Source organism: Pseudomonas brassicacearum, from assembly GCF_003732225.1.
GTDB classification, from domain to species: Bacteria; Pseudomonadota; Gammaproteobacteria; order Pseudomonadales; family Pseudomonadaceae; genus Aquipseudomonas; species Aquipseudomonas brassicacearum_E.
The window spans coordinates 399798-455414 of sequence record NZ_MOBJ01000009.1; the positions used below are offsets into that span (position 1 = coordinate 399798).

Sequence of the window (55617 nt, forward strand, 5' to 3'; positions counted from 1 at the left end):
CTTCGCCTGCCGCTTACGACGAGCTGCCGGAGCCCAATCAAGGGCGCCCACTCGAAATAGGTAGACAAGACCTGCCAACAGAATTGCTATGAAAACGAGAGCTTCGACGAATCCGGTCCAGCCGCTTTCGCGGACGGACACAGACCAGGCAAAGAGAAATAGGGCTTCGATATCGAAGATCACGAAAAGCATCGCGACCAGATAGAATTTGGCTGAGAGCCGCAAGCGGGCGCCACCGGTAGGTAGCATGCCGGACTCGAACGGTTCGTTTTTGCTGCGGCCCCAGGCTTTTGACCCGAGGAGGCTGGAGACGCCGAGCATGAAGGCGCAAAGGCCGCCGACACCCAGAAGGAAAATGGCAAAGCCCCAGTTGTGGGCCATGAGTCCTGTCGCTTCGGGCATGCTGGTAATCCTTAACAGAGAGCAAAGGTCTCTGAGCTTGAAAAGAAACAAAGCAGTGACGATATGTCGCAGCAATCAATCGCGGTGATTTTATGGCTAAACACCGAGCAAGTAAATTTTCTGTGGCGAAATTATTTATAAGAATAAGGACATAGCGCACCTCCAAAACCCCGCAGCCCATACGTTGCGGGCATTAGCCGGGGTTTTGTCAATAATGTTTTGTGTGTGTTGCAACGAACATGCTTGTCGCTAAATGATAATCAATATTATTTGTAGCGGTTTTTAAACTGTTATTCGGGGTAGTGGCTGGAAAGTTGCGCTTACATCCCTGCTACTGCAAGTAACGCGCGGGGTCGTTTTACCCTGTTTTGCCGATCGAAATACCGCGCTGGATCAATGTTTTCTTTTGCCCGCCTTCGTCCATTGTGGGAGCGAGCTTGCTCGCGATGGCGGCCTTCCATTCGATACTGTGCTACCTGACATTCCGCTATCGCGAGCAAGCTCGCTCCCACAGGGTTCGGTGGTTCCTTTCAAATCGCGGGCAAAAAAACGCCCCGAACCAGTCGGGGCGTTAGATGTGCGGCATTCCGGTTAGCTTTTTACTCGGTCCGGAAGGGCCGTTTGCTCGTTCGAATCAGATCAGTGGAACTGTTCTTCTTCGGTGGAACCGGTCAGCGCGGTAACCGAAGACGAGCCGCCCTGAATCACGGTGGTCATGTCGTCGAAGTAGCCGGTGCCCACTTCCTGCTGGTGAGCCACGAAGGTGTAACCCTTGGAGGCGTCAGCGAACTCCTGCTCCTGCAGCTTCACGTAGGCAGTCATGTCGTTGCGGGCGTAGTCGTGCGCCAGGTTGAACATGCTGTGCCACATGTTGTGAATGCCGGCCAGGGTGATGAACTGGTGCTTGTAGCCCATGGCGGACAGTTCGCGCTGGAACTTGGCGATGGTCGCGTCGTCCAGGTTTTTCTTCCAGTTGAAGGAAGGCGAGCAGTTGTACGACAGCAGTTGGTCCGGGTATTCCTTTTTGATCGCTTCAGCGAAGCGACGGGCTTCGTCCAGATCCGGCTTGGCGGTTTCGCACCAGATCAGGTCGGCATACGGCGCGTAGGCCAGGCCGCGAGCGATAGCCTGGTCGAGGCCGGCGCGAACTTTGTAGAAGCCTTCCTGGGTGCGCTCGCCAGTCACGAATGGCTGGTCGTACGGGTCGCAGTCGGAAGTCAGCAGGTCAGCCGCGTTAGCGTCGGTACGAGCCAGGATGATGGTCGGAGTACCGGCAACGTCAGCCGCCAGACGGGCAGCGGTCAGCTTCTGTACGGCTTCCTGGGTAGGAACCAGTACCTTGCCGCCCATGTGGCCGCATTTTTTCACGGACGCCAGTTGGTCTTCGAAGTGAACGCCGGCAGCGCCTGCTTCGATCATGCTCTTCATCAGTTCGTAGGCGTTCAGAACGCCACCGAAACCGGCTTCAGCGTCGGCAACGATCGGTGCGAAGTAGTCGATGTAACCTTCGTCGCCCGGGTTCTTGCCGGCTTTCCACTGGATCTGGTCAGCACGACGGAACGAGTTGTTGATGCGCTTGACCACGGTCGGTACGGAGTCGACCGGGTACAGCGACTGGTCCGGGTACATCGATTCTGCAGAGTTATTGTCTGCAGCAACCTGCCAGCCCGACAGGTAGATCGCCTGGATACCGGCTTTAACTTGTTGTACTGCCTGGCCGCCGGTCAGGGCGCCCATGCAGTTGACGAAATCTTTCTCGGGGCGGAAAGCAGGCTTGGCACCCTGGGTAACCAGGTTCCAGAGCTTCTCGGCGCCCATTTTTGCAAAAGTGTGCTCAGGTTGAACCGAGCCACGCAGACGGACGACGTCAGCAGCGGAGTAAGTGCGTGTCACGCCTTTCCAGCGCGGGTTTTCAGCCCAGTCTTTTTCAAGGGCTGCAATTTGCTGTTCGCGTGTCAGTGCCATGGAGATAAACCTCGTCGCGTCTTTTGTGGAAAGTGGTTCTTGGTGGAAAATTCCAGTTGCCAATACGCACATTCAAATGGGGCGTAGATGGCTGCTCGCTGACCAGAAGCTTAGGCGGTCAAGTCGGGTCTGGCGGGGAAGGCGACGGGATGAACGATGGGCTCGAGGATGAAAGCTGAGCAGGTAAGGGCGAACTGGCGGGCGCATTCGGGCGTCGTGGGCCTTTATACGATCATCAGTGTGTTGCCGGGCTACCTATTACGCTTCCGTCCCTCGGGACAACTTCGTTCCAGTCGCAACCTCGTCAAACACACCTTGTGGGCGGTACAGACACGAATCGGCTCAGGTCGGTAAGGTTAGAGCGCGATTCGAAGGCCCTTGCCGGGGCCTCTGATTAGCGGGAGCGAGGCCATCATGCCTTTGCTTTTTTGGCTCGTCAAACATTTTGTAGTGCTTTTTTTCAAGCACTACATCTTTGGTCTAATACGACTAATCAGTCAGTTTTCGGTGTGTTAGTCCAGGGCGTCGACTTTCACTCGCAAGGTCATGTCATCCCGGCCCTGAGTCGAGTAGCTGCGGCTCAGGCGCTGTTTGTCGGCTTGCGTCTGGCGGTTGACGCCGGCCAGAGTGATCCACTCGCCCAGGCGACCGCTGACGGTTGTGTCGGTACTTTGCACGTTCACTACATCGGGACGCTCCTGGCTCATACGGTCACGGTTGGTACTGATCGCCAGGTGAACGATGTCGCCGGTGACGCTGGCGGTGACGTAGAAGCCCTGGGTGACGTTGCGGTATTGGGTCTGGCTTTGCAGGTGAGCGTAGTTGTTGGGCAGGTTTTGCGGCTGGCCGGAGGTGTTGCTCTGGTTTGGCAGCGCAGCGTAGGCATCGGTCTGGGTGGTGGTCAGCGGCACGCTTTGGCCGACCTGGATCAGAGCCGGTGTGCCTTCGCTGGTCTGGACCTGCTGGATGCCGCCTTCGCGGCTGTCGGTGCTGTAGGTGATGATCTGTGTCTGCTGATCGGCGTTGTTTTGCTGGTTGTTTTCGTTGGTGTCGACGGTGATCAGCAGGCGTTTTGGCACGGTGTCGAGCTGTGCGATCAGGGTCTTGAGTTCGTCGATCTTGTCGGGTTCGGCGTTGACGATCAGTTGGTTGCCATAGGCGCTGACCTTGCCGTCCCTGCCGATAAAATTCTGCGCAACCGGCAGCAGGTCGGCGCTGGTGCGATTGTTGAGCTGCACCACCTCGGTAGCGGCGATGACCGAAAAACTGCAGGTCAGCAGCAGCGTGGTGAGCAGGGTGCGTAGGGACATGTCCGTTATCTCCGCGATCAAAGGCTTGATATTGCCAGTTTGTCGGCCTGCGGTGGGGCAAGTTGAATTCTAGACAGCAAAACGCCCCGCTATCTGAGGATGGCGAGGCGTTTTTGTGGTGTTCCTGAAATTGCCATCGCGAGCAAGCTCGCTCCCACAGTGGATTGATGGTGTTGCTGCAATCTGTGGCAGCTCACAAATCTAATGTGGGAGCGAGCTTGCTCGCGATGGCCGCGCCGCGGTCTCAAGCCGAATGACGCACCATGTCCACATGCGGAATCCCGGCTTCCAGGAACTCCTCACTGACAATGCTGAAGCCCAAACGCTCATAGAACGCTGTTGCCTGCACCTGAGCACTCAGCATCTGCTGTTTGAGCCCGCGCTTCTCGGCTTCACCAATCACTGCTTGCATCAGCTTGTCGCCGACTTTCAGGCCGCGCCAGTCCTTGAGTACCGACACCCGGCCGATGTGACCATCGGGCAGCAGGCGGGCGGTGCCAATCGGAAAGTCGCCTTCGAAGGCGAGGAAATGCACGGCGCTCGCGTCGTCGGCATCCCATTCCAGTTCAGGTGGAACGGATTGCTCGGCGATGAACACCGCTTCACGAATGCGCCGGATCTCGGCGATATCCTTTTGCCAGTCTGCGACACGTACGCGAATTTTATTCATCGGCAAATCCCAGGCTACCTTGCTTGACCAGTTCGCACAGCAGGTTGCGGCCGTCTTCATCGCTCAGCCATTGGCCAAGGTTGTCGACGTGCAGCGCATCGGCGGCGCAAATCATTTTCAGCAGTTCGCGCAGCTTGCCCGGCAGGTAACGGCTCTGGCCGCTGGCGAACAGCAGCAGGTCATCGTCGACTTCGGACCAGGCCAGGCGTGCGCTTGGGTTGCGAATCAGTACGGCGCCTTGCTCAAGGCTGCTCAGCAGGTCGTCTTCTTCCAGCTCCGGACCCACTACCAGTTCCGGGTAGCGCGGCTCGGTCATGAACTGGCCGAACCAGGTCAGCAGCAGGCGCTCGTCGCTCATGTGCTCGGCCAGCAGGCTTTTCAGGCGGTCGAGTGCGTCATGCTGGATCTGGTGCGGGTCGATCGCTGGCTGTGCGTCGGCATCGGTGTAGCGCTCTTCATCAGGCAGGAACTGGCTGAGGAAGTCGGTGAAGTGGGTCAGTACTTCAGCGGCGCTTGGCGCGCGGAAACCGACCGAGTAGGTCATGCAATCGTCAACGGCCACGCCGCAGTGGGCCAGGCGCGGCGGCAGGTAAAGCATGTCGCCCGGTTCCAGGGTCCACTCGTCGGTGGCTTCGAAGTCGGCGAGGATGCGCAGGTCGGCATGTTGCAGCAGCGGGCTGTCGGAATCGCACATCTGGCCGATTTTCCAGTTGCGCTTGCCGTGGCCTTGCAGCAGGAACACGTCGTAGTTATCGAAGTGCGGGCCGACGCTGCCACCGGGGGCGGCGAAGCTGATCATCACGTCGTCGATGCGCCAGCTCGGCAGGAAGCGGAAGTGCTCCAGCAGTTCGCTGACTTCCGGCACGAACTGGTCGACAGCCTGCACCAGCAGGGTCCACTCGCGCTCTGGCAGCTTGCTGAATTCGTCTTCGGCAAACGGGCCGCGACGCAGTTCCCAAGGGCGCTCGCCGTGCTCGATGACCAGGCGCGATTCGACTTCTTCTTCCAGCGCCAGACCGGCCAGTTCGTCGGCGTCGATCGGGCTTTCGAAGTCAGGGATCGCCTGGCGGATCAGCAACGGTTTTTTCTGCCAGTAGTCGCGCAGGAATTCCCGTGCCGTGATGCCGCCCAGAAGTTGAAGAGGAATATCAGGATTCATGTGTAACCTATTGAAAAAAAGCACTTTTCAGACGGGAATAAAAACGCCCGGCGCTGCCGGGCGTCTCAAAGGGTCAAGCGGTCGATCAGATGCGTTTGGCTTGTGCCACGGCGTTGCCGATGTAGTTGGCCGGGGTGAGCTTTTTCAGCTCGGCCTTTGCTTCGGCAGGCATGTCCAGCGCATTGATGAAAGTCTGCAGCGCTTCAGGGCTGATACCCTTGCCGCGCGTCAGTTCTTTCAGCTTTTCGTACGGGTTTTCAATGTTGTAGCGACGCATCACGGTCTGGATTGGCTCGGCCAGGACTTCCCAGCACGCGTCCAGGTCCGCAGCAATCTTCTGAGCATTGAGCTCTAACTTGCTGATTCCCTTGAGACTTGCTTCGTACGCGATCACGCTGTGGGCGAAGCCGACACCGAGGTTGCGCAGTACGGTGGAGTCGGTCAGGTCGCGCTGCCAGCGGGAAATCGGCAGTTTGCTCGCCAGGTGCTGGAACAGTGCGTTGGCGATACCCAGGTTGCCTTCGGAGTTTTCGAAGTCGATCGGGTTGACCTTGTGCGGCATGGTCGAGGAACCGATTTCGCCGGCAATGGTGCGCTGCTTGAAGTAGCCCAGGGAGATGTAGCCCCAGATATCGCGATCGAAGTCGATCAGGATGGTGTTGAAGCGCGCGATCGCGTCGAACAGCTCGGCGATGTAGTCGTGCGGTTCGATCTGCGTGGTGTACGGGTTGAAGCCCAGACCCAGTTCGTCTTCGATGAAGGCGCGGGCGTTGGCTTCCCAGTCGATTTCCGGGTAGGCCGAAATGTGTGCGTTGTAGTTGCCGACAGCGCCGTTGATCTTGCCCAGCAGCGGTACGGCAGCGACTTGAGCGATCTGACGCTCCAGACGGTAAACCACGTTCGCCAGTTCTTTACCCAGGGTGGTCGGCGACGCCGGCTGACCGTGGGTGCGCGACAGCATCGGCACGTCGGCGAAGCGGATTGCCAGCTCACGGATAGCCTCGGCGGTCTGACGCATCAGCGGCAGCATCACGTCATCACGGCCTTCGCGCAGCATCAGCGCGTGGGACAGGTTGTTGATGTCCTCGCTGGTGCAGGCAAAGTGGATGAACTCACTGACGTTGGCCAGTTCAGGCAGCTTGGCAGCCTGCTCCTTGAGCAGGTACTCAATGGCTTTAACGTCGTGATTGGTGGTGCGCTCGATCTCTTTGACACGCTCGGCGTGCTCCAGAGAGAAGTTTTCCGCCAGGGTGTTCAGCACTGCGTTGGCTTCGGCGGAGAACGCCGGCACTTCGCTGATGGCAGGGTGGGCGGCCAGGCGCTGGAGCCAGCGCACTTCAACCAGGACGCGAGCACGGATCAGACCGTATTCGCTGAAAATTGGGCGCAGGGCCTGGGTTTTGCCGGCGTAGCGGCCGTCAACAGGGGAAACCGCAGTGAGCGAAGAGAGCTGCATGGGGTGTTCTCGGACAGTCGGGCAACGAAATGGGGCGCGTATCATACATGAAAAAATCCGCTGGTCCGTTGCCAACTGACCAGCGTCTTACGCGTTACAGGCTAAAAAACAGTATTACGGGCGCAGTTCAGCTGCTGCGCATCAGCGGATAAAGCTCTTTGAGCAGTTTGCGGCGGCTGATCACCAACTGCCAGCGATGACCGCCCAACTGCCGCCACAGGCGTGCCGAACGGATGCCGGCCAGCAACAGGGCGCGGATCTTCGAGGCGTTGCTCGGCTGTTGCAGGTTGCGCATGTCGCCGTGCACCTGAATACGTTGGCGCAGGTTGCTCAAGGTGTCCTGATACAGTGCGCCACAGGCGGCGATCACGTTTTCGTGGGCCGGGCCGAAATGCTCGACCTGGGACTGAATCTGCGGCAAGCGCTTGCCGATCACTTCGAGCATGTCGCCGCGTTTGGCCAGTTGTCGCTCAAGACCGAGCATCGACAGTGCATAGCGCAGTGGCTCGCGCTGCAAGGTGCTCGGGTCGCGCTCGAGGGCGCCGATCAATGCGCGATAACCTTCGCGCAGATTGATGTCGTCGCCACCGTAGACCTCCAGCGTGTCCTTGGGGTCGATGATCAACAAGCTGCCGAGCATGCAGGTCAGGCCGGCTTCAGTGACCTGGCCAGTCTTGGCGATCTTGTCGACCAGAACAGCAGCGAGAAACACGCCGCCGAGCGCCGTCAGTTGCTCCTGAGTCGGGCTCATGCGCGCGAATCCTTGCTGCTCCAGGGTTCGGCGACTTCGATGACGCCGCCACCGAGGCAGATTTCACCGTCGTAAAACACTACGGATTGACCTGGGGTGACCGCGCGCTGCGGGTCATCGAAGGTGGCGCGGTAGCCGTTGGCGGTTTTTTCCAGGGTGCAAGGCTGGTCGCTCTGGCGATAGCGGACTTTCGCCGTGAGTTTGCGTGGCGAACTCAGGTCGACCGGGTTGACCCAATAGATGTCCGAGGCGAGCAGCGCGCGCGAGAACAGGTAGGGGTGGTCATTGCCCTGGCCAACGATCAGCTCGTTGTGTTCCAGGTCTTTGATCAGCACGTACCACGGCTCGTCGCCGGCGTCTTTCAAACCGCCGATGCCCAGGCCCTGACGCTGACCGATGGTGTGGTACATCAGGCCATGGTGGCGGCCGATCACTTCACCTTCGGTGGTTTTGATTTCGCCTGGCTGCGCCGGCAGGTATTGCTTGAGGAAGTCGCTGAAGCGTCGCTCACCGATAAAGCAGATACCGGTGGAGTCTTTCTTCTTCGCAGTGGCCAGGTCGTGTTTCTCGGCAATCGCGCGAACTTCGGGTTTTTCCAGTTCGCCGACCGGGAACAGGGTCTTGGCGATCTGTTCGCCACCTACGGCGTGCAGGAAATAGCTCTGGTCCTTGTTCGGGTCCAGGCCTTTGAGCAATTCGGTACGGCCGTCGATGTCGCGGCGGCGCACGTAATGGCCGGTGGCGATCAGGTCGGCGCCGAGCATCATGGCGTAGTCGAGGAACGCCTTGAACTTGATTTCACGGTTGCACAGGATGTCCGGGTTCGGCGTGCGGCCGGCCTTGTATTCGGCCAGGAAGTGCTCGAACACGTTATCCCAGTACTCGGCGGCGAAGTTGGCGGTGTGCAGCTTGATGCCAATCTTGTCGCACACGGCCTGGGCGTCGGCCAAGTCGTCCATGGCGGTGCAGTAGTCCGTTCCGTCGTCCTCTTCCCAGTTCTTCATGAACAGGCCTTCCACCTGATAACCCTGCTCGATCAGCAGTAGGGCAGAAACGGAAGAGTCCACGCCGCCGGACATGCCGACAATGACGCGCTTCTTTTGTGTGTCAGAAGGGGCTGGATCACGCATAGGGATTTAATGAGTGTCTTGAAAAAGGACGCGATTCTATCAGGCCCGAGCCTGCAAGGCTAAAGAGAAGGGCGGATCAGTTCGAGACTAAAGAGTTTACCGCTCAGATAATCGTCGATACAGCGAATAATCAGCTCGCTGCGCCAGTGATCGCGCTGCGCCAGGAGTTCGTCGCGGGTCAGCCATTTTGCGCCGACGATGCCGTCGTCGAGTTGATAGTCGGGGTGGTGCTTCAAGGCTTTGGCGGCAAAACACACGCGCTGGTAAGTCACGCCGTTGCTCGGGGCGGTGTAGAGGTAGATGCCCACCACGCCAGTGGCTTCGACGTCCCAGCCGGTTTCTTCGAGGGTTTCGCGCACAGCCGCTTCGGTCAGGGTTTCATTTGGGTCCAGGTGGCCTGCCGGTTGATTGAGTACCGCGCGTCCGCCCTTGAGTTCTTCGACCATCAGGAATCGGCCGTTGTCTTCGACGATGGTGGCGACGGTGATGTGGGGTAGCCAATCCATAATGCGTCCTCGATTTTAATGTTGAAACACGGTCAGTGTGGGAGCGAGCCTGCTCGCGATTGCGGCGGATCAGTCAATATCAATGTTGAATGATAAACCGCTATCGCGAGCAGGCTCGCTCCCACATTGGTCCGGTGTTCACATTGGAATTGTGTAAAGGCCACAAACACAAACCCCGGCACGAGGCCGGGGCTTGTGATGTTCCCTTACAACCTTAAACCAGCGCAGCAATCGCCGCGTTGAAGGTATTGCTTGGGCGCATGGCCTTGCTGATCAGCTCGGCGTCGGCGTGGTAGTAACCGCCGATGTCCACTGGCTTGCCCTGAACGGCGTTGAGCTCGGCAACGATGGTCGCCTCGTTCTCGGTCAGGGTTTTCGCCAGTTGGCTGAACTGCGCTTGCAGCGCTGCGTCTTCAGTCTGGGCAGCCAGGGCCTGAGCCCAGTACAGCGCCAGGTAGAAGTGGCTGCCGCGGTTGTCGATGTTGCCGACTTTGCGCGATGGCGACTTGTTGTTGTCCAGGAACTGGCCGGTGGCCTGGTCCAGGGTCTTGGCCAGCACCAGCGCTTTAGGGTTGTTGTACGTCACACCCAGATGCTCAAGGGAGGCGGCCAGGGCCAGGAACTCGCCCAGGGAATCCCAGCGCAGGAAGTTTTCTTCCAGCAACTGCTGAACGTGCTTCGGCGCCGAACCGCCGGCGCCGGTTTCGAACAGACCACCGCCGTTCATCAGCGGAACGATCGACAGCATCTTGGCGCTGGTGCCCAGTTCCATGATCGGGAACAGGTCGGTCAGGTAGTCGCGCAGGACGTTGCCGGTCACCGAGATGGTGTCCTTGCCTTCGCGAGTGCGAGCCAGGGTGAAGGCCATCGCGTCGACTGGCGACATGATGCGGATGTCCAGGCCGGAAGTGTCGTGGTCCTTCAGGTAAGCCTGAACCTTCTCGATCACTACGCCGTCGTGAGCGCGCATTGGGTCGAGCCAGAAGATCGCTGGCGTTGCGCTTGCGCGAGCACGGTTGACGGCCAGTTTGACCCAGTCCTGGATCGGCGCGTCTTTGGTCTGGCACATGCGGAAGATGTCGCCGGCTTCAACCGACTGCTCCAGCAGGGTGCGACCAGCGCTGTCGGAAACGCGAACCACGCCGTCAGCCTTGATCTGGAAGGTCTTGTCGTGGGAGCCGTACTCTTCGGCTTTTTTCGCCATCAGGCCAACGTTTGGCACGCTGCCCATGGTGGTTGGATCGAAAGCACCGTGCAGCTTGCAGTCTTCGATCACCGCCTGGTAGATGGTCGCGTAGCAGCGATCCGGGATCACCGCCTTGGTGTCGTGCAACTGGCCATCGGTGCCCCACATCTTGCCGGAGTCACGGATCATGGCCGGCATCGAGGCGTCGACGATGACGTCGCTCGGCACGTGCAGGTTGGTGATGCCTTTGTCGGAGTTGACCATCGCCAGCGACGGACGAGCGGCGTAGACCGCCTGGATATCGGCTTCGATCTGGGCTTGCTGCTCGGCAGGCAAAGCCTTGATGCGGGCATACAGGTCGCCGATGCCGTTGTTCAGGTTGAAGCCGATCTGTGCCAGCACGTCAGCGTGCTTGGCCAGGGCGTCTTTATAGAACTCGGCAACGATCTGGCCGAACATGATCGGGTCGGAGACCTTCATCATGGTGGCTTTCAAGTGAACCGACAGCAGCACGCCTTTTTGCTTGGCGTCTTCGATTTCAGCAGCGATGAAGCTGCGCAGGGCATTTTTGCTCATCACGGCGCAATCGAGGATCTCACCGGCTTGTACGGTGGTTTTTTCTTTCAGGACGGTGGTGCTGCCATCCCGAGCGATCAGTTCGATTTTGACGGCGTCAGCGGCGTCGATCAGGGCGGCTTTTTCGCTGCCGTAGAAATCGCCGGTGCTCATGTGAGCGACGTGAGACTTGGAGTCTTTTGCCCAGGCGCCCATTTTGTGCGGGTGCTTGCGAGCGTAGTTCTTGACCGACAGCGGTGCGCGACGATCGGAGTTGCCTTCACGCAGAACCGGGTTTACCGCGCTGCCCTTGATCTTGTCGTAACGGGACTTGGCGTCCTTGTCAGCGTCGCTGGTCACGGTTTCCGGGTAGTCCGGCAATGCATAGCCCTGGGCTTGCAGTTCTTTGATCGCGGCCTGCAGTTGCGGAACCGAAGCGCTGATGTTCGGCAGCTTGATAATGTTCGCTTCCGGCGTGACGGCCAGGGCGCCCAGTTCGGCGAGGTGGTCGGCTACGGCTTTGTCACCCAATTGCTCGGGGAAGCTGGCCAGAATGCGCCCTGCAAGAGAGATATCGCGAGTTTCCACGGCGATATCAGCGGAGGCGGTGAAGGCCTCTACGATAGGCAACAGTGAATAGGTGGCGAGGGCTGGGGCTTCGTCGGTGAAGGTATAGATGATCTTCGAGCGGGTGGGCATATTCGGATTAACTCTCTCTTCTTTGCTAAAGCGTGCGCAGAAACTCGAGGGGCGCCGGGTAAGCGCGTTCGTTCAAAGTCATCCATGAGCCGAATGTCGAGGTTTCTTCGCGGTGATGTTGGGTGCATCAGTAGAGCGTCAAGCGGTCGGGCTGCGGTAACAGCTCGGCTTATCGGGCGGAAAGTCTCGCAATAGAGCGCTCAGCCGTCGTGACCCTGTGGTCAGCGGCGGCATTATACATAGGTAGCTGGCAATCTGCCGATGGTTCATATGCAACCTATGTCGTCCATTGGTCTAAAGGTCGCAGGGGGGTGTGGGGCGTAGAGTCTTGCACCGTGCTTGAGTTTGGCGCTTTTCCCTTTGCTTTCAGACTTGTACGTCGCGAACTGCGCAGCTTTGCGGCAGATGGATGGAACATAGGGTTTGCGTGCCGATTTAACTGGGGTACGCTCGGACGAAGCCAGATGTTCAATCCAAACAATGGAGTTCAGCATGGGATACAAGAAGATTCAGGTTCCAGCAGTCGGCGACAAAATCACCGTCAATGCAGACCATTCTCTCAATGTTCCTAACAACCCGATCATCCCTTTCATTGAAGGTGATGGTATTGGCGTTGATATCAGCCCGGTCATGATCAAGGTTGTCGATGCTGCTGTTAAGAAGGCTTACGGCGGCGAGCGCAAAATTTCCTGGATGGAAGTCTACGCCGGGGAAAAAGCGACTCAGGTTTACGATCAGGACACCTGGCTGCCTCAGGAAACTCTGGATGCAGTCAAGGATTACGTGGTTTCCATCAAGGGGCCGCTGACCACGCCGGTCGGTGGCGGTATCCGTTCCCTCAACGTTGCTCTGCGTCAGCAACTCGACCTTTATGTGTGCCTGCGTCCTGTGCGCTGGTTCGAAGGCGTGCCTAGCCCGGTCAAAAAACCTGGCGACGTCGACATGACGATCTTCCGCGAGAACTCGGAAGACATCTACGCCGGTATCGAGTGGAAGGCCGGTTCGCCGGAAGCGACCAAGGTCATCAAGTTCCTTAAAGAAGAAATGGGCGTCACCAAGATCCGTTTCGACCAGAACTGCGGTATCGGCGTCAAGCCGGTTTCCCTGGAAGGCACCAAGCGTCTGGCACGCAAGGCTCTGCAATACGTTGTCGACAATGATCGCGATTCGCTGACCATCGTCCACAAGGGCAACATCATGAAGTTCACCGAAGGTGCCTTCAAGGAGTGGGCCTACGAAGTGGCGGCCGAAGAGTTCGGCGCAACCCTGCTCGACGGCGGCCCGTGGATGCAGTTCAAGAACCCGAAAACCGGCAAGAACGTTATCGTCAAGGATGCCATCGCCGACGCCATGCTCCAGCAGATCCTGTTGCGCCCGGCTGAATACGATGTGATCGCGACCCTGAACCTCAACGGCGACTACCTGTCCGACGCCCTGGCGGCTGAAGTGGGTGGTATCGGTATCGCGCCAGGTGCCAACCTGTCCGACACCGTGGCCATGTTCGAAGCCACCCACGGCACCGCACCGAAGTACGCCGGCAAGGACCAGGTAAACCCGGGTTCGCTGATTCTGTCGGCTGAAATGATGCTGCGCCACATGGGCTGGACCGAAGCGGCCGACCTGATCATCAAGGGCACCAACGGCGCCATCTCGGCCAAGACCGTGACCTATGACTTCGAACGTCTGATGGAAGGCGCCAAACTGCTGTCTTCTTCCGCGTTCGGCGATGCGCTGATCTCGCACATGTAAGCGACCAGTGGCCACACAGGCCACTATGCGTTAAATAAAAAAACCGGCCGACTCAAATGATTGAGTCGGCCGGTTTTTTATGTCTGGAAGTTTGCTGGTATCAGCTCAACGCAGGCTCGTGCTGGACGGTCATTGCCGGCGCGGGCGCATTGGCCTTTACTGTAGCTGAGTCGATGTTGATCGCGTGCAGACCTTTGGGACCCTGGATGATCTCGAAGCTCACGGGTTGGCCTGCTTTCAAGGTCTTGTAACCGTCCATTTTAATGGCCGAGTAGTGGGCGAAGAGATCTTCTTCCTTGCCGTCCTCGTTGATGAAGCCATATCCCTTGGCATTGTTGAACCATTTGACCTTACCGCTAGCCATGCTCATATCCCTCTGCAACAGACTCCATCACTGGAGTATCATCCAGTTAATCCGCATCAACCCTGAATTGGGGTTGACGCCGCGGACCTTTTTTACCCACTGTGGGCTCTATTGGTTGTAACACTGATTTGCCGATAGTCAAGGTGACCAAGCAGTCGGAGTTGAAAAGCTCTGGGGCCGCCCCCACCACTGTATTCAGCTCAACTAACGAACCTTTCTTTCCATGCATGCAATCAGCCAGATTCGACTAACATTCAATCAGGATCGCCCGACTCTCCAGAAAGATCACCCGGAGGTACACGACGACGATTCAGCAGGCATTGCTGTACAGGAGGCTAAGCCTGCGTTACAGGCGCCGCCGATGTACAAGGTGGTTTTGTTCAATGATGACTACACACCGATGGATTTCGTCGTCGAAGTGCTCGAGGTGTTTTTTAACCTGAATCGCGAGCTGGCGACCAAGGTCATGCTGGCCGTTCACACAGAAGGACGGGCAGTATGTGGAGTGTTTACCCGCGACATCGCCGAGACCAAGGCCATGCAGGTCAACCAGTACGCCAGGGAAAGCCAGCATCCGCTACTCTGTGAAATCGAGAAGGACGGTTAACGCCGACCACTTGGGTATGAGGTGAAGCTATGTTAAACCGCGAGCTCGAAGTCACCCTCAATCTCGCCTTCAAGGAGGCGCGTTCGAAACGTCATGAGTTCATGACCGTCGAACACCTCCTGTTGGCTCTATTGGATAATGAGGCTGCCGCCACCGTTTTGCGTGCCTGCGGCGCAAACCTCGACAAACTCAAGCATGATCTGCAGGAGTTCATCGACTCCACCACGCCTTTGATCCCCCTTCATGACGAGGATCGCGAAACCCAGCCAACCCTGGGCTTCCAGCGTGTACTGCAACGTGCTGTCTTTCATGTACAGAGCTCGGGCAAACGCGAAGTGACTGGCGCCAACGTGCTGGTCGCAATCTTCAGTGAGCAAGAGAGTCAAGCAGTGTTCCTGCTGAAACAGCAGAGCGTTGCACGCATAGATGTCGTCAATTACATCGCTCATGGCATTTCGAAAGTGCCAGGGCATGGCGAACACTCTGAAGGTGAGCAAGATATGCAGGACGACGAGGGCGGTGAGTCTTCTTCTTCTGGCAATCCTCTGGATGCTTATGCCAGCAACCTCAACGAACTTGCACGCCAGGGCCGTATCGACCCGTTGGTAGGGCGTGAAATGGAAGTTGAGCGTGTCGCGCAGATTCTGGCGCGCCGGCGTAAAAACAATCCGTTGCTGGTTGGCGAGGCAGGCGTGGGTAAAACCGCGATTGCCGAAGGTCTGGCCAAGCGCATTGTCGACAATCAGGTGCCTGATCTGTTGGCCAACAGTGTGGTTTATTCGCTCGATCTGGGCGCGTTGCTCGCTGGGACCAAGTACCGCGGCGATTTCGAGAAGCGCTTCAAGGCGTTGCTCAATGAGCTGAAAAAACGTCCACAGGCGATCCTGTTCATCGACGAGATCCACACCATTATTGGTGCGGGGGCTGCGTCCGGTGGTGTCATGGATGCTTCGAACCTGCTCAAGCCGCTGCTGTCGTCGGGTGATATCCGTTGCATCGGTTCGACCACGTTCCAGGAATTCCGTGGAATCTTCGAGAAAGACCGTGCCCTGGCTCGGCGCTTCCAGAAGGTCGACGTGTCGGAGCCTTCGGTCGAAGACACCATTGGTATCCTGCGCGGTCTCAAGGGGCGTTTCGAACTCCATCACAACATCGAATACAGTGATGAAGCCCTGCGTGCCGCTGCCGAACTGGCCTCACGCTACATCAATGATCGGCACATGCCGGACAAGGCCATCGACGTCATCGACGAGGCGGGCGCCTATCAACGTCTGCAGCCAATCGAGAAGCGTGTGAAACGCATCGAGGTGCCTCAGGTCGAGGACATTGTGGCGAAGATCGCGCGGATTCCGCCAAAACACGTCACCAGCTCCGACAAAGAGCTGCTGCGTAACCTTGAGCGCGATCTGAAGTTGACGGTGTTTGGCCAGGATGCGGCGATCGACTCCTTGTCGACCGCGATCAAGCTGTCCCGTGCTGGCCTGAAGTCGCCTGACAAGCCTGTCGGTTCGTTCCTGTTTGCCGGCCCTACCGGTGTCGGTAAAACCGAAGCGGCTCGGCAACTGGCCAAGGCGCTGGGGATCGAGCTGGTTCGCTTCGACATGTCCGAATACATGGAGCGCCACACCGTTTCGCGTTTGATCGGTGCACCTCCAGGCTACGTCGGATTCGATCAGGGCGGCCTGCTGACTGAAGCGATCACCAAGCAGCCTCACTGCGTGCTGTTGCTCGATGAAATCGAGAAGGCGCATCCGGAAGTCTTCAACCTGCTGTTGCAGGTCATGGACCACGGTACGCTCACCGATAACAACGGGCGCAAGGCGGATTTCCGTAACGTGATCGTCATCATGACGACCAACGCCGGTGCCGAAACCGCAGCTCGGGCTTCTATCGGCTTCACGCATCAGGATCACTCTTCCGACGCGATGGAAGTGATCAAGAAGAGCTTCACGCCGGAGTTCCGTAACCGTCTGGACACCATTATCCAGTTTGGTCGCCTCAGCCATGAGGTCATCAAAAGCGTGGTGGACAAGTTCCTTACCGAACTGCAGGCGCAACTGGAAGACAAGCGTGTTCTGCTCGAGGTCACCGACGCTGCGCGCAGTTGGCTGGCGGCGGGTGGTTACGATGCGACCATGGGTGCACGACCAATGGCGCGTTTGATCCAGGACAAGATCAAGCGTCCGCTGGCGGAGGAGATTCTCTTTGGCGAACTGGCCGAACATGGCGGTGTGGTACACATCGACATCAAGGATGGCGAGTTGACCTTTGACTTCGAGACCACTGCGGAAATGGCCTGACGGTTGTTGCTGTTGCTTTAAAGCAGAAGGCGCCTGATGGCGCCTTTTTGCTGTCTGCGGGTTGGTCTGGATTGGGGTGTATATCCGTTGCTGCGGTAACGGCGGCTTAGGGTTTCGCCCTTACGGCGAGTCACTTTTGACAAGCGCCTCAAAAGTAACCAAAAAGTCTCGCCCCGAGCGTACGGCACCTCGCTTAGGCTCGGCGTTCCCTCGCTCCGGTGTCCATCAGGAGGCATCGCCTACGGTCTGCTTCGCGACGACCTCCTCTCGATGTGTCCGGCTACGCCGTACGGCGCTGCGCGCCAACCTCCTGATGAACACCTCCACTCGGCCTCCCGAGGGGGCGGGTGGATCAAGATCAACAGCAATAGCACGGCGACCTACCGGTCGGCCTGAGTGGTAGGGGTGTGTTTGGCTTTGGATGCTACGCAGAGCGTTGGGGGTGATCGAGTAACTGTAGGAGCAAGGCTTGCCCGCGATGGCGACCTGACTGTTGATCAGTTTCTGGTGGGTGTACTCGAATTATATTGGGGCTACGGAACGCTTTGGCTTTGGCTTTTGATCTTGATCTGCTTCTGATCTCTCGCCCCTTCGGCAGGCCGAGCGTAGGTGTTCATCAGGGGGTAGGCGCGTAGCGCCGTTCGACGAAGTCGAACACATCGAGAGGAGGTCGTAGCGAAGCAGACCGTAGGCGATGCCCCCTGATGGGCACCGTAGCGAGGGAACGCCGAGCCTAAGCGAGGTGCCGTACGCTCGGGGCGAAGCCTTTTGCTTACTTTTCGGCGTTTGGAAAAGTGAGTCGCTGTAAGAGCGAAACCCTAAGCCGCCATCACCGCAGCAACGGATATGTCCCCAACCGACGGCCCAACCAATGCCCTAAACAAATCCCAGACAAACAAAAACGCCCGGCAGAGCCGGGCGTTTTGTATTGACTTGATTAACGAGCGCGGTAAGTGATCCGCCCTTTGCTCAAGTCATAGGGCGTCAGCTCGACGCGCACTTTGTCACCGGTAAGAATACGAATGTAATTCTTGCGCATCTTGCCGGAAATATGCGCGGTTACGACGTGCCCATTTTCCAACTCCACACGAAACATGGTGTTGGGCAGGGTGTCGACGACAGTGCCTTCCATTTCGAAGCTGTCTTCTTTCGACATGCAGTAAAGCCCTCGGTATCCAATGAATGGCCCGGTGCAACTGCGCCAGGCAAAAGCGGCGTGCATTGTGCCCGAAAAATGGGGTTTAAGCCAAGGGCTTCTAGTTTAGAACCACCCAGCGTTGATTAATCAGCAGCTCGATGGGGCGATACTGGGTCTTGTAGTTCATTTTTTTGCAGTTTTTGATCCAGTATCCGAGGTAGACCGCATCCAGCCCCAGTCGCCGGGCTTCGTTGATTTGCCAGAGAATCGCGTAACGCCCCAGGCTGCGACGATCTTCTTCGGGCTCATAGAAGGTGTAAACCGCCGACAAACCGTTGGGCAGCAGGTCGGTCACGGCGATCGCCAGCAGGCGACCTTCGAGGCGGAACTCATAGAATCGCGAAAACGGCAGATCACGGACCAGAAAGGTCGAAAATTGATCGCGGCTGGGGGGGTACATGTCGCCATCGGCGTGACGCTGTTCGATATAGCGCTGGTAAAGGTCGAAATATTCTTCGCTGTAACCCGGTTTGGCGGGGCGAACCTGCAGGTCGGCATTGCGTTTGAAAATACGTTTCTGCTGACGGTTAGGCGAAAATTGCGCAACGGGAATGCGCGCAGGCACACACGCATTGCAATTTTGGCAATGCGGCCGGTACAGGTGATCGCCACTGCGACGAAAACCCATTTCCGACAGGTCTGCATAGACATGCACATCCATGGGCTGGCTAGGGTCGAGGAACAGCGTAGTGGCCTGTTCGTCGGGCAGATAGCTGCAAGAGTGGGGTTGAGTGGCATAAAACTTGAGGCGCGCCAACTCGGTCATGAATCAACCCTCGGGAATAGCTGTTCAATTAAGTGTAAGCCACGGCTGCAAAAGTCGCTCAGCAAACCCATGTGGCACGGCTGGGTTGATCAAGATGTTGCTGAAGATAACCAGCAAACTCGCGACGAGGGATCGCCCGGGCACCCAGGCTGTGCAGATGATCGGTCGGCATCTGGCAGTCGATCAGCACAAAACCGGCGTCCTTCAGGTGATTGACCAGCGTGGCGAAGCCGAACTTGGAGGCATTGTCGGCGCGGCTGAACATCGACTCACCAAAAAACAGCTGACCCATTGCCAAGCCATAGAGCCCGCCCACCAGCACCCCTTGATCCCAGACTTCAACCGAATGGGCGTACCCACGAGCATGCAGCTCCGTATAGGCGGCTTGCATAGCGTCGGTGATCCAGGTGCCGTCGGCGTACTCCCGTGGCGCGGCGCAGGCGTTGATGACGGCGGCGAAGTCCTGGTCGAACGTCACTTCGTAGCGTTTTTGCCGCAGCAGTTTGCCAAGGCTGCGAGAAATATGCAGTTCGTCGGGAAACAATACGGTGCGTGGATCGGGTGACCACCAGAGGATCGGCTGACCCTCCGAGAACCACGGGAAGCAGCCGTGGCGATAAGCCCGGATCAGCCGATCAGCACTAAGGTCGCCGCCAGCGGCAAGCAAGCCGTTAGGGTCACGCATGGCTTTTTCCAGCGGCGGGAAGTTCAGGGAGTCGCGTTGTAACCAGGTCAGCATGGCATCCGGGCTTACAGAAGGGGAGGGCAGCGGCAGGTCGAGGCCCGCCGCAATGAATGTCTTATCAGTTGTCGTCGAGGTATTTTTCAGCGTCCAGTGCTGCCATGCAACCGGCACCGGCGGAAGTCACCGCCTGGCGGTAGACGTGGTCGGCTACGTCGCCCGCTGCAAACACGCCTTCGATCTCGGTGGCGGTGGCGTTGCCTTCGCTGCCGCCCCGGACGCGCAGATAGCCGTTATGCATCTCCAGCTGGCCCTGGAACAGGTCGGTGTTGGGCTTGTGGCCAATGGCAATGAACACACCGGTCAGCTCCAGGTCTTTCATCTCGCCGGTCAGGCTGTCGCGCAGGCGTGCGCCGGTCACGCCGCTGGCATCGCCGAGAACCTCGTCAAGGTTCTGGTTCCAGTGCAGGCGGATATTGCCGTTTTTAGCGCGTTCGAACAGTTTGTCCTGAAGAATCTTCTCTGAGCGCAGCTTGTCGCGGCGATGGATCAGGTGGACCTCCTTGGCGATGTTGCCCAGGTACAGCGCTTCTTCAACGGCGGTGTTGCCGCCGCCAATCACCGCGACCACCTGATTGCGGTAGAAAAAACCATCGCAGGTGGCGCAGGCAGAAACGCCTTTGCCGGCGAAGGTTTCTTCAGAGGGCAATCCCAGGTACTGCGCCGAGGCGCCGGTCGCGATAATCAGTGCGTCGCAGGTGTAAGTGCCGCTGTCGCCGGTGAGTCTGAACGGTCGTTGCTGCAACTCTGCGGTGTGAATGTGGTCGTAGACGATCTCTGTGTCGAAACGCTCTGCGTGTTTTTGCATGCGCTCCATCAACACTGGACCGGTCAGGCCTTCGACATCGCCTGGCCAGTTGTCGACTTCAACGGTGGTGGTCAACTGACCGCCGGCTTGCAGGCCCGTGATAACGGTCGGCTTGAGGTTGGCACGAGCGGCATAAACGGCAGCGCTGTAACCGGCAGGGCCGGAACCCAGAATGATCAGGCGTGAATGCTTAGCTTCGCTCATAAAAACACCTCATAAGCCTTTGTCACAAAAGAGAATGCATGCTCAAATTGAAGCGCGCGCAACGTACTTTTGGCTATGCTACACCTTAGCTGCTCTAGCGTGGCATCGTGCGGGCAAACCCGTACAATGCCGGTCTGTATCGGGATGTTCCGAAATCTTTGTTATAAAAGATCGTCCGAACGCGGCCCGAGCCTTCGGCAGCTCCTACGATTTCATACGGTTTTAGATTTCGATGTCAGAGTGTTAAAAGTAGTCTCTGTTGTGCTCGTTAACTTTGTTACCTGCCCGGATTGGGCAGTTTTTTGTAGTCAATCAACAGTTGGACGCGCTACAGGCGCAGGAAAATACGCGTTTTGAAGAAATCCACCGCAGCACCTAAAACAGTAGTTCCACTCTGGCGTCAGCATTTGCACTACCGGCTCAAGGAAGGTGCACTGATCGCCATCGGTGCCTTGTGCCTGTTCCTGATGATGGCCTTGCTGACCTATGGCAAGGACGATCCGGGCTGGAGCCATAACAGCAAAATCGACGATGTACAGAACTTCGGTGGGCCGGCCGGCTCGTACAGCGCTGATATTCTGTTCATGGTGCTGGGTTATTTCGCTTACATCTTCCCGCTGTTGCTGGCGATCAAGACCTACCAGATATTCCGTCAACGCCACGAGCCGTGGCAGTGGAGTGGCTGGCTGTTTTCCTGGCGCTTGATCGGCCTGGTGTTTCTGGTGCTGTCGGGCGCGGCCCTGGCGCATATCCATTTCCATGCGCCAACCGGTTTGCCGGCCGGCGCCGGTGGTGCGCTGGGCGAAAGCCTCGGCGATCTGGCGAAGAACGCGCTGAATATCCAGGGCAGCACCCTGATGTTCATCGCGCTGTTCCTGTTTGGCCTGACCGTGTTCACCGACCTTTCGTGGTTCAAGGTGATGGACGTCACCGGCAAGATCACCCTCGACCTGTTCGAGCTGTTTCAGGGCGCCGCCAATCGCTGGTGGGCGGCGCGCACCGAGCGCAAGCAACTGGTTGCTCAACTGCGTGAAGTCGACGAGCGGGTGCACGACGTCGTGGCGCCGACCGTGACCGATAAACGCGAGCAAGCCAAGGTCAAGGAGCGCCTGATCGAGCGCGAGCAGGCCCTGAGCAAGCACATGTCCGAGCGCGAGAAGCAGGTCCCGCCGGTGATTGCCCCGGCGCCTGCCAAAGCGCCGCCTCCAAGCAAGCGTGTCGAGAAAGAGAAACAGGCGCCGCTGTTCGTTGACAGTGCGGTGGAAGGCACCTTGCCGCCGATCTCGATTCTCGACCCGGCAGAAAAGAAACAGCTCAACTATTCGCCTGAATCGCTGGCAGCGGTCGGCCACTTGCTGGAAATCAAACTCAAGGAATTCGGCGTTGAAGTCTCGGTGGATTCGATACACCCGGGCCCGGTGATTACCCGTTACGAGATTCAACCGGCGGCCGGGGTAAAAGTCAGTCGTATTTCCAACCTGGCCAAAGACCTTGCGCGTTCGCTGGCAGTGACCAGTGTGCGGGTGGTGGAAGTGATTCCCGGCAAGACCACGGTCGGCATCGAGATTCCCAACGAAGACCGGCAGATCGTGCGCTTCTCCGAAGTGTTGTCGACGCCGGAATACGATGACGCCAAGTCCCCGGTCACCTTGGCCCTGGGCCACGACATCGGCGGTAAGCCGATCATCGTCGACCTGGCAAAAATGCCTCACCTGTTGGTGGCCGGTACCACCGGTTCCGGTAAGTCGGTGGGCGTGAACGCAATGATTCTGTCGATTCTGTTCAAGTCGGGCCCGGAAGACGCCAAGCTGATCATGATCGACCCGAAAATGCTTGAGTTGTCGATCTACGAAGGCATTCCGCACCTGCTCTGTCCGGTGGTCACCGACATGAAGGACGCCGCCAACGCGCTGCGCTGGAGCGTGGCCGAGATGGAGCGTCGCTACAAGCTGATGGCGAAGATGGGCGTGCGTAACCTGTCGGGCTTCAACCAGAAGGTCAGAGAGGCGCAGGAGGCGGGTACACCGCTGACAGATCCGTTGTACAACCGCGAAAGCATCCACGACGAAGCGCCGCTGTTGACCAAGTTGCCGACCATCGTGGTGGTGGTCGACGAATTCGCCGACATGATGATGATCGTCGGCAAGAAGGTTGAAGAACTGATCGCCCGGATCGCCCAGAAAGCCCGTGCGGCCGGTATTCACTTGATCCTTGCAACCCAGCGTCCGTCGGTGGACGTGATCACCGGTCTGATCAAGGCCAACATTCCGACCCGTATGGCGTTCCAGGTATCGAGCAAAATCGACTCGCGAACCATCATTGACCAGGGTGGCGCCGAGCAATTGCTGGGTCACGGTGACATGCTCTACATGCCGCCGGGCACCAGTTTGCCGATTCGGGTTCACGGTGCGTTTGTTTCCGATGATGAAGTTCACCGGGTAGTTGAAGCCTGGAAACTGCGCGGCGCACCGGAGTACAACGATGACATCCTCAACGGTGTCGAAGAGGCAGGTAGCGGCTTTGAAGGCGGCAGCGGCGGTGGCGACGATGACAGCGAAACCGACGCGCTTTACGACGAAGCGGTGCAGTTCGTGCTGGAAAGTCGCCGCGCCTCGATCTCTGCGGTTCAGCGCAAGCTGAAGATTGGTTATAACCGCGCTGCGCGCATGATCGAGGCCATGGAAATGGCCGGGGTCGTGACCTCCATGAATACCAACGGCTCGCGCGAAGTGCTTGCACCAGGCCCAATGCGTGACTGACCGGTGCCGCGTGATAACACGCGGCACGCCATTCAAACGAATATCAAAGAGGACTCCCATGCGTCTTATCCGCATGTTGCTGCTGCCGGTACTGGCTTTAACCACGCTCTCGGCCCATGCCGATGACAAGGACGTGGCGCGTCTGACCCAACTGCTCGAAAAGTCGCAGACCCTGACCGCACGTTTCTCTCAGCTGACCCTCGACGGCAGCGGCACTCAGTTGCAGGAAACCGCTGGCGAGATGTCGTTGCAGCGTCCGGGCCTGTTCTATTGGCACACCGATGCGCCACAAGAGCAGCTTATGGTGTCCGACGGCAAGAAGGTTTCCCTGTGGGACCCTGATCTGCAACAAGTCACCATCAAGAACCTCGATCAGCGCCTGACCCAGACTCCGGCCTTGCTGCTGTCCGGTGATGTGTCGAAAATCAGCCAGAGCTTCGCCATCACGTCCAAGGAAGCCGGCGGCGTGATCGATTTCACGCTCAAGCCCAAGACCAAAGACACGCTGTTCGACAGCCTGCGTCTGTCGTTCCGCAACGGCATGGTCAATGACATGCAGATGATCGACAGCGTCGGCCAGCGCACGAATATCCTGTTCACCGGGGTCAAGGCCAACGAGCCGATTCCGGCCTCCAAGTTCAAGTTCGTCATCCCCAAAGGGGCGGACGTGATTCAAGAGTAAGACGCCGGACCAGTGTGGGAGCGAGCTTGCTCGCGATGGCGTCGTATCAGTCAATATGGATGTTGAATGTAATACCGCCATCGTCGGATCGCCGCCCGGAGCAAGCTCGCTCCCACAAGGACTGCGTCGCCCAGATTCGTAACTGATCGGCATCAGGACCCAGTAGAGGTTTCATAAGTAGTGATGGACCTGTTTCGCAGTGCTCCGATAGCTCAGCCCTTGGCCGCCCGTTTACGGGCCGCCAATCTGGACGAGTATGTCGGTCAGGAACACCTGTTGGCTCGCGGCAAGCCGCTGCGCGAGGCGCTGGAGCAGGGTGCCTTGCACTCGATGATTTTCTGGGGGCCACCGGGCGTGGGTAAAACCACCCTGGCGCGGCTGCTGGCGGAAGTCTCGGATGCGCACTTCGAAACCGTCTCGGCAGTGCTGGCCGGGGTCAAGGAAATCCGCCAGGCGGTGGAAGTCGCCAAGCAGCAGGCCGGACAATATGGCCGTCGAACCATTCTGTTCGTCGACGAAGTCCATCGCTTCAACAAATCGCAACAAGATGCCTTTCTGCCGTATGTCGAAGACGGCACGCTGATTTTCATCGGTGCGACCACCGAAAACCCGTCCTTTGAACTGAACAACGCACTGTTGTCCCGTGCGCGTGTTTACGTGCTCAAGAGCCTCGACGAAACCGCACTGCACAAACTGGTACAGCGAGCGTTGACTGAAGAGCGCGGCCTGGGCAAGCGTCAGCTGAGCCTTGGCGATGACGGCTTCAAGATGCTGCTCAGCGCCGCTGACGGTGACGGCCGACGTTTGTTGAACCTGTTGGAAAACGCTTCCGACCTGGCCGAAGACGGCACGGAAATCGGCGTCGAGCTGCTGCAAAGCCTGCTTGGCGACACCCGGCGACGGTTCGACAAGGGCGGCGAAGCGTTTTACGACCAGATATCCGCGCTGCACAAATCGGTACGCGGTTCCAACCCGGACGGTGCGCTGTACTGGTTTGCGCGCATGCTCGACGGTGGTTGCGATCCGTTGTACCTGGCCCGGCGTGTGGTGCGCATGGCCAGCGAAGACATCGGCAATGCCGACCCGCGCGCCTTGAGCCTGTGCCTGGCGGCGTGGGATGTGCAGGAGCGGCTTGGCAGCCCCGAGGGCGAGTTGGCGGTCGCGCAGGCGATTACCTATCTGGCCTGTGCGCCGAAAAGCAACGCCGTTTACATGGGCTTCAAAGCTGCCATGCGCAGCGCTGCCGAGCACGGCTCGCTGGAAGTCCCGCTGCATTTGCGCAATGCCCCGACCAAGTTGATGAAGCAGCTCGGTTATGGCGACGAATACCGTTATGCCCACGATGAGCCGGACGCTTATGCCGCCGGTGAAGACTATTTCCCGGAAGAGCTGGAACCGCAGTCGTTCTACCGACCGGTTCCGCGTGGTCTGGAATTGAAGATTGGCGAGAAGCTCAATCACCTTGCACAACTCGACCGTCTTAGCCCGAAACAGCGGAGAAAGTAGTGATTCGAACTATTCTTGCGGTGTCCGTGGCCGGCATCGCTGGTACATTACTGCGTTTCGCAGCCGGCAATTGGGTCAACGCCAATTGGCCGCGGCATTTTTATGCGGCGACCCTGGCCGTCAATCTGGTGGGCTGTCTGATCATCGGTTTGCTTTACGGGCTATTTCTGATGCGCCCCGAAGTGCCGATTGAAATTCGCGCTGGCCTGATCGTCGGTTTTGTAGGCGGTCTGACGACCTTTTCATCCTTTTCACTGGATACGCTGCGCTTGCTGGAAAGCGGGCAGGCACCGATAGCCTTCGGTTATCTGGCCATCAGTGTATTCGGCGGGCTGCTCGCAACCTGGGCTGGCCTATCCTTGACCAAACTTTGATAAACGAGAGACCGACATGCTCGATTCCAAACTGTTACGTAGCAACCTTCAGGACGTAGCGGACCGCCTGGCATCCCGTGGCTATGCCTTGGATGTTGCGCGCATCGAAGCGCTGGAAGAACAGCGCAAGACCGTCCAGACCCGCACCGAAGCACTGCAGGCCGAACGTAATGCGCGCTCCAAATCCATCGGTCAGGCCAAACAGCGCGGGGAAGACATCGCGCCGTTGATGGCGGATGTCGAGCGCATGGCGAACGAGCTCGGTGTCGGCAAGTTCGATCTGGACGCGATCCAGACCGAGCTGGACTCGATTGTGCTGGGCATTCCTAACCTGCCACACGAGTCGGTGCCGATTGGTTCCGACGAAGACGGCAACGTCGAAGTGCGCCGTTGGGGCACGCCGACCGCCTTCGATTTCGAGGTCAAGGACCACGTTGCGCTGGGCGAGAAGTTCGGCTGGCTGGATTTTGAAACCGCCGCCAAGCTGTCTGGCGCCCGTTTCGCCTTGCTGCGCGGGCCGATCGCTCGTCTGCACCGCGCCCTCGCGCAGTTCATGATCAACCTGCACACCAGCGAGCACGGCTATGAAGAGGCCTACACGCCTTATCTGGTCCAGGCGCCGGCCTTGCAGGGCACCGGTCAACTGCCGAAGTTCGAGGAAGACCTGTTCAAGATCAGCCGCGAAGGCGAAGCCGATCTGTACCTGATTCCGACCGCTGAAGTGTCGCTGACCAACATCGTGGCTGGCGAAATCATTGACCCGAAACTGCTGCCGATCAAGTTTGTGGCTCACACGCCGTGCTTCCGCAGTGAAGCCGGTGCATCGGGTCGTGACACGCGCGGGATGATTCGTCAGCACCAGTTCGACAAAGTCGAAATGGTCCAGATCGTTGAACCATCGACTTCGATGGAAGCGCTGGAAGGCCTGACCGCCAACGCCGAGAAAGTCTTGCAACTGCTGGAACTGCCTTACCGCACCATCGCGCTGTGCACCGGCGACATGGGCTTTAGCGCGGTCAAGACCTACGACCTGGAAGTGTGGATTCCGAGCCAGGACAAATACCGTGAAATTTCGTCGTGCTCCAACTGCGGCGATTTCCAGGCACGTCGCATGCAAGCGCGTTTCCGTAACCCGGAAACCGGCAAGCCTGAGCTGGTTCACACCCTGAACGGTTCCGGCCTGGCGGTCGGTCGTACCCTGGTGGCGGTGCTGGAGAACTATCAGCAGGCCGACGGTTCGATCCGCGTGCCGGCCGTGCTCAAGCCGTACATGGGCGGCCTCGAGGTCATCGGCTAAATGGAATTTCTGCCGCTGTTTCACAACCTGCGCGGCAGTCGTGTGTTGGTCGTCGGTGGAGGGGAGATTGCCTTGCGCAAATCCCGTCTGCTGGCCGATGCCGGTGCGCTGCTGCGGGTCGTTGCACCCGAGATCGAAACCCAGCTACGCGAACTGGTGCAGAACAGTGGCGGCGAGCTGGTGTTGCGCGGCTATCGTGAGTCGGACCTCGACGGTTGCGGGCTGATCATTGCCGCCACCGACGATGAACCGCTGAATGCGCAAGTCTCCCAGGATGCTCATCGGCGCTGCGTGCCGGTCAACGTGGTGGACGCGCCGGCCTTGTGCAGCGTGATTTTCCCGGCGATCGTCGACCGTTCGCCGTTGGTGATTGCGGTTTCCAGCGGCGGCGATGCGCCGGTGCTGGCGCGGTTGATCCGCGCCAAACTGGAAACCTGGATTCCCTCGACCTACGGCCAACTGGCCGGGTTGGCGGCGCGTTTTCGCCATCAGGTCAAAGGTCTGTTCCCGGACGTGCAGCAGCGCCGGGCATTCTGGGAAGAGGTTTTCCAGGGGCCGATCGCTGATCGTCAATTGGCCGGGCAGGGCGCTGAAGCCGAGCGCTTGTTGCTGGCGAAAATCAACGGCGAATCCCCCAATGCTCCGGGTGAGGTGTATCTGGTAGGCGCAGGGCCGGGTGACCCCGATTTGCTGACCTTCCGCGCCTTGCGACTGATGCAGCAAGCCGATGTGGTGCTATATGACCGTCTGGTGGCACCGGCGATTCTTGAGCTGTGCCGTCGCGATGCCGAGCGGATTTATGTCGGCAAGCGACGTGCCGACCATGCTGTGCCTCAGGACCAGATCAACCAGCAATTGGTCGACCTGGCGAAGCAGGGCAAGCGTGTCGTGCGGTTGAAGGGCGGTGATCCGTTCATCTTCGGCCGTGGTGGCGAAGAGATCGAAGAGCTGGCGGCCCACGGCATCCCGTTCCAGGTCGTGCCGGGCATTACCGCTGCCAGCGGTTGCGCAGCCTACGCCGGGATTCCGCTGACCCACCGTGATTACGCGCAGTCGGTGCGCTTTATCACCGGCCACCTGAAGGACGGCACCTCGGATCTGCCATGGAGCGATCTGGTCGCGCCAGCGCAAACCCTGGTGTTTTACATGGGGCTGGTGGGGTTGCCGATCATCTGCGAGCAGTTGATCAAGCATGGTCGTTCGGCGGATACGCCGGCGGCGTTGATTCAGCAGGGCACGACGCCCAATCAGCGCGTCTTCACCGGCACGCTGGCTGACCTTCCACAGCTGGTGGCGGAGCATGAGGTTCATGCACCGACATTGGTAATCGTGGGAGAAGTGGTGCAGCTTCGCGAGAAACTCGCGTGGTTTGAAGGCGCCCAGTCTCAAGTCTGAGAACCGCGTCGCCTCCATCGCGAGCAAGCTCGCTCCCACAGGTTTTGCGCAATCCTTGTGGGAGCGAGCTTGCTCGCGATGAGGCCCTCAAAACCTGCATAAACCTCAGGCCTTGTGCCAAACCCCTTTCCCGCTCAACCGCTCCCGATCATGCGCGGCGGTGAAGTCTTGCGCCGGCCCCTTCGGCACAATGCCAGTTGGATTGATCGTGCGATGGCTGGCGTAGTAGTGCCCTTTGATGTGGGTAAAGTCCACGGTTTCGCTGATCCCCGGCCACTGATACACCTCGCGTAGCCAGTTCGACAGGTTCGGGTAATCGGCGATCCGCCGCAGGTTGCATTTGAAGTGGCTGTAATACACCGCATCAAAGCGAATCAGCGTGGTGAACAGGCGAATGTCCGCCTCGGTCAGGTATTCGCCCGCCAGATAACGTTGCTCGCCCAGGCGCTTTTCCAGCCAGTCGAGTTCGCGGAACAGCTCATCAAACGCCTCTTCATAGGCCGTTTGCGACGTGGCAAACCCTGCGCGATACACGCCGTTGTTCACCGCCGGATAAATCCGCGCATTCAGCTCATCGATTTCAGCGCGCAAAGGTTGCGGGTAGAAGTCCAGGCCGTTGCCGGTCAGACCGTCGAAGGCGCTGTTGAACATGCGGATTATTTCCGCCGATTCATTGCTGACGATGCGTTTTTGCAGGTTATCCCACAGCACTGGCACCGTTACGCGGCCGGTGTAGTTGGCGGCATCTGCGGTGTAGCGCTGGTGCATGAAGTCTAAGTGATCGAGTTTGTCGCCAGTGGAGCCGAAGGCCTTGTCGAAGGTCCAGCCGTTCTCCAGCATCAGCCAGCTGACCACCGACACATCGATCAGGCTTTCCAGGCCTTTGAGCTTGCGCAGGATCAGCGTGCGATGCGCCCAGGGGCAGGCGAGCGAGACGTAGAGGTGATAGCGACCGGCTTGTGCGGGGAAGCCGCCTTCGCCGCTGGGGCCGGGTTTGCCGTCGGCGGTCAGCCAGTGGCGGCGCTGCGCTTGTTCGCGCTGGAACGTGCCGTCCTTGCTGCTTTCGTACCACTGATCACGCCAGTGCCCTTCAATCAGCAAACCCATCTCGAACTCCAAAGTCGTTAAACGTTGGAGTTCAGTCTATTCGGATGAGTTCGAACAAAAAGCGCAAAGGTTGGGCGTTAATGATCGGTTAAATCGATTTATCGCGCGTGTCCCAGAACTGCTGAGCCTGGACGAAGGCTTCATCACGCGGCGTACCGAGGCCGCGCAAGGCCAGGGCCATGGTCGAAATCAACGCCATTTGCGGATAACTGTCGACCACATCGCCGCGCCAAACGGCTTTCAAGTGTTCAGGATTGAGGGTCGCCGGTTTGACGTGGCGTTGGGCCGACAGCTGCGGCCATTCCTCGTCCCAGCTCTCACCGCCGGTGGTGCCGTACAGGTGACTGTCGGCGTCCGGGTTGATCTCGATTTCACCACCGTCACCCTTGATCACGATCGCGTTATCGCCGAGCAAGCCGCTGGCGTCGCGGTGCACGCCCTGGTAGCCAGGGTGGAAGATACTTTGCAGGCCGCAGCGCGCGCCCAGCGGATTGAGAATCCGCGCCAGCGAGTGGATCGGCGAACGCAGGCCGAGGGTGTTGCGCAGGTCGATCATCCGTTGCAGTTGTGGCGCCCAGTCGCCCAGCGGGATGAACGCCAGATTGCCTTGCTCAAGCGCGGAGCCCACTTGCTGCCAGTTACGGCACAACGGGATCTGCAACTGCTCGAGCAGTTGCTCGCTGTACAGACGCCCGGCGGTATGCGCACCACCGCCGTGCATCAGGATCCGCACACCGTTTTGCGCCAGGCACTTGGCGGCCAGCAGGTACCACGGCAAGTGACGTTTCTTGCCGGCGTAGGTCGGCCAGTCCAGATCAACGCCCAACGCTGGCGCGTTCAGCCGTTCGCGCAAGGCTTCGGTGAAGCCCGCCAGTTCTTCAGGGCTTTCTTCCTTGTGTCGCAACAGCATCAGGAAGGCGCCGAGTTGAGTGTCCTCGACCTTGTCGTCAAGCAACATGCCCATGGCCTCGCGGGCCTCTTCGCGGGTCAGGCTGCGGGCGCCGCGTTTGCCTTTGCCGAGAATCCGCACGAACTGCGCGAAAGGGTGTTCGGCAGGTGTTTCAGTGATCAGTGGGGCGAAATCGGTCATAGACAATTTGTCGGTTTGGGCAGGCCCGCCAGCTTGGCGGCAAGTTTGGCGGGAGTGCCTTTGAACAATCGGTTCAGGTGCAGGCTGTTGCCCTTGTCCGGGCCCAGCTTCAGCGCGGTGTATTTGATCAGCGGGCGAGTGGCTGGCGACAGCTGGAACTCCTGATAGAAGCCACGCAGCAGCTCAAGGATTTCCCAGTGTTCGGGGCTCAGTTCGAGCTCTTCGGTGGCGGCCAGGGCCGCGGCGACTTCGGTGGACCAGTCACCGAGATCAACCAGGTAACCGTCCTTGTCCAGGTCGATGCGACGTGCACCTACGGTGAGCGAGTTCATAACCAGCTGTTGACCTTATCGTAGTGAATCGACAGCTCGACGAAGGCCGGATAGTCGACGCTTTTGACCCAGTCAGGCACCTGCAATCCGCGGGCCTGAACGTCTTCGTCGAGGACGAACAGGCGCAAGGCATCGCGCCGTGTTTCCAGTGCGCTGAGTGGCGCAGTGCCGGGTTGCAAGGCGTAAACCGCATCGCCGCTGAGCAGAACCGCATCGCTCGCGCCAAGCAGGCGCAGGCAACTGGTCAGCCGATTGTCGGTAAACGGCGAGTGAGACAACACATGCAAAGTCGACATCAGAGGGTGATCACTTGGTCATAACGGTCAATAACAGCCGAGATTTGCTCAGCAGCCAGCACGTGCAACGGGTCGAGGCTCAAGGCCGTCGGCACCAGGCCGCGAGCCATTGCGCTGTCGCCACACACATACACGTCTTCTATACCAAACAACCCAAGCGCCTGCAGGTTGGCGCTGAGGTCTTTTTGTTGCACGGCTTTGGCGTTCTGCCGGGGCGCCAACTGGAACACGCCGTCATCGAGAAACAGCAGGCCGATCGGCAAATCGAAGGCACCGCCGGCGAGTACGATATCCAGCGCTTCACGGGCGCTTGGGCCAGACCAGGGCGCCTGCCGGCTGATAATCAGCAAGGATTTAGGCATGGTTCATGGTCCTCCAAAACAGATCAGGCGATCGGCGTCTTGCACCGCATCATGCAACTGCCCGAGCCCGGACAATTCCCACGGTGCGCTGACATTGATCGCCGTCCGCTGATAACGCCGGGCTTCTGCTTCATCCAGCACGCCACGGCGCAAGGCCGCGGCAATGCACACCACGCCGTCGAGTTGGTGCTCGCTGACGAAGTTGCGCCATTGCAGCGCCAGGTCCTGCTCATCCTGTGGCGTGACGACGTTGCTCGACGCGTTGTAAACGCCGTCCTGATAGAAAAACAGCCGCACGATCTCGTGCCCTCCGGCCAGCGCTGCCTGAGCAAACAGCAGGGCGCGGCGCGAGGAGGGCGCGTGTGCGGCGGAAAACAGCGCAATGGCGAACTTCATGGCGAACTCTGACAACAAATCTGCGGCCATGATAAAGCTTTATCGGCGGTGCGGCGAAGGGCGATTCAGCGTGGCATGTAGCCCAGCTGCCAGCGCCGTGGAATCTTCAGCGAAACAACCCCGAGTACGCCGGCCAGCAGGCCACTGGCGTACAAGGCTTGCAGGCCGAGATGGTGTTCGAGCACCGCACCCAGAACGGCCCCGGCAAACATGCCGGTCCAGGGGATCAACTGCACCCGCCAGCCATTCCGGCGTTCGCCGAGCAACCAGCGTCCCAGACCGCGACCGAAGCGCGACAGGGCGCCGGTGACGTAGGTCAGCCCGACCGGAAAGCCATTGACCTGTTCGACAGCGGCATTGAGCATCCCCATGGCGATGATCGCTGCCAGCAACGCCGGATATTTAGCCTCGAATGGCCACGCAGCCGCGGCGCACAGCAGGGTGGCGATGCTCAGCATCAATGGCAGGGCGCGTCGACCGCCCATGCGACTGACCACAATGCCCAATGCGTTGCCGGCGATGAACATGGCGACCAGTACCAGCAAGCGCACGGTCAGGAGCAGATCACCATCGCTGATCGCCACCGCCAGGCGAGTAGTGTTGCCGCTCATGAAGGAGACGAAGTCACCGGTGGCCATGAAGCCGATGGCGTCCGTCATGCCGGCCAGCACCGAGAGGCTTGCGACCAGCAACATACCGATCCGCCCGCGCCATTTCTGCACGTGCAACAGGCCGGGTGTATGGGCGCGATTAGGTGAAGATGGCAGCATTCGTCAGCTCTCAAGACCATGCAGTTTGCGATATTCCTCCCAGTCCATGCCGGCCATTTGCGCCACTTCCTTGTGTACCTCCCGCCGTTGGGCTTCATAGTCCTCAACAGTGGCGGCGGTCAATTGCAACGTCAGCTCCCAGGCGAACAAGCCCAGACGTTCGGCCTCCGCTTCGTAGGCTTCATGCAGCCGCTCGTTGCGATACTGCGCCATGGTTTCGCCCTTGGCCTGGGCCGCCAGAGGGTTCAGGTGATCGAGTTCTTCGCGTAACGCCGGCCGCGCATTGAGAAACCGTTGCAGCGCCAGTTCGTGTTGCGATTCGATGGGAGCCATGGACCATCCTTTTCAAAGAGAAAGCATAAGCTTCTTGATGGTGTTTGCCTTGACGCGAGTCAGGAGATCTTTTTCTTGTTGGCTTTGGCCTCGGCCGCCAGACACTCAAGCGCAAACTGCTCGGTGTAGGTCATCTGGATCGGCGTGGTTTCGCCTTTGACGGTTCTTTCGCCATCGAGGATGTAACGAATGCGCTTGTCGGTCACGCCGATGCGTTTGGCGATCCACGACGGGGTCTGGCCGATCTGGCTGATCAGTTTGTCGGCGTAGTCGGTGGAAGGTTTGTAGAACTCGGCATTGGGGGTCATGGGCTTTCCAGAAGAAGTTGCGCGGCGCGAGGCGCCAATTATGGCGCGACAGGGTGCGCGAATCGGCGCGGCCTGTCGCGATCAATATAAAGTAAAGCATGAAGTAAAGCAGAGCGGCACCGAGGACGGGGCATGTGGAACAGCTCAGCCTGGCACTTCGGGACAGCCGCTTGCAGTGATACAGTCAGCGTTTTGCGAATAAGGAAACACAATGCGTATTTTGATGGTGGCGCTGGCTGGTGTGTTGCTGGCAGGGTGTGCGGGATCGACGATGAAAGAAGCGCGCTCCCAGAACCCCTACAAGACGCTCGCCTCGAACAAGCCTGATCTGGTCGTCGCCCAGTGCGTGCAGTTTGCCTGGCAGGACGAGGCGGTGTTCGGTGTCGACGCCAGTGGCTACCTGCAACCCGGCGAAACCGGCGGCTTCACCGTTTACACCCGCTCGGCCGAGTCTTTTATCGACGTGCAAGGCGGCGCATTGAAGTACTACGCCACTCAGGACAACTGGGTTGCCAAGCGCCGACTGGCAGCACTGGCAACCTGTTTGTGAGTCAGTGAAGGTTAGGCTCTGTACGAAAACTGCCTGCGCGTCGACCAGGCTGCGTTAAAAACAGGCTCGGACGAGCAGAGTGAGAACGTCCGAAGGACGGCCCGAAGGGGCCGCGTAGCGGATAATGCTCATTTAGGGGCCTAAACTCCGCTTCCTCGCCTGTTTTTGCCTTGCCTGATCGCCGCTCGGCGAGTTTTCGTACAGACCCTAGCTATTTTGCTCGGTGGCCGTGAGGCGTTTCTGAAAAAAGAAGCGCTTACTGCCCAGCGGATAGTCGGCTATCTGCCCAACTTCGGTAAACCCCAACTTCTTGTAAAACTCCGGTGCCTGGAATTCGAAGGTGTCGAGGTAGATCCCAATGCAGTTTTTCTCCCGCGCCAGCTCCTCGGCCATTTGCATCAGCCGTGAGCCGGTGCCCTGACCGCGTGCCTGCTCGGGCACTGACAGCAGGTCGATGAACATCCATTGGTAAAACAGTTTTGCGTAGAGCCCGCCGAGGATCTCGTCGTTTTGTTCATCACGAACCAGCAGGGCGATATCCTGCGGGTGGCCTTCGCCAGCGTTGGCGACGTTATAGGCTCGCAGCGGTTTGAGAATCGCCAGGCGTTCTTCGGGTAGAGGGTTTTGCGATAGCTCGATGCGCAGTTTCATTCGTGACGTCCTTGTAACGGTTTTGGGGGGCAATCGATGCCGAGATTACCGCGTGCCGTTCTCCAAGTGAATGACTGTGGCGTGTAACCGTCCTGAGGCGAATCGTTCTGATTGCGGGTTCGTGTTGTAGTCCTTTTGCCAGTCTAGACGTAGGGCTTCGCATATTTAACTGTATGGATAGCCAGTATTTATTGAGTCCCGCTCGGAAACGCTCCTGAAATACGGAAAAACCGGCCGTGGACTTCATCTGTCATTCGGTTAGGTTGAAAGCGTTCCTCAGGAAGGAACGTTCTTAATCAACGGAGTGAAAAATATGAACAAGCCACAAACTCAACCGCAACTCAAACACGGTCGTGTGACTACCCCGGCCAGCCGCGGCTCTGTCGCTATTGAAGTCGGCCTCCTGGAGGGTTGGCAGGTCAACGAAATGGAAGGCGGAAAGAACTTCCCTTCATTGACCGCCGGGCCATTCCCCGCACCGTACGAGACGGATAGCGCCAGCGTTGCACCACCGGCTGATGGTTTCATTCTCAGTGGTGGCAAGGCTGATGCTCGTGATTGCATCAACTACACCAACGAGGAAATGAGCAATAAGCTCAATCGTCCTTTCACCTGGCCACTGCTCAACGTGAACCCGGGTCAGACCTTCCATGTCACCTGGCAGTACACGGCGCCTCACACCACTCGCGGTTACAGCTGGTTTATCACCAAGGATGGCTGGGACCCGAAACAGCGTATCAGCCGTGCGCAACTCGAGGCCAAACCGTTTGCTGAAGACTTCTACACGCAGGTGCCTTACTACTCACACAGCAGCGAACTCAAAGCCAAAGTCGAACATGAAGTGACATTGCCCGTGGGCAAGAAAGGTCATCACGTCATTGTGCTGCTGTGGATTGTCGCCAACACCGGCAATGCGTTCTATCAAGCCTTCGACGTGGACTTCAAGTAAGGCCTCGCTCGTAGCGTGAACAGGCTCTAAAGGATTGGAGCCGAAAGCCCGGTAGCGCTGCCGGGCTTTTTTGTGGCGTGCTGTCACAGCCCACGACCTGATGGAATAACATGGCGCCTTCTGACAACAAACAGGATGGATTGTCATGTCGAACACGGCCGAGCGCGTCAACATCATCGAGTCCCAGGTGTTGTCCGACGACTGGTACCTGCTGAAGAAAATCACCTTCGATTACCTGCGCAACAATGGCGATTGGCAGCGCCAAACCCGTGAGGTCTACGACCGTGGCAATGGTGCAGCTATTCTGCTGTTCAACCGCGCGCAAAGAACCGTCGTGCTGACACGCCAGTTCAGGTTGCCGGTCTTCGTCAACGGTCATGACGGCTTGCTGGTTGAAGTGGCTGCGGGTCTGCTGGAAGGCGCCTCGCCGCAGGAGCGCATTCGCGCCGAAGCGGAAGAGGAAACGGGTTATCGCGTTCACGATGTGCAGAAAGTATTCGAGGCTTACATGAGCCCGGGGTCGGTGACCGAGAAACTGCATTTCTTTATAGCTGAATATGATGCTGCTTCACGCGTCGGATCCGGGGGTGGGCTTGAGGCGGAAACAGAAGACCTTGAGGTGCTGGAGCTGAAGTTCGATGAGGCACTCGAGGCGTTTTACAGCGGGCAGATCGTTGACGCGAAAACCATCATGCTGCTGCAGTACGCGGCGATGAAGGACATTTTTGCGGCGGTTTAGACCAGGCTCTTCTGAAAGGCAAAAAAAAGCCCGCGGGAGGGTGCGGGCCGAATGTTTCTTGAATGAGCGGCGGGGAATATAAGCGCTAAGGGCTGAAATCACCGTGAAAGATGTTTCATGCTTTATCCGCTCGTCCGCTCGACCTGTTAAGCCCACAGAACTCTAAACCGGGTGTAAGTTAGGTCCGGGATTATCTCTCGTGAATGGAGGTGACTATGAGCGTTCCGCTGCTTAGCAAAATGCACATGAATGGTTATCAAGTGGTCAGCGTCAACAGTGGTCTCTGGAAGGTCTGTACTCGTAATGACCGGCTCGGGTCCTTTGGCACCCGAGAAGAAGCGCTGGCCTACGCGGCGTCGTTGCCCGCCCGTAAAACCAGAGTGAAACCCGTTTCCCACACACAGTGAGGTGATTATCTGGAGATGTCCGTCTGCCTTTTCTCCAGCAGCCGCAAACAAAAAAGAGCCCGCTTGTGCGGGCTCTTTCGTCAGGAGTTATCGGTCGACTCAGGTTTGCGTCGATCCTTGCCGGCAGGGTTGCCGGTGTTCAAAAGCCTTCTCTCCACCATTACATTTTCAAGTGCCTGGCGGGCTGAAGGTTCAAGCTGATCTTCTCTTTCTTTGAGCTCAAGCAGGATCGGGCTGGACCAAGTGCGATAGGTCCGCTCGGCAATTCGAATCGGGTTCATTTTCGTCTCCCAGACCAAGTGCTCGCTAACAGCGCGGCGTGTTTCCATGTCGCGAAAATCCTAGTCGAGAAACCTGGGTGTTGCCAGTCGCTATCACTTGTTGCCCTTGTGATCGCCGCCAATGATTTTACCGATCGGCGTGATGAGTTCAGGCCTCTGGTTCCTCACGTTGCCCACGGCCATGTCGACCTTGAACCACTCGAAGGTTTCGCTCGGCTCACCCTGATGCAGCACCATCTGCTCGGCGCTTTCCTTTGGCATTGCGAGGTTGAGCCACTCTCGGGCCAACTCCGGCGACAGAACCACCGGTCGCCGATCATGTAGATCAACCAGGCCACCGGAACTGTCTGCGGTGAAAATCACAAAACCATCGTCCTCCTTCGGCTCTCGTCCCCCCGCAGGGTACTGGCCAATGGCAGCACACAGGATGGGGGCTTGATCCCGGCGCCGGATAAGGTAGGGTTGTTTATTCGGGCCGCCTTCATAGACCCACTCGAACCAGTTGTCGATAGGCACAATGGCGCGGTGTGGCCAGATTGCCCGGAAGAAGGAGCCGTGTGCGACTTTCTCAACCCGGGTATTGATGGGGACGGAGTGATCTTTCGAACCGTGCGGTCGCCAGCCCCAGCGCACCCGGTCAGCGTGCAAGGTTTCGCCTTCGAGGTGAAACAGAGCGACCTGCGTCGAGGGGGGGACGTTGTACAGACCCAAAGGCTGGTCGCCCACAGTGTTGACCAGAGCATTGGGCATGCTCAGCGCCGCGACGAAGTCGTGGATGCCTCGGTACTGTGAAAGTCGTCCACACATTGGAAAATCCTCCGGTGGAGATTTCAGCTTAGTCGAGTCGTGTCCGGGAAGGTGGATCTATGCTGGAAACTGACGGCTGTGGCGGGCTAATCATCTGTATTACGACCCGAGAGGGTTTGGGTGGCCAAGCTTGTCTGCGTGCCCGACTTGGCTGGCGCATGCTCGACGGATTGCCACCATTACTGAAGTCGGCGATCCAGGACTGATTGCGTGGCTATGTGTCAGGAATGCATCAAGCAGTTTTCTGTATCAAAGGACATGCAGTAAGGTTTAAAATGTGCCACCATTTTGACATGCGATGAATCCCTTACAAGAAATTCTTGAATACGATGCTGACTTACCCTACGAGGAGGCTTGACCTAAAGATCAAGCAGTAGAGTCGTGTTCGTAAGCGTTTATTGTAAGGAGGATGCTTGATTTTTAACTAAGGACTGATTTTTACAATGAATGAATATACCGACTTTTCAAAAATTTCCAACTCGGATGAAATCGACCTGGCTGAGGTTTTTCGAGCGGTTTGGAAACAAAAGTTTATGGTTGCGACGGCTGTCATTTTGTTTGGGCTGCTAGCACTGGTTTATTCTTTTATTGCCACTCAAGAATATAAGGTCAGTAGCGTATTGCGCCCGGCAGCCATTAACGAGCTTGATGCGTTGAATCGGTCGGAAATTTACAAGCTCCCCCAAAGCGAAGCACTTTCGAAAGTAGGGGCAGCACTCGAGTCTTATGAAACACGCCTAAATTTTTTTCGCACCAATGAGGCGCTTTTTGAAAAGTTTAAAGTGCCGGGTGTAACGCTGGAACAAAGCTTTGAGGAATTTAACCGTAATTCGATAGCGCTGATCGTCCCGGACCTTAAAAAAAATGACGCCCTGAGTGCTTTTATTCGATTGGAGTTGACGTATCCGAAAGGTATTGACGGTGTAGGGATTCTCAATGGTTTTGTTAATTTTGCAATCGCTGCCGAACGTCAGAAAATTGGTATCGATCTAAAAGTAATCATTGATAATCGGCTGCGCGAGCTCAATGAAAAGCTCGACGCCGCTCGTTCTACTTACGATACCGAAAAAGAAGCGAAAATAGCATCCCTGCTTGAGGTGGATACGCTTAAGCGTGCTCAACTGCAGGACGAGCTCAAGGCCTTGCGCCTGCAATTGAAAACAGTACGCAGTGATCGGGTGGCTCAATTAAGTGAGGCGATCAGTATTGCCAAAGCGTTAGGTATAAAGAAGCCAGCGACTCCCTCATCTTTGGCAGACTCTGAACACTCTGGCTCAGGCAGTGTGATACGCACTGAGGTCAACAGTCAGCAAATCCCGCTCTACTTCATGGGCACTGACGCGCTTGAAGCGGAGCGTGTTACTTTACAGCAGAGAAAGTCGGATGATTTCACCGAAAAACGTATCGCAGAGATTGCCAAAGAGTTGCAGTTGCTTCAGGTTAACCGCCAAGTTGAGGTACTGAAACAGCGTGAAAATGAAGATGTTTTTCTACGTGACGTGGAGCCTCTGCGCTCTGAAATAGCTCGTTTGCGTAACTTGAATATCGACATGAGTAATATCAAGTTGGTGACGATTGACCAACAGGCGTTGCAGCCGCCAGGCCCTATCAAACCAAAGAAAGTGTTGGTCGTTGTATTGGGCTTGGTACTGGGTTTGCTCGTTGGGGTGATCCTGGTAGTTATTCGACATTTCGTCACAGCGCGACGCACCAGTATGAACACCATGTAAGTTATTCGCTGAGGTGCTTTGGGTTCCGCTTGTTTCTTGCTCCGAGCAGCTGGTTACGCTGGTTCTGCACGATCAAAAAGTCATTTGTCGTTCGATCTTGCTCGGAGTTTTTGTGGTTGAGTTCGTGCGCTTCGGCCCTTGCCTTTCTTAGCTCTCTGGCCAGCCTTGACCTTGGTCAATCATGGTTCGCATGCCGAACGCGCCATGGCATGCATAAAGCGGGTAGCTGATATTGGCCAGGAATTCGAAAATCGGGCCACCACTCCAATCCCAGGCGAGCAAATAGAAGGCTGTGAGTAGCAGAAAGGCACCAAAGTAAGAAACCATTATTTCAAAGTCCCAGCCTTCGGTTAAACAGCAGTATCCAAAAACAAAAAAAGCATGAAAGCTGTCACAGTTTTTCAAGTTCCGCCTGGGTTTTCAACAATGTGACGTACGCTCCCGACATTCTTCCGAGGCTGCATCCAGGAAGGCCGTTTCTTGGGCTTTTTCAATTCAACCAAATGATCTTCCGGCCCAACGATTTCCCCAGTTGGAAATCAGTACTACGTCGTCGTGCGCCATATTGCTCGAACACCCCATCGACCCCACGACGTTGCAGCTCACACAACAAAAAATACGTCGCGTAGTAGGCATCGCCCAACACAATGTCACCTCGATTCAAGGTGTCGAGCATTGTTCTGAGCAGCGTCTGCTCATCGCCACCTTTGCCTCGATAGCGCCCCAGCGAAGCGTCTAAAACTGCTCCGCTGGCGAGGCAAATGATTCCCACCTGATGTGCCGGTGGAGCGCAACAAAGTCGAAACCATCTCTACCGGCAACCGTTGGTGGCGTGTTGACGAATGCGCTGCTGTTGATGCCTGACGATTTGACGTCTACGATTCACTCGGGCTGGTCCTTGCTCTGTGGGTGTGTGTTCGCAACTATCACCGTAGACCAAGGCCAGCCTTTTTTCATTTTTCTGCAGTCACATCAGCTAGTTAGCTGCTAAGTAAGTGCCATTCAAATCTGTCCCATTTTTCGGGAAACTGGCTGTTTCGGCGAACTCTGGAACAGCGCTCAAATCCTGTATGACGGGCATAAAAATCCGGAGTCATTATCGGACTCCGGATTTCCGGGGAAGCTGGCTGACACTTCATTGCTATTTGATGAATGCCTGCATATCGCTGTTCAGCTTTTTGATCGCCGCTTTGAAGTCGTTGGCGGTTACCGGTTGGCTTGCATTTTTCACCTGCTCACCCATGACCTTGCGCACGACTTTGGCCACGGTCTGGCCGTTGCTCGCATCGATCATCTCGGCTTCGATGTACAGCTCGGTGTCCTGGTCGCGGTGACCGGTGGCCGCCTGAGTCGCGCCTATCGCGGCCGTGACCGGCAGTACTTCATACCATTTCATGCCTTCGTTGGACGCGGTGACGCCAGTGATCGCGGCGCGCACGACCAGCACTCGCGAACCAGCTGGGGCCGACTGAACGTTCGGTACCACACGGTACTTCTGGCTCAGTACGCTCTTGGCGTTATCTGTAACGTAGGTTTGCAACTGATCCAGCGTCTGACGGTTGACCCGCTCATTGGGCTTGGGTGCCGGGTACAGGTCCAGCTGTTTGAAGGCCACCGTGTTGTAAGCGTTCGGGTTCCAGGACGAGGTCACCCAACGCATGGCTTTCTCGCCGCTGGGTGTGGTGACTTCCTGCAGGTTGTTGTAGTTGGGAAGAAACCCTGAGTACTGTTCCTTCTCCGTGATTCTTGAGGTGCAACCGCCGAGCAGCACGCTGGTCAAGGCAATGCCGACAAGCAATTTTTTGGACAGACTCATATTGTTTACTCCATGGGTTAAGACTTTCTATTCGGTTGCAGGGCGCCAGAAACGCCAGGTCATATTGCCGGTCACAGCTTGAATCCAGGCGCTATCGAACTGCCCGGATATGGCTGTTTTCTGCCTGTCGCTACTGACCGGTAATGAGTCTGGAAGGGGGGCTGCAATCAATTAAATACAGGCGAGCACGGCGCAACCGCATCGAGTTGACGGCAGTGACAGGGCATAGGGCTAATACCTGCACACTGGATTCCTTATGAGGTGGCCTGCATAGAGTGCCCTGCGTCCTTTGCTGGAGTATGTCCAGCTTATTTCTATGCAGTAGAAATGTTACCCAATTGAAATATATGTCTGGCTGGCGTTTCAGCTTCGCTTCCTTCGAAAAGATGTTCCCATTGGAGACTCTTTGGGTGAGCGGGTATCCAACAGTCGACAAACCAGCAGCGTATGCCAAGAAGGGCGGATGCTCGGTCTCTACTGTAAAAAGCGGACATGGAGCGCCAACGAAAGCTCAGTATCGCTATCCGTTGTATAGGCACTTTCCTGAAGAATAGGAAAGCGGGCCTCCTGCAAATTCGCAAAGGAGACCCAGCTCCACGGTCGCACCAGGCTAAGTCCCGCCATACGAGACACTGGACTGATATTTATGACTCATCTGACTAAAATGGCCTTCACCTCCAGCAGATGTTTGCGTAACCGGTCTGCATAATCCTCGGCGACAGCAGCCTGAACGCTAGCGCGATTGGCCAGTGCATGACGCCACTCGGCAATGCGACCAAGTCCATCAAACAATGAATGACTTGGTTCGAATCCCAGTATGTCGAAGTAGCGAAAAACTGTGGCTACAGCAATATCCACCATACTGAACGTCTCGCCAGCGAAGTACGGCCCCTCCATCTTTTCACCGCCAAGTCTCTCCAGCTTTCCCCTCAGCGCTGAAGACTTACCAAGCGCTGTCTGCTGATCCGTTGCGTTCAAATATCCCCATGCATCAGCAAGCATACCAGTGGCAAATTCGATCCAAGCACGGTGTTGAGCACGAGAAATTGCATCTTTCGGGTGCAAAGCTGGCTCCGGATACACCTGTTCGATGTATTCACAGATAGCCACGCTCTCGAAAAGTACGGTCGCTTCCTCATCGCCTTTTTGCACCATTAGAAGCGGGACTTTGCCCGTTGGCGACATGACCAGAAACCAGTTGGGCCTGTCCTTCAAATCCACATCAACCCGTTGAAATGGAGCCCCTTTTTCGAGGAGTAAAATTGCCACTCGCTGAACAAACGGACAAAGCCCGTGGCTAACAAGCGTGAGCCGTGGTTGCGACATTTGAATACCCACTGTTATTTCGACAACTCCCGCTTCCGGGTAGGAAGCGGGATGTACAGACTCGAAGGCGTGCCTATCTCGTTAAAGCGAGCGACCACCATCAACAATAATCTCCGTTCCCACCGTCCAACGAGACTCGTCCGACGCGAGGTACAGCACCGCCTTAGCTACTTCTTCAGGCGTGCCAAAACGGCCAAATGGGATAGTCGCAGCAATATCTTTGTTGACCTGCTCGCGGTAGGCATCGGGTATACCCGCCTTGTCGTACAGCGGCGTGTCGATCGGACCAGGACTGACCGCATTTACTCGAACACCACGCGGTAGAAGCTCGCTAGAGAGCGTTTTCGACATGTTCAGAAAGGCAGCCTTTGTTGCGGCATAAATGGATGAACGCGCGGCGCCCAGGTGCGCACTTACCGAGGTGTTAAGAACCACCGATGCAGGATTAGAGAAAGTCGGCAGCAGTGCTTGCAGAAGGAAGTAAGGGCCTTTGACATTGATGTTGAAGGAGCGATCAAACATCTCCTCGTTCCAGTCTTCGATTGGCCTCCAGACGGATACGCCAGCATTGAGGAAGGCAACGTCGAGCTGCCCGTAATGAGACTGAACAGCCTGCGCCAGCTCCTTCTGGGCTGCGACACTAGCTGAGTCGGCTCGCAGCACCAGGACTTCGCTACCTAAAATAGCTTGAGCATTTGCCATGGACTCAGGATTAACGCCTGTGACGATCACGCGTGCGCCTTCGGCGAGAAATTGCTTGGCGGTCTCCAGACCGATGCCGCTCGTACCGCCAGTGATGAGGGTACGCTTGCCTTGTAAACGGGACATGTAAATTTCCTCTCTTTCGGGGCGGCCAGCCGGACGACTGACCTTCTGAGAGCAACTATGTATTCATGTCAGTGCGCTGATAAGATGAGCAAATAGAATAGATCTCATGCGAAATCTGCATGAAAAGGGGCGTGATGGATCGGTTGTTGCTGATGAGCTGTTTTGTACGCGCTGTCGAGACAGGTAGTTTTTCTGCTGCGGGGCGTGATCTAGGACTAGGGCAACCGAACGTCAGTCGTTACGTCGCTGCTCTTGAAAACCATTTGCAAACCAGGCTGCTTCACCGATCCACGCGAAAGCTGATGCTCACGCCCGAGGGTGAACGGTACTACGCAGATGCGCGGCGTATTCTGGACTCAGTGGAACAGTCAGAGTCCTCACTGAGAGGGAACGTAGCGCCGTCTGGGTTACTGCGCGTCGCTTGCCCGACCGCATTGGCCCACTCCTTCATCGTACCGCACGTCGCGAGCTTTCTAGGGCGCTATCCCGAACTGTCGCTCGATCTTCAAATCAATGATCGCTACGTCAATTTAGTCGATGAGGGCGCAGAACTCGCGATTCGTATTGGGCACCTGGAGGACAGTGCAATGCGAGCCCGGCCACTAGCGTGGTTCGAGCGTGTGTGCGTTGCCAGCCGTGCGTACCTAGAGAAACATGGCTCTCCCTCTTCGCCTGATGACCTTAAGGAACACGACTGCCTCATTTATACCCTGCTATCCACTGGAACCAACTGGCGGTTTAAGGATACTGATGTCCCGATCTCCGGACGACTGCGTGTCAACTCCCCTGAGGCGATACGTGAGTACGTCAATGCAGGATTGGGAATCGCGCAGGGGCCTCAATGGCTATATGAGGAAGGGCTGAGAAGTGGCAATCTTCAATTGCTGCTTAACGAATACGTGGCGCCACCCGTTCCGATCCAAATCGTATACTTAGCGAATCGGCTGCTGCCCCAGCGAGCCATCGTTTTCATGGATTTTATGGCGGATGTTTTTGCTGCATTCCATGAGCGACCTAAATAGCCTCCTAGGCCACGGCCAGGGTGCGAGCGGAGAACCATCAGCATGGCGGCCCCTTGGGCGAAAATCGCTGCACACTCACAATTCTTGCTCGTCAACGGGGCTTTAAGTAGTCACACCGGACTGCAGGGCTTGCCTCTCAAAAGTGTCCTGATTTATTGCCAACGCCGATTCGATGCATCTCTAAATCAAAGGTGCAACGCTCATCTCATGCGGTTAAGAAAACGGGGGCAGATTTATTTATTTGGATCACCGACCGCTTCTGGCCGAAAGCAGCAGTTTCCGACTTTCCCCTTCCGGCTAGAATCATTCACTCCACTCCTTCCCATCACAAACAACTAAGTGGCGTTAGCGATATTCGAAGCTATCCACGCTTGGGCTACTTTTATGCAACCAGTCTCTACTGCTCAAGCATCAAACGACGCCAGAGGATCACTGGTGGCGTAACAGGCAGCGCGTCTGTTTGCTGCGCTTCCTGTTTCTGAAACGCTGATGCATTCACTTCGGGCAGCGCGGATGAAGAATGCGTGTTCGCTGAACGTTGCTCAGGCTCGTCAATCGACTCATCGAAAGGCAGCGTAGTCATTTGATCGAAATAACGACTTTGCCCTTGGCGCGTCCCTGTTCGACGTATTTCAGTGCCTCTGCCGTTGAATCAAAGGTGAAGACACGGTCAAGCACCGGTTTGATAATGCCGGCCTCGACCAGCGCGGTGATGTGCTGCAACTGCGCGCCGTTGGCACGCATGAACACAAACGTGTAGCTGACGTCCTGCTTGCGTGCCTTGTGCCGAATACCCAGGCTCAAAAGGCACATGACCTGCTGCAACGGCCAGGACAAACCTTGCTCCTTTGCGAATTGTGCGGTGGGTGGCCCAGAGATGGAAATCAGTTGGCCACCGGGCTTGAGCACTTTGAGTGATTTCTTCAGAACATCGGCGCCGAGGCTATTCAACACCACGTCGTAGCTGTGCAGGACACTCTCGAAGTGCTGCTTTTTGTAGTCGATGACCACGTCAGCCCCCAGCGCCTTGACCCATTCGACATTTGCGGTGCTGGTGGTGGTCGCGACAAAGGCACCGAGGTGTTTGGCGAGCTGGATGGCCACCGTGCCGACGCCACCGGAGCCGGCGTGAATCAGCACCTTCTGGCCCTTTTGCAGGCGAGCGGTTTTCACCAGAACCTGCCAGGCGGTGAGTGCTACCAAGGGCAGGGACGCGGCTTGCGCCATGCTGGTAGTGGCCGGTTTCAGGGCGATCGCGTTTTCGTTCACCGCGATCAACTCAGCGAAGGTGCCGATCCGCGTTTCCGGCGGGCGGGCGTACACCTCGTCACCCGGTTGGAAGCGTGTCACCTTCGAACCGACTTCTCTCACCACGCCCGCCAGGTCATTGCCCAATACCAGCGGAAACGCGTAGGGCAGGATCAGCTTGAATTCGCCGCTGCTGATCTTCGAGTCCAGCACGTTGACGCTGCTGGCATGGACCTCGATCAACACATCGTGAGCACCCACTGCGGGCGCGGGCACTTCGCCGAGGCGTCCGGGTTGCTTGCCATAGCGGTCAATCAGAAAGGCTTTCATCGGGGTGCGGCTCTTGTCGGTTATCAGGAGGGTAGTCGGCGCGTGGTCAGGCATCGAGGAACGCCTGAGCTTTGGCCACAAAATCAGCGTGGTGCTGGAAAATGCCGCCGTGACCGGCATCCTCATACATCACCAGTTCTGCGCTGGGGATTCGCTTGGCCAGCTCAAGCGAGTTGACGCTGGGCACCATGATGTCGGTGTCGCCGTTGACGATCAGCGTCGGCATCCGCAAGCGTTCGAGGTCTTGCAGCGCCTGTTGGCCCCACGCGGTGATGGCTTTCAACTGCCGCAGGAAAGCGCGGGGCGTCGGGCCCTTATCGCGATTGTGTTTGCGTGCTCGCAGGCGCTGCAAATACTGCGAGGCGGATCGACGGCCATTGGCTGTCGAGGTGAAGAACAGGTAGAACTTGGGATCGCGCAGGGTCAGCAAACCTTTGAGGATCAATGGCCACGACACTGCGCCGACCTTGTCGATACCCTCGCCACCGGCCGGTCCGGTGCCGGTCAGAATCAGCCGCCGCACCCGATCAGGCGCCTTCAGGGCGAGGTCCTGAGCGACGAAGCCGCCGAGGGAGAAACCCAGCACATCAACGGTTTCCAGCCCCAGCGCCTGGATCAGCTGGATGGCGTCGTCAGCCATCTCGCCGACGGTCAGTGGCGCGGTTCCACCCGAACCGCCGATGCCGCGATAGTCGGTGGTAATGACGCGACGGGTTTGCGCCAGACCATCGATGATCGCTGGGTCAAAGTTGTCCAACACCGCGCCCCAGTGGTTGAACAGTACGAGGGGCACGCCGACGCGCGGGCCGATGTCGCGATAGGCGAAGGGAGTGCCGTTGACCGTGATCGACTGGTTCGCCGCATTGATGAACAAAGTTGGCGAAGCGGAAAGGGGATTTGTCTGAATTGAATTCATTGCTGCTCCGGACAGCGGGTCGGATTCGATGCAGTGACTTGGGCCTGCATCGAATCTGCCGCGAGTGCTCGCTACCTAAAGATCACTGTGGGGTCTGGTAGCGCTGGGCAACCGCAGACTGACGGATTTGCCCCAGCAGGCCCTGACGTGCGCCCTGCAGGTCATGCCAGCGCTGCGCCTCGTGCAACGGCGGGATGGTCACCGGTTCACGACGATCGAAACCGACGAGGGCGGCATCCACCAGATCGCCTACCTCCATGATTTCGCTCAAGGTGTTGATGTCGACGCCGGAGCGATCCCAGATTTCCGTGCGGGTGGCGGCGGGCAGCACCGCTTGCACGTAGACGCCCTGAGGCGACAGTTCCAGGCTCAGGCCCTGGGACAGGAACAGGACAAAGGCCTTGGTCGCACCGTAGACCGTCATGCCGAACTCCGGCGCCAGGCCCACCACCGAACCGATGTTGATAATCGCACCGTTGCCGGCCTTGGCCAGGCGTGGAGCGATGGCGCTGGCGAGGCGCACCAGCGCGGTGGTGTTGAGGGCGACCAGTTGCGCCACATTGTCGGTACTTTGATCGACGAAGTTGCCGGACAACGCGGCGCCGGCGTTATTAACGAGGATGCCGATGCGGGCGTCGTCGCGCAGGCGGTTTTCAACGGTGGTTAAATCGCCGGGTTGGGTCAGGTCCGCCGGGATCACATCGACGGCGACGTCGTGTTCGTTGCGCAAGCGCACAGCCAGTGCGTCGAGGCGCGCCTGATCGCGGGCGACCAGGACCAGATCGTGACCGCGTTGCGCGAAGCGCTCGGCGTAGACCGCGCCAATGCCGGTGGAGGCGCCAGTGATCAGAACAGTAGGGCGAGTGCTCATGGGTTATCTCTCTTTCAGAATGTGAGAAACAGAACGCGCTCAGCTTGCGCTGACGCTCGATTCAGCCAGTGTCGGGTAGTCGATGTAGCCTGCCGCACCGCCGCCATAGAGGGTGGCGGGATTGAACGCGGATAACGGCGCGCCACGTTTCAGGCGTTCCACCAGATCCGGGTTGCCAATGAACGGGCGACCGAAGGCGATCAAGTCGGCCTGGTCTTCAGCGAGCTTCGAAGTCGCCAGGTCCAGGTCATAGCCGTTATTGGCGATGTAGGTGTTTTTGAAGCGCTGGCGCAGGGCAGCGAAATCGAAGGGCGCCACGTCACGCGGGCCACCGGTCGCGCCTTCGACGACATGCAGATAAACCACGCCGAGGGCGTCGAGTTGCTCGGCGACGTAGTCGAATTGCGCCTGCGGATCGCTGCTGGATACGCCATTGGCTGGTGACACCGGCGACAGACGCACGCCGGTGCGGTCCGCACCGATTTCATCTATCACCGCTGCCGTCACTTCGAGCAACAGACGTGCACGATTTTCAATCGATCCGCCGTAAACATCGGTGCGCAGATTGGCGTTGTCCTTGAGGAATTGATCGAGCAAATAGCCGTTGGCACCGTGAATTTCGACGCCATCGAACCCGGCGGCGATAGCGTTAGCCGCCGCCTGGCGGAAGTCGGCAACGATCCCCGGCAGTTCGCTGATGTCCAGTGCCCGCGGCTCGGAGACGTCTTCAAAGCGGTTGTTGACGAACACTTTGGTGGCGGCGCGCAGTGCGGAAGGTGCCACCGGTGCTGCGCCGTTTTCTTGCAGATCAACGTGGGAGACGCGGCCGACATGCCACAGTTGCAGGAAGATTTTTCCGCCCTTGGCATGCACAGCATCGGTGACTGCACGCCAGCCGTCGATCTGCGCCTGGGTATAGATCCCGGGAGTGTTCTGATAACCCTGGCCCTGTCGGGAAATCTGCGTGGCTTCGCTGATCAGCAGACCGGCGCTGGCGCGTTGGCTGTAGTAGGTCGCCGCCAATTCGCTGGGGACGAAACCTTGGCCGGCGCGGTTGCGTGTCAGCGGCGCGAGAACGACGCGGTTCGACAGCGTGAGGCTGCCTAGCATGTAAGGGGTGAACAGAGTCTGCTTGGTCATCTGATGAATCTTCCGTGCCCGTTGATGGTGATCGGTGGTGCCTGCAATTAGGATGATGATCGAAATCTAAACTGTCAATGGTTTTGATTATGGGTAACATCTATGTATCATTGGACGCAGGATTTCCCGCTGAACACGAGGTATTGCACGTGAGAGTGACCAAGGCCCAGGCGCAGGCCAATCGAGAGCACATTGTTGAAACAGCCTCAGAGCTGTTCCGTGAGCGCGGCTTTGACGGCGTCGGTGTGGCGGACCTCATGGCGGCTGCCGGTTTCACCCATGGCGGCTTCTACAAGCACTTCGGGTCTAAGGCCGATCTGATGGCCGAAGCTTCGGCGTGCAGTCTGGCCAAATCGCTGACAGGCGCCCAAGCGCTGGATGTTGCGGGCTTCATCAACGTCTATGTGAACAGAGAGCATCGCGACGGGCGTGGCGACGGTTGCACCATGGCCGCGTTGGGCGGCGACGCGGCGCGCCAGTCGGATGAGGTGAAAGCAACGTTTGCCGAGGGCATTGAACACACCCTGCAAACTCTGGGCGAGAAATACCCTACAGGGCCTGATGCCGAGGCGGGTGAGGGGCGAAAGAAGATGATCGACCTGCTGTCGCGGGCCGTCGGCGCGATTATCCTGTCGCGTGCCTGCCCGGATGATTCCGCCCTGGCGGACGAAATTCTTGAGGTGTGCCGCGCGGAAATGTTGGCTTCGTTGCCGGTCGATTAAGTTGAACCTATGTTGAGCGGAGATTAATGCAAAGCGCGAGCTGGCTATCTGTGCAATAAAAACACGCTACAAACTTTTTGACTCGTTTGTTTCGAGCGGGATGGGTTGTGTTGCGAAATGAGAGGGTTGCGGAAATGACCAAAAAGATGCGGAAACGATCCGGAAAGGTCGACGCAGAAATCTCAAACCCCAGAAACGACAAAGCCCTGAATAATCAGGGCTTTGTCGTACAAATATGGCGGAGGCGATGGGATTCGAACTCATGGACCTGTTACAGTCGACGGTTTTCAAGACCGTTGCCTTAAACCACTCGGCCACACCTCCGTATTGCGTTGCGGGCGCCATAATACCTGAATGAAACACACTGTCAAACTCTCTGCATAGCTTGTTACAGAGCGTCTGTTATGATCTTTGCGACTGAACGTTTCAAACCTACAGGAGTGTCGCCATGCGCGAACAGGATTACGCAGTTAATAACAGCGTGCAGGCTGAGCAGCTAGAGGTTAGCCGCGTCCTGCGCAACACTTATGGCTTACTCGCCCTTACGCTCGCATTCAGCGGTGTGATGGCGTTCGTCGCTCAGCAGATGCGTGTCGGCTACCCGAACGTGTTTGTGGTGCTGATCGGCTTCTACGGTCTGTTTTTCCTGACCAACAAGCTCCGTGACTCGGCGTGGGGCCTGGTGTCGGCGTTTGCGCTGACCGGTTTCATGGGGTTCCTGCTGGGCCCGATTCTCAACCGTTACCTGGGCATGCAAGGCGGCGCTGAAGTGGTCAGCTCGGCCTTTGCGATGACTGCGCTGGTATTCGGCGGTCTGTCGGCCTATGTGCTGATCACCCGCAAGGACATGAGCTTCCTCGGTGGTTTCATCACCGCTGGCTTCTTCGTCCTGCTGGGCGCGACGCTGGCGGGCATGTTCTTCAAGATCAGCGGTCTGCAACTGGCGATCAGCGCGGGCTTCGTGCTGTTTTCTTCGGTCTGCATTCTGTTCCAGACCAGCGCCATCATTCATGGCGGCGAGCGTAACTACATCATGGCGACCATCAGCCTGTATGTATCGATCTACAACCTGTTCATCAGCTTGTTGCAGCTGTTTGGCATCATGAGCCGCGATGACTGATCGCCAGCCTTGAGCAAAAAACCCGCTACAGCGGGTTTTTTGTTATCTGGCATTCGGGCAGGACTCACTCGGTGACGATGATGCTGCCGTCGGCCTGTTGTCGGTAAACGGTGTAGGGCAACAGCAGGGTGTCGAGTGCGCCGGAAATGAGTGCGTCGATCAGGACGACGGGCGTAGCGTTTTTGTGGTCCTGTTCATCGATGCCTGAATGCAGTGGAGCATTCAGTGTGCAGAAATCGTAGGCCACGCCGCTGTAGATTCGGGGGACGGCGCCGCAGTAGCTTTTCTGTTCCTTGAGGCTCTTTATGGCCACAGCGTCAGGGCGCGCAACCGTTTGAATGGTGCCGCACCCGGCGAGCATCAGCGCCGCCAACAATAGTGCCTGAGTTTTCATACCGCCAATCCTTCGCCGGAAAACCCTCAATCTACGTGGTTCGGAACAAAACAGCACTCACGCCATCGGCGGCAGCCGCCGTTTCACCGGGGTCTTCTTGACGATTGCGGTGTTGGTCTCGGCATAGCTGTTGAGGCGGTCGAGCAGGGTGTCCAGTTGTTCCATCGAACGCACGTGCAGGCGCGCGATGAAGCAGTCATCGCCGGTGACTTTGTCGCATTCGGTGAACTCGGGAATGGCCTGTATCTGCCGTTCTACGTTCTGCAACTGACCGGGCAGCGGGCGGATACGGACGATGGCCTGCAGTTGATAACCGAAGCATTTGGGGTCGATGTCGACGGTGTAGCCCTTGAGCACACCACGCTCTTCGAGCCGGCGCAGGCGCTCGGCGACGCTGGGCGATGACAGGCCGCTGATTTGTGCCAGAGCCTTGAGCGAGCGTCGGGAGTCTTCCATGAGGGCTGCGATCAGCAGTTGGTCAATGTCGTCAGTCATGCAAACCCCCATTAGGCAAATGCTTGAATCTGCCTTGATAAAAAAGGTGAACTGGCAGTTTAGCCTGCATTTCACTCTGGAGTAGCGCGGCGCTGGATTGGCATACTTTGGGCTCATATCGAGGAGCCTGATCATGGATACAACACTGCGCCGTGGTACGTTGGAAATGACCGCCGCCATGCTTATTTCCGGGACCATCGGATGGTTCGTGCTGGTCTCCGGCCAGCCGGTGCTGGACGTGGTGTTCTGGCGCTGTGTGTTCGGCGCTGCGACCTTGCTGCTGATTTGCGCAGCGTTCGGCTTCCTGCGCCCGGGCATTTTGAGCCGCACCACATTCTTGCTGGCGGTGCTCAGCGGGGTTGCGATTGTCGGTAACTGGGTGCTGTTGTTTGCCTCCTATTCCCGGGCTTCGATTGCCATTGGCACGGCGGTCTACAACGTGCAACCGTTCATGCTGGTTGGGCTGGCGGCGCTGTTTCTGGGCGAGAAAATCACCGCACAAAAGCTTTTTTGGCTGGGTGTTTCGTTTCTCGGGATGCTGGCGATCGTCAGTGCGCATGGCGAGCAGGGCGCGGGAGGTGGTGAATACCTGCTGGGGATTGCACTGGCCTTGGGCGCCGCACTGCTTTATGCCTTTGCCGCGCTGATCATCAAACGCCTGACAGGCACGCCACCGCACTTGATCGCGCTGGTTCAGGTCTGCACCGGCGTGCTGTTGCTTGCGCCCTGGGCGAATTTTTCTGCGTTGCCGCAACAACCCAGTGCCTGGGCCAGTTTGCTTACCCTGGGCATCGTGCACACCGGCGTGATGTATGTGCTGCTTTACGGCGCGATTCAGAAACTGCCGACCGCACTGACCGGCGCACTGTCGTTCATTTACCCGATTGCGGCGATTTTCGTTGACTGGTTCGCCTTCGGCCATCGCCTCGAACTGTTGCAATGGGTCGGTGTGATCGCGATTCTGCTGGCCGCCGCCGGCATGCAACAAGGTTGGGGCAACGGCGTTCGTAAAGTCGCGACGCAGTGACCGACGTTCAGATTTTCCAGCGCGGCGCAGTCTTCACCAAGCGCTGGCGCATGCCATTCAGGTTGGCGGTCAGTTGTCGGGTCAGTAATCGGTAACCGTCGAGCGCGCTATAGACCGGGGTGCCCATGGCGGTCTGCGGTGCGGTTTCATCGGTCGTGCGCTCCAGGCGTTGTGTCGTACCAGATTGCAGCGCCCGGGCCATGCCAATCAGTAAAACGCGAACCTGCCGGTGCTCGGCTTTCAGTGCCAGTTGCATTTGCGCCATGGCCTGTTCGTCGCTTGCTTCGGGGCGGGTGTTGGCGAGGATTTCCAGAGTGCTGATGCACATCCGCAGGTTGCGCTGGAGGGCGTCCAGTTCGGTCATGGAGATTCGAACTTCCTTGGACACTGAAGGCATCAGCGAGCGCAGTTGCACCATCATGCCGTTGAGGCGTCCCAGCATCTTCAGGTAGTGGTCGTCGGTGACCGATTGGCCACTGATGATCCGGCTGTAAATGCTCGCGCAGTCGCGTAACGCACTGGCGAGTTTGTAGCGCCAGGAGTAGACCGCGTACAGCGGTAGCGCGAAGGAAAAGGCCAGGGCCAGGACGATACCGATGAGGATATCGACCGTGCGCCAGAGCCCGTCGGTTACCGGATTATCACCATGACCCGCGACGATGAATACGGTGATCGCCGACAACAGCGCGGTGTAGCCGCCCTTGCCAATTGCGTGGTAAGAGAAGAACCCGCAGACCACCGACATGCCGAAGTAGGTCAGCCATGGCAGGCCGAGCCAGGCCTGCTGCGCCACCAGCAGCAAACCCACGCCAGCGCCGATCAGCGTGCCATACGCACGCTCGGCGGCTTTCTTGCCGATGTTGCCGTGGTGCTGCAACCCGCCGATCACTACCAGCATGGTCACCGACGCCCATTCACCATGGGGCAGGTTAATCCCGGTGGTCAGCAGAATCGTCGCCAATAGCCCCAGCGACACCCGCACGGCGTGGATCAGTTTCGCGTTGCGATAGCGCCGGTACGGGTCCAGTAGCGGACGTAGCAGCCGACGCAGCAACGGTGGCAGTCGGGATGATCGAAGGGCTGTCATCGGGTTCGCGGGGTATCCTCGGTGTGCGCTCTAGAAAATATAGTCGGTGGTCAGGAAACTCGACTCCCGTCCGCGGATGATGTCGCTGATCAGTTCCTTGTTGCTCTCCTGGAACTTGGTGGCGACCAGCGTACGGATCGAAAATGTCCGCAGCGCATCGTGCACCGACAGCGTGCCTTCGGCCGAATTCTTGCGCCCGTTGAACGGGAAGGTATCCGGGCCGCGCTGGCACTGGGCGTTGATGTTGATCCGCCCGACCTGGTTGGCAAAGGTATCCACCAACCGGCCAACCTCGACGGGATTGGTGCCGAACAGACTCAGTTGCTGACCGAAGTCTGACTCGAGGACGTAGTCGATCACCGTGTCCAGGTCACGATAAGGCACGATAGGCACTACCGGGCCGAACTGCTCTTCTTGATAGACGCGCATGTCGGTGGTCACCGGGTACAGCACCGCCGGATAGAAGAACGAACCGCGTGCCTGGCCGCCATTCTCGTTCACCACTTTGGCGCCTTTGCTCACGGCATCGTCCACCAGCCCGTGCAGGTAATCGACCTTGCCTGACTCTGGCAGCGGGGTTAGCGATACACCGCTTTCCCACGGCATGCCCGGTTTGAGAGAGGCCAGCTTATGGTTGAATTTCTCGATGAAACGGTCGACCACCTGTTCGTGGACGAAGAGGATCTTCAGCGCGGTGCAGCGCTGGCCATTGAACGACAGCGAACCGGCGACGGCTTCGTTGACCGCATTGTCCAGATCAACCTCGGGCAGCACGATGCCGGGGTTCTTCGCGTCCAGCCCTAAAGCGGCGCGCAAACGGTGCGGTTTCGGGTGAAGTTTCTTCAGGTCGCTGGCGGCCTTGTTGGTGCCGATAAAGGCAAAAATATCGATCTTGCCGCTGGCCATCAGCACGCTGACGGTCTCGCGGCCGCTGCCATAGATCACGTTGATCACCCCGGCCGGGAAGCTGTCGCGGAAGGCTTCCAGCAACGGGCGAATCAACAGGACGCCGAGCTTGGCCGGTTTGAACACCACCGTGTTGCCCATGATCAGCGCCGGAATCAGCGTGGTGAAGGTCTCGTTCAACGGGTAGTTGTAAGGCCCCATGCACAAGGCGACGCCGAGCGGTACGCGGCGGATCTGGCCGAGCGTGTCCTGCTCCAGTTCAAAACGGCTGGAGCGACGGTCGAGTTCCTTGAGGGCGTTGATGGTGTCGACGATGTAATCGCAGGTGCGGTCGAACTCTTTTTCCGAGTCCTTGAGATTCTTGCCGATCTCCCACATCAGCAGCTTGACCACCGCCTCGCGTTGCTCGCGCATGCGGCTAAGGAACGCTTCGACATGCTGAATCCGCTCGGCCACCCGCATCGTTGGCCAGTTGCCCTGACCACGGTCATAGGCGCGGACGGCAGCGTCGAGGGCCGTCAGCGCGGTGTCGGCGTCGAGCAGTGGCGTGCTGCCGAGAATGACTTGTTCATCAGCGTTGTCACTGGCCAGGTAGACCGGGCTGCGAACCACTGCCAAGGGGCCGTTCCAGATCTTCAGAACGCCATCGACAAGGTATTCGCGTTGTTCGGTTTGCCCGTCGAGGCGGTACTGCTCCGGGATGTCGGCGGCGGTCGGGAAC

57 protein-coding genes, 1 tRNA gene and 1 pseudogene (2 of these 59 running past the window's edge) are annotated in these 55617 nt (G+C 57.9%); 18 read left to right on the top strand and 41 right to left on the bottom strand.

Features of this window, described 5'->3' with window-relative positions; translation table 11 throughout:
- The 10 genes from BK659_RS15440 to BK659_RS15485 form a co-directional block, all read right to left on the bottom strand.
- Nucleotides 1-402, bottom strand: partial view of an NADH-quinone oxidoreductase subunit A gene (locus tag BK659_RS15440; RefSeq protein ID WP_095079282.1) — the 5' portion only. It extends 12 nt beyond the left edge of the window; 402 of the gene's 414 nt are visible here — the first part of the coding sequence; the start codon lies at nucleotides 400-402; the stop codon falls past the left edge of the window.
- A 639-nt stretch (nucleotides 403-1041) separates the two neighbouring features.
- Entirely contained in the window at nucleotides 1042-2367 is a 1326-nt protein-coding gene (aceA, locus tag BK659_RS15445) for an isocitrate lyase (protein WP_123425883.1), read from the bottom strand.
- Between the two features lie 512 nt (nucleotides 2368-2879).
- The gene (locus BK659_RS15450; protein ID WP_123425884.1) at nucleotides 2880-3677 is read right to left on the bottom strand and encodes a secretin N-terminal domain-containing protein; all 798 of its coding nucleotides are present in this window, start codon (nucleotides 3675-3677) and stop codon (nucleotides 2880-2882) included.
- A gap of 244 nt (nucleotides 3678-3921) precedes the next feature.
- Entirely contained in the window at nucleotides 3922-4347 is a 426-nt protein-coding gene (locus BK659_RS15455; RefSeq protein ID WP_123425885.1) for a GNAT family N-acetyltransferase, read from the bottom strand.
- Nucleotides 4340-5506: a ribosomal protein uL16 3-hydroxylase gene (locus tag BK659_RS15460; protein ID WP_071550697.1), complete on the bottom strand. Its 1167-nt coding sequence runs from the start codon at nucleotides 5504-5506 to the stop codon at nucleotides 4340-4342. The genes BK659_RS15455 and BK659_RS15460 overlap by 8 nt, the downstream gene beginning before the upstream one ends.
- Before the next feature lie 85 nt (nucleotides 5507-5591).
- Nucleotides 5592-6962, bottom strand: a complete 1371-nt coding sequence (gene purB, locus BK659_RS15465; protein WP_123425886.1) for an adenylosuccinate lyase — start codon at nucleotides 6960-6962, stop codon at nucleotides 5592-5594.
- A 127-nt stretch (nucleotides 6963-7089) separates the two neighbouring features.
- Nucleotides 7090-7713, bottom strand: coding sequence for a high frequency lysogenization protein HflD (gene hflD, locus BK659_RS15470; protein WP_123425887.1), 624 nt, complete (start codon nucleotides 7711-7713; stop codon nucleotides 7090-7092).
- Nucleotides 7710-8843 (bottom strand): tRNA 2-thiouridine(34) synthase MnmA, encoded by a 1134-nt coding sequence (gene mnmA, locus BK659_RS15475; protein ID WP_071550694.1) that lies wholly within the window; start codon nucleotides 8841-8843, stop codon nucleotides 7710-7712. Before mnmA ends, hflD begins: the two co-directional genes overlap by 4 nt.
- A gap of 59 nt (nucleotides 8844-8902) precedes the next feature.
- Nucleotides 8903-9349, bottom strand: coding sequence for an NUDIX hydrolase (locus tag BK659_RS15480; RefSeq protein ID WP_123425888.1), 447 nt, complete (start codon nucleotides 9347-9349; stop codon nucleotides 8903-8905).
- Between the two features lie 214 nt (nucleotides 9350-9563).
- Nucleotides 9564-11789, bottom strand: coding sequence for an NADP-dependent isocitrate dehydrogenase (locus BK659_RS15485; protein ID WP_123425889.1), 2226 nt, complete (start codon nucleotides 11787-11789; stop codon nucleotides 9564-9566).
- A 492-nt stretch (nucleotides 11790-12281) separates the two neighbouring features.
- Between BK659_RS15485 and icd the strand changes: the two genes are divergently transcribed.
- Nucleotides 12282-13538: an NADP-dependent isocitrate dehydrogenase gene (icd, locus tag BK659_RS15495; RefSeq protein ID WP_071550691.1), complete on the top strand. Its 1257-nt coding sequence runs from the start codon at nucleotides 12282-12284 to the stop codon at nucleotides 13536-13538.
- 100 nt (nucleotides 13539-13638) lie between these two features.
- Here icd and cspD read toward each other — a convergent pair whose 3' ends face one another.
- Nucleotides 13639-13902: a cold shock domain-containing protein CspD gene (cspD, locus tag BK659_RS15500; RefSeq protein WP_123426095.1), complete on the bottom strand. Its 264-nt coding sequence runs from the start codon at nucleotides 13900-13902 to the stop codon at nucleotides 13639-13641.
- A 223-nt stretch (nucleotides 13903-14125) separates the two neighbouring features.
- On the opposite strand from cspD, the gene clpS reads away from it, so the two are divergent.
- Together clpS and clpA are read left to right on the top strand one after the other, a co-directional pair.
- Nucleotides 14126-14509, top strand: coding sequence for an ATP-dependent Clp protease adapter ClpS (clpS, locus tag BK659_RS15505; protein ID WP_030130931.1), 384 nt, complete (start codon nucleotides 14126-14128; stop codon nucleotides 14507-14509).
- Between the two features lie 29 nt (nucleotides 14510-14538).
- A complete protein-coding gene (gene clpA / locus BK659_RS15510; protein WP_054597844.1) occupies nucleotides 14539-16809 on the top strand; it encodes an ATP-dependent Clp protease ATP-binding subunit ClpA in 2271 nt (756 codons plus the stop codon).
- A gap of 937 nt (nucleotides 16810-17746) precedes the next feature.
- Here clpA and infA read toward each other — a convergent pair.
- The 4 genes from infA to trxB form a co-directional block, all read right to left on the bottom strand.
- Nucleotides 17747-17965 (bottom strand): translation initiation factor IF-1, encoded by a 219-nt coding sequence (gene infA, locus BK659_RS15515; RefSeq protein WP_002553999.1) that lies wholly within the window; start codon nucleotides 17963-17965, stop codon nucleotides 17747-17749.
- Nucleotides 17966-18065: 100 nt separating this feature from the next.
- Entirely contained in the window at nucleotides 18066-18773 is a 708-nt protein-coding gene (locus tag BK659_RS15520; RefSeq protein ID WP_123425891.1) for an arginyltransferase, read from the bottom strand.
- Between the two features lie 58 nt (nucleotides 18774-18831).
- Nucleotides 18832-19512: a leucyl/phenylalanyl-tRNA--protein transferase gene (gene aat / locus BK659_RS15525; protein ID WP_123425892.1), complete on the bottom strand. Its 681-nt coding sequence runs from the start codon at nucleotides 19510-19512 to the stop codon at nucleotides 18832-18834.
- Between the two features lie 64 nt (nucleotides 19513-19576).
- Nucleotides 19577-20527 carry a thioredoxin-disulfide reductase gene (trxB, locus tag BK659_RS15530; protein WP_123425893.1) on the bottom strand — a complete coding sequence of 317 codons (951 nt, stop codon included), beginning with the start codon at nucleotides 20525-20527 and terminating at the stop codon, nucleotides 19577-19579.
- 353 nt (nucleotides 20528-20880) lie between these two features.
- Between trxB and ftsK the strand changes: the two genes are divergently transcribed.
- From ftsK to cysG, 6 genes are all read left to right on the top strand, one after another.
- Nucleotides 20881-23286, top strand: coding sequence for a DNA translocase FtsK (gene ftsK, locus BK659_RS15535; RefSeq protein WP_123425894.1), 2406 nt, complete (start codon nucleotides 20881-20883; stop codon nucleotides 23284-23286).
- A 58-nt stretch (nucleotides 23287-23344) separates the two neighbouring features.
- The gene (gene lolA / locus BK659_RS15540; RefSeq protein ID WP_123425895.1) at nucleotides 23345-23968 is read left to right on the top strand and encodes an outer membrane lipoprotein periplasmic chaperone LolA; all 624 of its coding nucleotides are present in this window, start codon (nucleotides 23345-23347) and stop codon (nucleotides 23966-23968) included.
- Nucleotides 23969-24151: 183 nt separating this feature from the next.
- Entirely contained in the window at nucleotides 24152-25474 is a 1323-nt protein-coding gene (locus BK659_RS15545) for a replication-associated recombination protein A (protein WP_123425896.1), read from the top strand.
- The gene (gene crcB / locus BK659_RS15550) at nucleotides 25474-25848 is read left to right on the top strand and encodes a fluoride efflux transporter CrcB (protein WP_123425897.1); all 375 of its coding nucleotides are present in this window, start codon (nucleotides 25474-25476) and stop codon (nucleotides 25846-25848) included. Before BK659_RS15545 ends, crcB begins: the two co-directional genes overlap by 1 nt.
- A 16-nt stretch (nucleotides 25849-25864) precedes the next feature.
- Nucleotides 25865-27145 (top strand): serine--tRNA ligase, encoded by a 1281-nt coding sequence (gene serS / locus BK659_RS15555; protein WP_123425898.1) that lies wholly within the window; start codon nucleotides 25865-25867, stop codon nucleotides 27143-27145.
- A complete protein-coding gene (gene cysG / locus BK659_RS15560; RefSeq protein ID WP_123425899.1) occupies nucleotides 27146-28540 on the top strand; it encodes a siroheme synthase CysG in 1395 nt (464 codons plus the stop codon).
- A gap of 105 nt (nucleotides 28541-28645) precedes the next feature.
- Here the strand turns inward: cysG and BK659_RS15565 are convergent, their stop codons facing one another.
- The 9 genes from BK659_RS15565 to BK659_RS15605 all read right to left on the bottom strand — a co-directional run bounded on the left by BK659_RS15565 (nucleotide 28646) and on the right by BK659_RS15605 (nucleotide 33534).
- A complete protein-coding gene (locus tag BK659_RS15565) occupies nucleotides 28646-29647 on the bottom strand; it encodes a glutathione S-transferase family protein (protein WP_123425900.1) in 1002 nt (333 codons plus the stop codon).
- An 88-nt stretch (nucleotides 29648-29735) separates the two neighbouring features.
- Nucleotides 29736-30719 (bottom strand): glycosyl transferase family protein, encoded by a 984-nt coding sequence (locus tag BK659_RS15570; protein WP_185015396.1) that lies wholly within the window; start codon nucleotides 30717-30719, stop codon nucleotides 29736-29738.
- A gap of 14 nt (nucleotides 30720-30733) precedes the next feature.
- Nucleotides 30734-31069 (bottom strand): TusE/DsrC/DsvC family sulfur relay protein, encoded by a 336-nt coding sequence (locus BK659_RS15575; protein ID WP_123425902.1) that lies wholly within the window; start codon nucleotides 31067-31069, stop codon nucleotides 30734-30736.
- Entirely contained in the window at nucleotides 31066-31365 is a 300-nt protein-coding gene (tusB, locus tag BK659_RS15580; RefSeq protein ID WP_123425903.1) for a sulfurtransferase complex subunit TusB, read from the bottom strand. The genes BK659_RS15575 and tusB overlap by 4 nt, the downstream gene beginning before the upstream one ends.
- The gene (tusC, locus tag BK659_RS15585; protein WP_123425904.1) at nucleotides 31365-31727 is read right to left on the bottom strand and encodes a sulfurtransferase complex subunit TusC; all 363 of its coding nucleotides are present in this window, start codon (nucleotides 31725-31727) and stop codon (nucleotides 31365-31367) included. The genes tusB and tusC overlap by 1 nt, the downstream gene beginning before the upstream one ends.
- A 3-nt stretch (nucleotides 31728-31730) precedes the next feature.
- The gene (gene tusD / locus BK659_RS15590; protein ID WP_024264676.1) at nucleotides 31731-32123 is read right to left on the bottom strand and encodes a sulfurtransferase complex subunit TusD; all 393 of its coding nucleotides are present in this window, start codon (nucleotides 32121-32123) and stop codon (nucleotides 31731-31733) included.
- Between the two features lie 65 nt (nucleotides 32124-32188).
- Entirely contained in the window at nucleotides 32189-32893 is a 705-nt protein-coding gene (locus BK659_RS15595) for a YoaK family protein (protein WP_123425905.1), read from the bottom strand.
- A 3-nt stretch (nucleotides 32894-32896) separates the two neighbouring features.
- The gene (locus BK659_RS15600) at nucleotides 32897-33226 is read right to left on the bottom strand and encodes a DUF6388 family protein (RefSeq protein ID WP_123425906.1); all 330 of its coding nucleotides are present in this window, start codon (nucleotides 33224-33226) and stop codon (nucleotides 32897-32899) included.
- A gap of 59 nt (nucleotides 33227-33285) precedes the next feature.
- Entirely contained in the window at nucleotides 33286-33534 is a 249-nt protein-coding gene (locus BK659_RS15605) for a hypothetical protein (protein WP_123425907.1), read from the bottom strand.
- A gap of 211 nt (nucleotides 33535-33745) precedes the next feature.
- On the opposite strand from BK659_RS15605, the gene BK659_RS15610 reads away from it, so the two are divergent.
- Nucleotides 33746-34084, top strand: coding sequence for a hypothetical protein (locus BK659_RS15610; RefSeq protein ID WP_123425908.1), 339 nt, complete (start codon nucleotides 33746-33748; stop codon nucleotides 34082-34084).
- A 207-nt stretch (nucleotides 34085-34291) separates the two neighbouring features.
- Here the strand turns inward: BK659_RS15610 and BK659_RS15615 are convergent, their stop codons facing one another.
- Nucleotides 34292-34735: a GNAT family N-acetyltransferase gene (locus tag BK659_RS15615; RefSeq protein WP_123425909.1), complete on the bottom strand. Its 444-nt coding sequence runs from the start codon at nucleotides 34733-34735 to the stop codon at nucleotides 34292-34294.
- 313 nt (nucleotides 34736-35048) lie between these two features.
- Here BK659_RS15615 and BK659_RS15620 point away from each other — a divergent pair, with 313 nt between their 5' ends.
- From BK659_RS15620 to BK659_RS15630, 3 genes are all read left to right on the top strand, one after another.
- Nucleotides 35049-35684 (top strand): lytic polysaccharide monooxygenase auxiliary activity family 9 protein, encoded by a 636-nt coding sequence (locus BK659_RS15620; protein ID WP_123425910.1) that lies wholly within the window; start codon nucleotides 35049-35051, stop codon nucleotides 35682-35684.
- 145 nt (nucleotides 35685-35829) lie between these two features.
- Entirely contained in the window at nucleotides 35830-36423 is a 594-nt protein-coding gene (locus BK659_RS15625) for an NUDIX domain-containing protein (RefSeq protein WP_123425911.1), read from the top strand.
- A gap of 215 nt (nucleotides 36424-36638) precedes the next feature.
- A complete protein-coding gene (locus BK659_RS15630; RefSeq protein WP_123425912.1) occupies nucleotides 36639-36830 on the top strand; it encodes an SPOR domain-containing protein in 192 nt (63 codons plus the stop codon).
- A gap of 80 nt (nucleotides 36831-36910) precedes the next feature.
- Here BK659_RS15630 and BK659_RS15635 read toward each other — a convergent pair whose 3' ends face one another.
- Together BK659_RS15635 and BK659_RS15640 are read right to left on the bottom strand one after the other, a co-directional pair.
- Entirely contained in the window at nucleotides 36911-37111 is a 201-nt protein-coding gene (locus BK659_RS15635) for a hypothetical protein (RefSeq protein WP_123426096.1), read from the bottom strand.
- 93 nt (nucleotides 37112-37204) lie between these two features.
- Entirely contained in the window at nucleotides 37205-37918 is a 714-nt protein-coding gene (locus tag BK659_RS15640; protein WP_123425913.1) for an SOS response-associated peptidase family protein, read from the bottom strand.
- A 443-nt stretch (nucleotides 37919-38361) separates the two neighbouring features.
- Here BK659_RS15640 and BK659_RS15645 point away from each other — a divergent pair, with 443 nt between their 5' ends.
- Nucleotides 38362-39648 (top strand): Wzz/FepE/Etk N-terminal domain-containing protein, encoded by a 1287-nt coding sequence (locus BK659_RS15645; protein WP_123425914.1) that lies wholly within the window; start codon nucleotides 38362-38364, stop codon nucleotides 39646-39648.
- Nucleotides 39649-39795: 147 nt separating this feature from the next.
- Here BK659_RS15645 and BK659_RS15650 read toward each other — a convergent pair whose 3' ends face one another.
- The 5 genes and pseudogenes from BK659_RS15650 to BK659_RS15670 all read right to left on the bottom strand — a co-directional run bounded on the left by BK659_RS15650 (nucleotide 39796) and on the right by BK659_RS15670 (nucleotide 43618).
- On the bottom strand, nucleotides 39796-40053 hold the full coding sequence (locus BK659_RS15650; protein ID WP_185015378.1) for a hypothetical protein: 258 nt from the start codon (nucleotides 40051-40053) through the stop codon (nucleotides 39796-39798).
- Between the two features lie 56 nt (nucleotides 40054-40109).
- Nucleotides 40110-40435, bottom strand: a pseudogene (locus BK659_RS15655) (IS4 family transposase); the annotation flags it as partial.
- Nucleotides 40436-40789: 354 nt separating this feature from the next.
- Entirely contained in the window at nucleotides 40790-41464 is a 675-nt protein-coding gene (locus tag BK659_RS15660; protein ID WP_123425915.1) for a DUF3313 domain-containing protein, read from the bottom strand.
- Nucleotides 41465-42115: 651 nt separating this feature from the next.
- The gene (locus BK659_RS15665) at nucleotides 42116-42790 is read right to left on the bottom strand and encodes a glutathione S-transferase family protein (protein ID WP_123425916.1); all 675 of its coding nucleotides are present in this window, start codon (nucleotides 42788-42790) and stop codon (nucleotides 42116-42118) included.
- A gap of 81 nt (nucleotides 42791-42871) precedes the next feature.
- Entirely contained in the window at nucleotides 42872-43618 is a 747-nt protein-coding gene (locus tag BK659_RS15670; RefSeq protein WP_123425917.1) for an SDR family oxidoreductase, read from the bottom strand.
- 134 nt (nucleotides 43619-43752) lie between these two features.
- Between BK659_RS15670 and BK659_RS15675 the strand changes: the two genes are divergently transcribed.
- Entirely contained in the window at nucleotides 43753-44640 is an 888-nt protein-coding gene (locus BK659_RS15675; protein WP_185015380.1) for a LysR family transcriptional regulator, read from the top strand.
- A 579-nt stretch (nucleotides 44641-45219) separates the two neighbouring features.
- Here BK659_RS15675 and BK659_RS15685 read toward each other — a convergent pair.
- The 4 genes from BK659_RS15685 to BK659_RS15700 form a co-directional block, all read right to left on the bottom strand.
- The gene (locus BK659_RS15685; protein WP_123426097.1) at nucleotides 45220-46218 is read right to left on the bottom strand and encodes an NADP-dependent oxidoreductase; all 999 of its coding nucleotides are present in this window, start codon (nucleotides 46216-46218) and stop codon (nucleotides 45220-45222) included.
- A gap of 46 nt (nucleotides 46219-46264) precedes the next feature.
- On the bottom strand, nucleotides 46265-47134 hold the full coding sequence (locus tag BK659_RS15690; protein ID WP_123425920.1) for an alpha/beta fold hydrolase: 870 nt from the start codon (nucleotides 47132-47134) through the stop codon (nucleotides 46265-46267).
- An 82-nt stretch (nucleotides 47135-47216) separates the two neighbouring features.
- A complete protein-coding gene (locus tag BK659_RS15695; protein ID WP_123425921.1) occupies nucleotides 47217-48005 on the bottom strand; it encodes an SDR family NAD(P)-dependent oxidoreductase in 789 nt (262 codons plus the stop codon).
- 39 nt (nucleotides 48006-48044) lie between these two features.
- Nucleotides 48045-49145 carry an alkene reductase gene (locus BK659_RS15700; RefSeq protein ID WP_123425922.1) on the bottom strand — a complete coding sequence of 367 codons (1101 nt, stop codon included), beginning with the start codon at nucleotides 49143-49145 and terminating at the stop codon, nucleotides 48045-48047.
- A gap of 149 nt (nucleotides 49146-49294) precedes the next feature.
- Here BK659_RS15700 and BK659_RS15705 point away from each other — a divergent pair, with 149 nt between their 5' ends.
- Entirely contained in the window at nucleotides 49295-49867 is a 573-nt protein-coding gene (locus BK659_RS15705; RefSeq protein ID WP_185015398.1) for a TetR/AcrR family transcriptional regulator, read from the top strand.
- Between the two features lie 236 nt (nucleotides 49868-50103).
- On the opposite strand, the gene BK659_RS15710 is transcribed toward BK659_RS15705, so the two are convergent.
- Nucleotides 50104-50191, bottom strand: a tRNA-Ser gene (locus BK659_RS15710).
- A gap of 124 nt (nucleotides 50192-50315) precedes the next feature.
- Between BK659_RS15710 and BK659_RS15715 the strand changes: the two genes are divergently transcribed.
- A complete protein-coding gene (locus tag BK659_RS15715) occupies nucleotides 50316-50987 on the top strand; it encodes a Bax inhibitor-1/YccA family protein (RefSeq protein WP_123425923.1) in 672 nt (223 codons plus the stop codon).
- Nucleotides 50988-51051: 64 nt separating this feature from the next.
- Here BK659_RS15715 and BK659_RS15720 read toward each other — a convergent pair whose 3' ends face one another.
- Together BK659_RS15720 and BK659_RS15725 are read right to left on the bottom strand one after the other, a co-directional pair.
- Nucleotides 51052-51381, bottom strand: coding sequence for a YceK/YidQ family lipoprotein (locus BK659_RS15720; protein WP_123425924.1), 330 nt, complete (start codon nucleotides 51379-51381; stop codon nucleotides 51052-51054).
- A 57-nt stretch (nucleotides 51382-51438) separates the two neighbouring features.
- A complete protein-coding gene (locus BK659_RS15725) occupies nucleotides 51439-51876 on the bottom strand; it encodes an Lrp/AsnC family transcriptional regulator (protein ID WP_019690796.1) in 438 nt (145 codons plus the stop codon).
- Nucleotides 51877-52009: 133 nt separating this feature from the next.
- Here BK659_RS15725 and BK659_RS15730 point away from each other — a divergent pair, with 133 nt between their 5' ends.
- Nucleotides 52010-52903, top strand: a complete 894-nt coding sequence (locus BK659_RS15730) for a DMT family transporter (protein ID WP_123425925.1) — start codon at nucleotides 52010-52012, stop codon at nucleotides 52901-52903.
- Nucleotides 52904-52910: 7 nt separating this feature from the next.
- Here BK659_RS15730 and BK659_RS15735 read toward each other — a convergent pair whose 3' ends face one another.
- Nucleotides 52911-53990, bottom strand: coding sequence for an FUSC family protein (locus tag BK659_RS15735; RefSeq protein ID WP_185015381.1), 1080 nt, complete (start codon nucleotides 53988-53990; stop codon nucleotides 52911-52913).
- 30 nt (nucleotides 53991-54020) lie between these two features.
- On the bottom strand, nucleotides 54021-55617 hold the 3' portion of the coding sequence (locus BK659_RS15740) for an NADP-dependent glyceraldehyde-3-phosphate dehydrogenase (RefSeq protein WP_123425926.1). 29 nt of this gene lie beyond the right edge of the window; 1597 of the gene's 1626 nt are visible here — the last part of the coding sequence; the start codon falls outside the window, past its right edge; its stop codon occupies nucleotides 54021-54023.

Bases quoted from the DNA above. Each gene is read 5' to 3' on its own strand.
- aceA (WP_123425883.1), bottom strand. From the start codon at position 2,367: ATGGCACTGACACGCGAACAGCAAATTGCAGCCCTTGAAAAAGACTGG.
- BK659_RS15450 (WP_123425884.1), bottom strand. From the start codon at position 3,677: ATGTCCCTACGCACCCTGCTCACCACGCTGCTGCTGACCTGCAGTTTT.
- BK659_RS15455 (WP_123425885.1), bottom strand. From the start codon at position 4,347: ATGAATAAAATTCGCGTACGTGTCGCAGACTGGCAAAAGGATATCGCC.
- BK659_RS15460 (WP_071550697.1), bottom strand. From the start codon at position 5,506: ATGAATCCTGATATTCCTCTTCAACTTCTGGGCGGCATCACGGCACGG.
- purB (WP_123425886.1), bottom strand. From the start codon at position 6,962: ATGCAGCTCTCTTCGCTCACTGCGGTTTCCCCTGTTGACGGCCGCTAC.
- hflD (WP_123425887.1), bottom strand. From the start codon at position 7,713: ATGAGCCCGACTCAGGAGCAACTGACGGCGCTCGGCGGCGTGTTTCTC.
- mnmA (WP_071550694.1), bottom strand. From the start codon at position 8,843: ATGCGTGATCCAGCCCCTTCTGACACACAAAAGAAGCGCGTCATTGTC.
- BK659_RS15480 (WP_123425888.1), bottom strand. From the start codon at position 9,349: ATGGATTGGCTACCCCACATCACCGTCGCCACCATCGTCGAAGACAAC.
- BK659_RS15485 (WP_123425889.1), bottom strand. From the start codon at position 11,789: ATGCCCACCCGCTCGAAGATCATCTATACCTTCACCGACGAAGCCCCA.
- icd (WP_071550691.1), top strand. From the start codon at position 12,282: ATGGGATACAAGAAGATTCAGGTTCCAGCAGTCGGCGACAAAATCACC.
- cspD (WP_123426095.1), bottom strand. From the start codon at position 13,902: ATGGCTAGCGGTAAGGTCAAATGGTTCAACAATGCCAAGGGATATGGC.
- clpS (WP_030130931.1), top strand. From the start codon at position 14,126: ATGCATGCAATCAGCCAGATTCGACTAACATTCAATCAGGATCGCCCG.
- clpA (WP_054597844.1), top strand. From the start codon at position 14,539: ATGTTAAACCGCGAGCTCGAAGTCACCCTCAATCTCGCCTTCAAGGAG.
- infA (WP_002553999.1), bottom strand. From the start codon at position 17,965: ATGTCGAAAGAAGACAGCTTCGAAATGGAAGGCACTGTCGTCGACACC.
- BK659_RS15520 (WP_123425891.1), bottom strand. From the start codon at position 18,773: ATGACCGAGTTGGCGCGCCTCAAGTTTTATGCCACTCAACCCCACTCT.
- aat (WP_123425892.1), bottom strand. From the start codon at position 19,512: ATGCTGACCTGGTTACAACGCGACTCCCTGAACTTCCCGCCGCTGGAA.
- trxB (WP_123425893.1), bottom strand. From the start codon at position 20,527: ATGAGCGAAGCTAAGCATTCACGCCTGATCATTCTGGGTTCCGGCCCT.
- lolA (WP_123425895.1), top strand. From the start codon at position 23,345: ATGCGTCTTATCCGCATGTTGCTGCTGCCGGTACTGGCTTTAACCACG.
- BK659_RS15545 (WP_123425896.1), top strand. From the start codon at position 24,152: ATGGACCTGTTTCGCAGTGCTCCGATAGCTCAGCCCTTGGCCGCCCGT.
- serS (WP_123425898.1), top strand. From the start codon at position 25,865: ATGCTCGATTCCAAACTGTTACGTAGCAACCTTCAGGACGTAGCGGAC.
- cysG (WP_123425899.1), top strand. From the start codon at position 27,146: ATGGAATTTCTGCCGCTGTTTCACAACCTGCGCGGCAGTCGTGTGTTG.
- BK659_RS15565 (WP_123425900.1), bottom strand. From the start codon at position 29,647: ATGGGTTTGCTGATTGAAGGGCACTGGCGTGATCAGTGGTACGAAAGC.
- BK659_RS15575 (WP_123425902.1), bottom strand. From the start codon at position 31,069: ATGAACTCGCTCACCGTAGGTGCACGTCGCATCGACCTGGACAAGGAC.
- tusB (WP_123425903.1), bottom strand. From the start codon at position 31,365: ATGTCGACTTTGCATGTGTTGTCTCACTCGCCGTTTACCGACAATCGG.
- tusC (WP_123425904.1), bottom strand. From the start codon at position 31,727: ATGCCTAAATCCTTGCTGATTATCAGCCGGCAGGCGCCCTGGTCTGGC.
- tusD (WP_024264676.1), bottom strand. From the start codon at position 32,123: ATGAAGTTCGCCATTGCGCTGTTTTCCGCCGCACACGCGCCCTCCTCG.
- BK659_RS15595 (WP_123425905.1), bottom strand. From the start codon at position 32,893: ATGCTGCCATCTTCACCTAATCGCGCCCATACACCCGGCCTGTTGCAC.
- BK659_RS15600 (WP_123425906.1), bottom strand. From the start codon at position 33,226: ATGGCTCCCATCGAATCGCAACACGAACTGGCGCTGCAACGGTTTCTC.
- BK659_RS15605 (WP_123425907.1), bottom strand. From the start codon at position 33,534: ATGACCCCCAATGCCGAGTTCTACAAACCTTCCACCGACTACGCCGAC.
- BK659_RS15610 (WP_123425908.1), top strand. From the start codon at position 33,746: ATGCGTATTTTGATGGTGGCGCTGGCTGGTGTGTTGCTGGCAGGGTGT.
- BK659_RS15615 (WP_123425909.1), bottom strand. From the start codon at position 34,735: ATGAAACTGCGCATCGAGCTATCGCAAAACCCTCTACCCGAAGAACGC.
- BK659_RS15620 (WP_123425910.1), top strand. From the start codon at position 35,049: ATGAACAAGCCACAAACTCAACCGCAACTCAAACACGGTCGTGTGACT.
- BK659_RS15625 (WP_123425911.1), top strand. From the start codon at position 35,830: ATGTCGAACACGGCCGAGCGCGTCAACATCATCGAGTCCCAGGTGTTG.
- BK659_RS15630 (WP_123425912.1), top strand. From the start codon at position 36,639: ATGAGCGTTCCGCTGCTTAGCAAAATGCACATGAATGGTTATCAAGTG.
- BK659_RS15635 (WP_123426096.1), bottom strand. From the start codon at position 37,111: ATGAACCCGATTCGAATTGCCGAGCGGACCTATCGCACTTGGTCCAGC.
- BK659_RS15640 (WP_123425913.1), bottom strand. From the start codon at position 37,918: ATGTGTGGACGACTTTCACAGTACCGAGGCATCCACGACTTCGTCGCG.
- BK659_RS15645 (WP_123425914.1), top strand. From the start codon at position 38,362: ATGAATGAATATACCGACTTTTCAAAAATTTCCAACTCGGATGAAATC.
- BK659_RS15660 (WP_123425915.1), bottom strand. From the start codon at position 41,464: ATGAGTCTGTCCAAAAAATTGCTTGTCGGCATTGCCTTGACCAGCGTG.
- BK659_RS15665 (WP_123425916.1), bottom strand. From the start codon at position 42,790: ATGTCGCAACCACGGCTCACGCTTGTTAGCCACGGGCTTTGTCCGTTT.
- BK659_RS15670 (WP_123425917.1), bottom strand. From the start codon at position 43,618: ATGTCCCGTTTACAAGGCAAGCGTACCCTCATCACTGGCGGTACGAGC.
- BK659_RS15675 (WP_185015380.1), top strand. From the start codon at position 43,753: ATGGATCGGTTGTTGCTGATGAGCTGTTTTGTACGCGCTGTCGAGACA.
- BK659_RS15685 (WP_123426097.1), bottom strand. From the start codon at position 46,218: ATGAAAGCCTTTCTGATTGACCGCTATGGCAAGCAACCCGGACGCCTC.
- BK659_RS15690 (WP_123425920.1), bottom strand. From the start codon at position 47,134: ATGAATTCAATTCAGACAAATCCCCTTTCCGCTTCGCCAACTTTGTTC.
- BK659_RS15695 (WP_123425921.1), bottom strand. From the start codon at position 48,005: ATGAGCACTCGCCCTACTGTTCTGATCACTGGCGCCTCCACCGGCATT.
- BK659_RS15700 (WP_123425922.1), bottom strand. From the start codon at position 49,145: ATGACCAAGCAGACTCTGTTCACCCCTTACATGCTAGGCAGCCTCACG.
- BK659_RS15715 (WP_123425923.1), top strand. From the start codon at position 50,316: ATGCGCGAACAGGATTACGCAGTTAATAACAGCGTGCAGGCTGAGCAG.
- BK659_RS15720 (WP_123425924.1), bottom strand. From the start codon at position 51,381: ATGAAAACTCAGGCACTATTGTTGGCGGCGCTGATGCTCGCCGGGTGC.
- BK659_RS15725 (WP_019690796.1), bottom strand. From the start codon at position 51,876: ATGACTGACGACATTGACCAACTGCTGATCGCAGCCCTCATGGAAGAC.
- BK659_RS15730 (WP_123425925.1), top strand. From the start codon at position 52,010: ATGGATACAACACTGCGCCGTGGTACGTTGGAAATGACCGCCGCCATG.
- BK659_RS15735 (WP_185015381.1), bottom strand. From the start codon at position 53,990: ATGACAGCCCTTCGATCATCCCGACTGCCACCGTTGCTGCGTCGGCTG.